The organism is Paraglaciecola marina (genome assembly GCF_004360155.1).
In the GTDB taxonomy this organism is placed as follows: Bacteria; Pseudomonadota; Gammaproteobacteria; order Enterobacterales; family Alteromonadaceae; genus Paraglaciecola; species Paraglaciecola marina.
The window spans coordinates 1-49,678 of the sequence record NZ_ML178728.1; the positions used below are offsets into that span (position 1 = coordinate 1).

Below are 49,678 nucleotides of genomic sequence, written 5' to 3' on the forward strand. Positions count from 1 at the left end.
AAAAACAAACTATCTTAGGCTTTTTCTACAGCCTCAACGCCCCGCACAGGGGCAGACAAATAAGCGTAGCGTTTTGGCTGTCCCAGCGACCATCGGGAGCGATTGCTGCGGCTTGTTATGTGATTTACTCAAAAATGTAATCCTTAATAACAAATACCTTTATATAGCTACATTCTTGAGGATGAACTGGTTGGTAATTCTTACAATACGGCTCTTCGTAACCTATAACACGCTTCGCCCTAGTTAAGTTCATACAAACTTCCATTGCCGGCCCTTTAGCAAAGTATGAAACCCCAGATCCATGTGGCTTTAAGCTGAATACAACACCAAGTTCTCCCCGGCCTAGGGGGCCACAATCGTCGACTTCAATTTCAATATCTTGAGTAAAAGCTTCTGCGCTAAGAAGCATAATAAATGCTGAGAGGAATTTGAGCATATTTCACATAACAATTTATTAGACGACATAATGTCGTTTTTAAACACGACATTATGTCCAATATAATTCAGACCTTATTTTCACTCGGTCTCTACGTTATTCTTTTATAACTGTTTTTTACCTATCAAGCAAAAGCTAAATGGGAAAATGCCCCAAAATGTCCACGATCTGNAAAATTAAATTGCAAGGAAGCCCCATGAACAAATCTCCCTTTCTACAACACATCACTGAAATCATGAATGAAAAACGTTCGGCTTATTGCTGTTCTGACATTAAAGCCGAATATTTTATGGAAAGGGATTTGTCTGGAGCAAGAGACCTTTTCGTCTCTTTTGGGTCTTTTCCAAAAGGGACTGGTAAAGCAGGGACGCTTTATCAAAATCCGCATGCGACCGCCAAGGATGGCGGAAGGTAGGGTAACGCAGGGAGCAGTTACCGAGATTGCGGTGAACGAAGTGAATGCTCTGTCGCGAAGCGAATAAAAGTAAGCGCAGCGCATAAGTAAACGAAGTGCATGCCCCATCGCGTAGCGATACCCTGTGTACGGAGTACATGCACCATCGCAACGCGATGCCTTTATATGTAGCGAGGCTATTTTTGCAACGGCATAGCCGTTAAAGATTACTTATTCTTAGACTGTCTTTTGGCCTTAAACCACATCACACCTTTATAAGCCACTAAAGCAAATAAGCTCCAAAAAACAATGTGGTAGGCGATATGAAAAGTATCGTTTAGGGCGTGGTCTTCATGTGCCATCGCACTCGTTGCAAAAAGGCATAGTAAGGTGAATAAATATTTCATAATTGGTTCCTATAAAGTGTTAATTCTGTATATGGGTATATTGACATATATTGGGTTGCTGGGCATAGCCTGTTTAAGCTTAGCCTTCACTCTCAATTTGTAGCATGCCTTCTTTTTCAATAAATTGAATGATCTCGTCTAAGCCTTGCTTGGTTTTCATATTACTAAAAACAAAAGGGCGGTCGCCACGCATTTTTTTGGCGTCTCTGTCCATGACTTCTAATGATGCGCCCACTAGCTCTGCTACGTCTATTTTATTGATTATTAGTAAGTCAGACTTGGTGATACCTGGGCCACCTTTACGAGGGATTTTATCCCCCGCAGATACGTCTATCACGTATAAGGTTAGGTCAGAAAGTTCTGGGCTAAAGGTGGCACTTAGATTGTCGCCGCCGCTCTCTACTAAAACAAAGTCTAAGTCTGGGTGACGTTCTTGTAAGTCGTCTATAGCAGCTAAATTCATTGATGCGTCTTCGCGGATGGCTGTATGGGGGCAACCGCCTGTTTCTACCCCTAAAATACGGTCTGCGGCTAGGGCATCGTTGCGAGTTAAAAATTCGGCATCTTCACGGGTATAGATATCGTTTGTCACTACGGCCATGTCGTATTTATCACGTAGTTCAAGGCATAGCATACGGAGTAATGCTGTTTTACCTGAGCCAACTGGGCCGCCAACGCCAATGCGTAAAACTTGTTTATTTTTTTTCATAGTTCACTTCTTTTCTATTTATCTTATTGGTCTGCTCGTTTTATTAAGAACGAAACAAACGTGTGTATTGGGTTTCGTGCCAAGCACTGGCCATAGCTAATCTGGGTAAGCTTGCGCCTATATCTTGGTCATCAAGTTGGTTAGCCTGCTCTATTGCTTGCTCTACTTGTTCGGTTATTGCAAATAATAGGTTTTGAGCTTGAGTTTGCCCAAGGGGCACAAGCTTAGTGGCTGCAGCAACTTGGTTATCTATATACGCCCAGCAAAAGCCACTTTGTGCCGACCTCATATCAAGGCCAAATAAATAAGCCCCTAAGGCAAAGGCACTCACAAAGCTAATCTCTTTTTGAGTAATTAAATCTATGTAGGGCGAGGTGTCTATGGTCTGTAAATCTTTTAACAGGCGCATTAAGGCTTTGCCCATGGCGACATCGGCCAATAGCAGCTCGTTACTTTCGCGGCAAGCTAACAAATGTTGGTCCCAGCCCATAAATGCCTGTAAATCATGGTCGTCTAAGCTTTTGTATAAGCGGTTTAACAAAACCAAATCAGTATTGGCTATAGACTGAGCTAAATTAAAGCTCACCCAGTCTTTAGTTGCTTCTGCTGTTGTTACCCACCCCATTTCTACTGCGTATTCTAACCCTTGAGAAAACGAAAACCCGCCTACAGGTAGGTTAGCGCTGCACAATTGCAACAAGCGATTAAGTTGCAAAGGGTTTTGATTTTGCGATTTCATGGCTGTGGCTTTAATCATGAGAATGGTCGTGGGAGTGACCATGCCCGTGAGAATGACCATGGGCGCTTTTCCCATAGGCGCCATTCTCTGGCTCAAATATGGCTGGGGTTTTGTCTATGGTAAGGCCATAATTTTCGGCTAGTTCTTCTAGCACGTAATCGGGCTTAAAGCGCACCCACTTTTCACCTATCTGCAACGAAGTATGGCGGTTACCTAAGTGATAACATACGCGGCTAAAGCTCATCCAGTCACTGGCAATGGCGGTTGATACCTCTTCTTCTTGGCCTTTTACTTCTATTAATTGCCCGCATTCGGTTTTTACCACTTCACCTATCAGCAAAGGGTGGCCGCGCTCCATGAATATTCCCAAAGCTTGACCTTTGTCTGTGGTGGTTTTGATACGCGCCTTTTTGCGGGTGTCTTGATCCAAGGTAATAGAATCATCTATCGGGTCATGGGTGTGCGAAAGGCGCTCAAATGCTTGTAACATGTTTTAGTTAATTCCTAGTATTTCTAATCTGTTTCTTATCTTTAAAAAAACAAAATCTAATGTGCCGCACAATTAAAACAGTGTGTATCGCTGTGCTAACGGTAATTCGGTGGCAGGTTCACAGGTAAGTAGCTCACCATTGGCCCGCACTTCATAGGTTTGTGCATCTACTTCGATTTTTGGCTGCCAGTTATTGTGGATCATGTCGTCTTTACCCACATTACGGGTGTTTTTACATTCTCCGACTAAACGGGTCATACCTATTTTGTCTGGCACGCCCAGCTCGATAGACGCTTTAGACATAAAGGTCATTGAGGTTTTAGCTGAGGCCGAACCATAGGAGCCAAACATAGGGCGGTAATAAACAGGCTGCGGTGTTGGGATAGATGCATTGGCGTCGCCCATAGGCGCTGCAGCAATAAATCCGCCTTTGATGATCATCGCAGGTTTAATACCAAAAAATGCAGGTTTCCATAACACTAGGTCCGCTAGTTTACCCACTTCAACCGAACCTACTTCGTGGCTAATACCGTGACTAATGGCGGGGTTGATGGTGTATTTAGCAATGTAACGCTTAATTCTAAAGTTGTCGTTGCGCTCGGTGTCTGGTGCAAGTGGCCCCCGCTGTTGCTTCATTTTATGGGCGGTTTGCCAAGTACGAGTAATCATTTCGCCCACACGGCCCATGGCTTGTGAGTCTGAGGCAATCATACTAATCGCCCCTAAGTCATGCATGATGTCTTCGGCGGCAATACTTTCTTTACGAATACGAGAGTCAGCAAAGGCGATGTCTTCAGGGATAGACGGGTCCAAGTGATGGCACACCATCAACATGTCTAAATGCTCGTCTATGGTGTTAATCGTATAAGGGCGTGTCGGGTTAGTTGATGATGGCAATACATTGGCCTCACCACAGGCACGTATAATATCTGGCGAGTGACCGCCACCTGCGCCTTCTGTGTGATAAGTGTGAATAGTGCGGCCTTTAAAGGCGCCTATTGTATCTTCAACAAAGCCAGACTCGTTTAGGGTGTCGGTATGAATCGCTATTTGTACATCATATCGCTCGGCTACCGACAGGCAGTTATCTATGGCAGCTGGTGTAGTACCCCAGTCTTCGTGGAGTTTTAAGCCGCACACACCGGCTTCAATTTGCTCTTCTATTGCAAGTGGCAAACTGGCGTTACCTTTACCTAAAAAGCCAAAATTCATGGGGAAATCGTTAGTGGCCTGCAGCATTTTGTGGATATTCCACGGCCCCGGTGTACAGGTTGTGGCGTTAGTACCAGTTGCTGGCCCCGTGCCGCCACCTATCATGGTAGTTACTCCCGACATTAGCGCTTCGTCTATTTGCTGGGGGCAAATAAAGTGAATGTGCGCGTCTATTCCACCAGCCGTAAGAATTTGCCCTTCACCGGCTATGACTTCGGTACCTGGGCCTACTTCAATATCAATGCCATCTTGAATGTCTGGGTTACCGGCTTTACCAATTTGCGCAATGCGGCCATCTTTTATGCCTATGTCGGCTTTGACTATGCCCCAGTGGTCTAAAATTAAAGCATTGGTGATCACCACATCTGGGGTATCGTGGCATGACGCCTGACTTTGCCCCATGCCGTCACGAATAACTTTACCGCCACCAAATTTGACCTCTTCACCGTATACTGTGGCGTCTTCTTCTACTTCAAGCCATAGGTCTGTGTCTGCTAAACGTACTCGGTCACCTACTGTGGGGCCAAACATATGAGCGTAAGCGTGTTTATCAATACTGGCCATAATTATAATTCTCCTTGGACTAAGGCTCTAAACCCATAAACCCGGCGTTTACCTGCAAAAGGTACAAGTGTCACTTCGCGCTCCTGGCCTGGCTCAAAACGTACTGCTGTGCCCGAGGTTATATCTAAGCGATAACCTTTGCACTTTTCGCGGTCAAAGGTAAGGGCAGCATTGGTTTCATAAAAGTGATAGTGAGAGCCTACTTGAATGGGGCGGTCGCCAGAGTTGGCTACGGTCACGGTAATTTGCTCGCGGCCAACATTTAGTAAACGCTCGCCTGCATCGGTTTTAATTTCGCCTGGGATCATCTTAGTGGCCTCTGTTAAACAATAGGGTTATGTACTGTGACTAACTTAGTACCATCGGGGAAAGTAGCTTCAACTTGCACTTCTGCTAGCATCTCAGGAATGCCTTGCATGACTTGGTCGCGGGTTAACAAAGTGCGGCCATAGTCCATCATTTCGGCTACGGTTTTGCCGTCTCGCGCCCCTTCCATAATTTCCATAGAAATATACGCCATGGCTTCAGGGTAATTAAGCTTAACACCGCGCTTTAGGCGACGCTCCGCCAGTAAAGCCGCGGTAAACAATAGTAGTTTGTCTTTTTCTCTTGGTAATAAATCCATGGTGATCTCTACAGTTATGACTTGGAGGCAATAAAAACTTACCTTTTATGTAAACCAAATTCTAGGCTGAATAGCTTGTTTTTCGATATAAATGGGCCGAATAAGTGCCCACAGTTCAATAAATAAATCTTTGCATTGGTGAGCTTGTTGTCCCAGATAACGTATCACCAATAATTGGCGAATATCGGTAATACTAATCAGTGCGCTGGCATTGTGGGTGTCTACTAAGTCTCTTAGCTGCCCAATTAACTCAGTGCGCTTAGCGTGAGGGACTTGCTCATCACTGGCATAGGCTAAAAATGTACCAAATACCGTATTGTTAGCTAAGCCTGCATCATGTTGCTGTATCTTACTACTGGGTTCTATTTTCACTCTGTCGTGGTACAGCAAAGTATCATCACAATACAAGGTGTTTAACTGGGTAAAGCTGCCACCTGTAAAGGCTTCTGACGAGCTAGGCAAACCTAAGCAGGTCATGTCCCAGCCACAGTACATACTATTTTTTTGCAGTTTGACTTCAACGTTATTAATGCCATCAGCTTGGTTATAAACAATGGTTTCTAGGGGGAAATGCTCGCATTTAGCCCTATCGCCAAGGGTAATGTTAGTCACTTGAGTCTGCTTAGGATCACCAATTGATAAATCAGTACGAGCTCTGTAAAAACGATTAGCCCCAGGGGTGGTAACAAGCCCGTGGGCTTGGTCTTGTACATCTATCCCAACTGTTAATTTATCACCGGACACAATACCTGCAGGAGGATGCAGCAAATACAAATGGGCACAGTCTCTGCCTTCTGGATAAAACGCCTTTTGGATAGTTAAGGGGCCAGAGCGCTTGGTTCGTGTCAATTGAGTCCCATGACTGGAATACCCCAATTGCAGATCCAAGCTTGCTAACCATTGATTTTTCATACCGGCTAATGGAGCTGCGGTCATGGTTTACCTAATTACGAACCTATTGATAATGCATCTTATACTAAAGGGATTTTATTAAACTGCCAAATATTTACTGACCAGTTGGTCAGTTAAGTCTGCCATTGGGCCAGATGAAATCACTTGGCCTTTTTCCATCAGCACAAATTCTTCGCCCACCGCCCGTGCAAAAGGCAACTTTTGTTCAACCAAAATAATGGTCATTCCTTGCTCTTTGTTTAGTTTTAATAATACGTCACGAATTAACTGCACTATGTTGGGCTGAATACCTTCATTGGGTTCATCTAAAATCAGTACCTCAGGGTTTAATACTAAGGCTCGGCCAATAGCTAGTTGCTGCTGTTGACCGCCAGATAAATCACCACCTCGCCTGTGCAGCATTTCTTTTAATACCGGAAACAATTCAAAAATATGCTCGGGAATCGTTTTGCTGGTTTGACGTTTGCAGTTGAGGCTAACGGTTAGGTTTTCTGCAACGGTTAACTGGGGAAATATATGCCTACCTTGAGGCACATAGCCTATGCCAATTTCAGGGCGAAGCTCCACAGAGCTTTTACTAATGTCTTGGCTGCCATAGCTCAGTTTGCCAGAGCTTATGGGCAAAAGCCCCAATATGGTTTTAAGTAAAGTCGTTTTACCTACACCATTGCGGCCCATAATACAGGTGCGTGAGCCGGGTTTGATGGCTAGGTCTAAGTCCCACAAAATTTGGGTGCCGCCGTATTTTTGGTTCACTGACTCTAAGGTGATCATTAGCCTTGCTCCTCACCAAGATAAACCTTAATAACATCTGGGTTAGATTGAATTTCAGACATTGTTCCCTCTGCTAGTACGGTACCTTGGTGTAATACCGAGACTTTTCTGGCTATAGAGCGCACAAAAGCCATATCGTGCTCAACCACTATTACCGAGTGCTTACCAGCTAACGAAGTGAGTAATTCTGCAGTGCGCTCGGTTTCTTGACCTGTCATACCTGCTACAGGCTCATCTACTAGTAATACTCTTGGCTCTGCCGCTAATAACATACCGATTTCTAACCACTGCTTTTGACCGTGAGACAATCTACCCGCTGGGTAATGACACTCGGCAACTAAGCCTATGGTATGCAGTATCTCTGCAATTCGGTCTTTTTGTTCACCGCTTAGCTTATGAAATAGTGCAGTCCAAATACCTTTGTCGCCTTTAAGGCTTAATTCGATGTTTTCAAATACGGTTAATTCTTCAAACACAGTGGGCTTTTGAAACTTACGGCCAATACCGGCTCTGGCAATCTCTGACTCGTCTAGTTGTAATAGGTCAACTTGCTGTCCAAAGCTCACCTTACCTGAATCTGGGCGTGTTTTGCCGGTGATCACATCCATCAATGTGGTTTTACCTGCGCCATTGGCGCCAATAAGGCAGCGCAACTCACCATCATTTATATATAAATTCAGGTTGTTTAGGGCTTTAAAACCATCAAAGCTTAGGTTGACATCTTCAACATACAAGATCACCCCGTGGCGCGTATCAGGTACGATATTTTCACTTGCTGTAAGTGGCGTACCGGCTTTATCTGTATTCATAGCTTTGCTCCTTTCTGCTGAGTATCAGGAGCATCTTTTTTTGTAATCAGTCTTTGCTTTATAGTGGGTAATAAACCCGCAATTCCTTTAGGTAAAAGTAAGGTAACCAAAACAAATAGGCCACCTAGGGCGAACAGCCATGCCTCTGGCATAATGGCGGTAAATCGGGTCTTTGCATAACTTACCAATACTGCGCCAATAATAGCCCCATATAGTGAATTTCGGCCCCCTACCGCTACCCAAATCACCATTTCGATGGAGTTTAGAGGTGAAAACTCTCCCGGGTTTATAATGCCAACTTGGGGTACGTATAAAGCGCCAGCTAATCCAGCTAACATGGCAGACACCACAAATATCCAGACCTTGTAGTGCTCGGGTTTGTAACCAACAAAACGTACGCGACTCTCTGCATCTCGTATGGCGGTAACCACTCGGCCCATTTTTGAATTTACAATGAAATGACAGATTCCATAAGCTATGGCCAGCGCAATGGCAGTAGCGATAAACAAACTTAACTTGGTGCTAGGGGATTGTAATGAAAACCCAAAGATTTCCTTAAAGTCCGTTAACCCATTATTGCCACCAAAGCCCATTTCGTTGCGGAAAAACGCCAACATTAAGGCGTAAGTCATGGCTTGGGTCATGATAGATAAATACACCCCACTAACGCGTGAGCGAAATGCCAAGCTGCCAAATATGAAAGCCAATAACCCGGGCCCTAAAAACACCATGCAGACCATCCACAATACGCTATCTGAACCCGCCCAAAACCAAGGCAGCTCAGTCCAATTCAAAAACACCATAAAATCCGGTAAGTCTGGATTGCCGTATACGCCACGGTCACCAATTTGGCGCATTAGGTACATGCCCATGGCATAGCCACCTAAAGTAAAAAATGCGCCGTGTCCTAAGCTTAAAATACCGCAGTAACCCCACACTAAGTCAACGGCTAGAGCTAATAGGGCGTAGCATAAATATTTACCTAACAAGCTTACCGTATAGTCACTCACATGAAGTGCAGAACCTTCAGGGAAGAGCAAGTTACCTAAGGTCACTAACACTGTGGTTATGAGCAATATACCTATGGTTAGGTGCAGTGGGTTCTTGCTACTAAACAAGGAATTAGTTTTATTTGATTCTGATACCTGAGTCGTCATTAGTCTGCCGCCCGCCCTTTCTGTGGAAATAGTCCTTTGGGTCTTTTTTGAATAAACAACACTAAGCCAACTAAAACAATAATATTAGCGAGCACTGAACCGGTTACAGGCTCTAAAAACTTATTAGTTAGCCCAAGTGACATGGCCGCTACGAGTGTGCCCCATAAGTTGCCTACCCCGCCAAATACCACCACTAGGAACGAATCAATAATATATGCCTGACCAAGATTAGGCCCAACGTTAGTAAGCTGACTGAGCACCACACCAGCGATGCCCGCAATACCAGAGCCAAGACCAAAGGTTATGGCGTCTACCCAGTCACTTTTAATACTCAATGCCCGTGCCATATCTCGGTTTTGTGATACGGCTCTTACGTGTAATCCCAAAGATGACTTTTTCAAAATAAGTAGCAGTGAAACAAACACCATAATCGAGAACAAAATTATGTATAAGCGGTTAAAGGTGAGTGAGAATATGGGGTTAATTTGCCATGAGCCACTCATCCACTCTGGGCTAATCACTTGGCGATTTAAAGGTGAAAACACAGTGCGTACTAATTGCTGTAAAATCAAACTGATGCCAAAGGTAGCAAGCAGGGTTTCCAGTGGCCTACCTTTTAGAAAACGTATCACGCCACGCTCTATTAAAATTCCCACTAAACCAGAAACCAAAAAGGCTGCGGGTACCGCAATCAACAATGAATATTCAATAATGGATGGAAACGCTATTTGAATTACATAAGTAGTGTAAGCACCCAGCATGATCATTTCGCCGTGGGCCATGTTAATTACCCCCATGACACCAAAGGTAATGGCCAGCCCAATTGCTGCCAGCAATAACACTGAACCAAGACTCAAACCAAAAAATATATTTTCAATAAAGCCATAAAAACTAGCTTGGCTTTCTATGCTATCTAGGGTTTGCTGCAAGGCTAATTTTAATGATGCTTGCTGTTCTGTTAAATCACCTTCTTGTAGGTTACTTAGTAGGTTGACTATAGTATTTTTAACTGCTGGTTGCAGTGAGCCACTCAAAGTATTCAGGGCTGTTATTTGCTCTGATATTTCACCATCTCTGAGTTGCTGCAACGCCATAGTCGCTTGCATAAGCTCTTGCACTTCTTGGTCAGGCTCTTTGTCTATTAATTCACTTATGGTGGCAGTAGAGGCTTTGGTGGGGGAGTCTAGTAACTGTTTAACCGCTTGCAGTCTTACCTCTTTATCGTCATCTGTTAGGTCTATTTTAGCAATCAAACTACGTAAGCTGCTGCGTAATCTATTATTGGTTTTTACTTTAGATATTTTAGATTTTTTTACGACAGATACAGGCTCAGTCGTTAAAGCATCCGTTAATTGGTATTGCCTGTTTTCAGCTTTCACAGCCTGTACTAACTGCTTGTTAGCCTTGATGTAGTAAAGCTCACCATCCAACATTAATTGTAATATGTGACGGGTTTTCACATCTTTTACTTGGGCTATTTTTTCGATAAGTGGACCCATAGCCCGTAATTTAGTGCTAGGTAACTGCTCTAAAAGGGGGGTAAGAGCCGTGCTTGAACTGCTATCTGTTTGCAAAGCATGACCTTGACTAGATAGGATCAACAAAAATAATAATGAAAATATTCTGCCCATGATTTTTCCTTTCCCCAAATAAAAATGTCCAGCTCAAACTAAGAAGTTACAAGAGCTGAACGACCAGGGACTTTGAGTTAATGCAGCACACGGCACAGTAATAGTCTTTATAAAACGTAATGGGCCACTTAACATAAACAAAAGTGGGAGGTGCAAGTTAAAGGGCCTTACTTTGGCGCACAAATACCCTCCCAATAACGATACTAATTTAGAAGTTTTGACCTGAACATTTAGCGGTTTTCACGTCAAAGTTGCCGCAGTTTACTGGCGCTGTCCAATCAGAAATTAGGTTTTTAGAACTAGGTAGGTAATCAGACCAAGCATCACCAATTACAGTGTCTGGCGTTTCCCACACCACTTCAAATTGACCGTCTTCTTGAATCTCTCCAATCAATACAGGTTTAGACAAGTGGTGGTTTGCATTCATCACAGCCGTACCGCCTGTTAAATTAGGCACAGCAACGCCTATCATGGCTTGTTCAACTTCATCAACGTCAGTGGTGCCTACTTTTTCAACCGCTTTAGCCCACATTTGGAAACCAATATAGGTGGCTTCCATTGGGTCGTTAGTCACGCGATCTTCGTCACCAATGTATTCTTGCCAGCTTTCGATGAACTCGTCGTTTTCGTCAGACTCAACACTTTGAAAGTAATTCCAAGCGGCTAAGTGACCAACGAGAGGGGTGGTATCGAAACCAGATAATTCTTCTTCACCTACAGAGAAAGCAACAACTGGAATATCTTCAGCCGAGATACCTTGGTTTCCCAATTCTTTATAAAAAGGAATATTTGCATCACCGTTGATCGTTGATACCACAGCTGTTTTTTTACCAGCTGAGCCAAACTTTTTAATATCAGACACTATACCTTGCCAATCAGAGTGACCAAATGGCGTGTAATTAATCATTATGTCTTCTTTTTTAACGCCTTTAGCTAATAGGTAAGCTTCTAGAATTTTATTTGTGGTCCGCGGATAAACATAATCTGTGCCTGCCAACACCCAGCGCGTAGCACCAATATCATTCATTAAGTAATCAACTGCAGGTATAGCTTGCTGGTTTGGCGCAGCGCCTGTGTAAAATACATTTTTAGACGATTCTTCACCTTCGTATTGAACGGGGTAAAACATTAAGCCGTTCAACTCCTCAAGCACAGGTAAAGCGGATTTACGTGACACTGATGTCCAGCATCCAAAAATAACGTCAACCTTGTCTTTAGCCAATAACTCTCGGGTTTTTTCAGCAAACAAAGGCCAGTTAGAAGCTGGGTCAACCACTACAGGTTCAAGCTTTTTGCCCAGTAAGCCGCCTTTTTTGTTTTGCTCGGCAATCATCATCAACACTGTATCTTTTAAGGTGGTTTCACTGATGGCCATAGTGCCAGATAATGAATGTAAAACGCCTACCTTGATGGTGTCTTCTTCACCTTGGGCGACGCCATAAAACAATGAGCTTAAAATGATACTGCTTGTGGTAATAAACTTTCTTAATTTCATATGAATTCCTTACAGGAAGGTAGCGTAGAGTCTACGGAAATGGATTAGTGCTTAGCTGATGGTAGGATTATCACGTTATAAAAGTCTAAAAGACATGAGTTAAATTACGTAGGTGTGTATCGCCTTATCCCCATAGCTATACATTGTTGTAAATTTTAAACTGCAATAATGGGTGTGGTGTTTCATATTTATCCCGTTTAAGGTGGAGTTACCTATTAGTAAAGTTAAACAACAAATGACCCAATCGCCGCAACAGTTAAGTAATGCTCGTACGAGCAGGCGCATCTATACAAAATTAGTTGCCAACGAAATGATTGAGGACTTTGCTTTACGATACACATCCAGGCGCGCTAGAAAATGGTCTTACTCTAGGCTTGCGGTGACAGCACTAGGAATTGTTTCTTTTATGGTATTAGAAGCCATAGGCGGGGCTATTACTCTTAACTATGGATTTACCAATGCTGCGTGGGCAATTCTTGCCCTTGTTATTGTGGTGTTTATCAGTGGATTACCCATAAGTTATTATGCTGCTCGGTACGGAGTTGATGCCGACCTATTAAGTCGAGGGGCGGGCTTTGGATATTTAGGCTCTACTATCACCTCATTAATTTATGCTTCTTTTACCTTTATCTTTTTTGCGTTAGAAGCAGCCATTATGGCTATGGCCTTACTGTTGTGGTTAGATATTCCCTTGTCATTCGGTTATGCCGTTAGTGCGTTAGTTGTTATTCCTCTGGCCTCCCATGGCATTACCAATATCAGTCGTTTTCAAGTGTGGTCACAATTTATTTGGATAGTACTGCAGCTTATCCCCTTACTGTATGTTTTTAATCACCCTGAAAGTAATTTTAAAGAGTGGATCACTTTTGCGGGTGATGCTGCTGAAAATGGAGGAGAGTTTAATATTCTGCTGTTTGGAGCGGCTTCAGCAGTCTTGTTGTCGCTGGTGGCACAGATAGGTGAACAGGTTGATTTTTTGCGCTTTTTGCCCTCGACTGCAGACGGTGCAAAACCTGTAAAGTGGTGGACTGCCGTTGTTTTTGCTGGTCCTGGCTGGGTGATTTTTGGTGCCGCTAAATTGTTTCTAGGCTCGTTTTTAGCTTATTTTGCATTGCAACAAGGAGTTGACAGAAGCTTAGCGAATGACCCGGCCCATATGTATCAAATCGCTTTTGGTTATATTTTTAGTAATGAGACTTTAAGTATTGCGGTGGCTGCAGTTTTTGTGATTTTGTCCCAATTAAAAATTAATGTAGCGAATGCCTACGCAGGTTCTTTAGCTTGGTCTAATTTTTTTAGTCGCTTGACCCATCATCACCCTGGGCGCGTGGTGTGGATGGTGTTTAATATCCTGATTGCTCTACTGCTTATGGAGTTGGGGGTATATCAAACTATTGAAAGCATGTTGCAAATATACTCTGTGTTGGTGCTTGCTTGGTTGAGCTCAGTTGCCGCAGATTTGATAATTAACAAACCATTAGGCTTAAGTCCGCCCCATATAGAGTTTAGGCGCTCGAAACTCTATGATATTAACCCTGTTGGCATACTTTCAATGGTAATTGCTTCTGTAGCTGGCTTTTGTGCCCACGGCGGAATGTTTGGCGAACTTGCACAAGCCTTGGGATCATATTTGGCCTTTGTTATCCCTTTTATAACGGTACCTATCATAGGTTTTATTACCAAAGGTAAATATTATTTAGTTGCAGACACAGATGAAATTGTTATCAATGAAATGTCAGCTGAACAAACCTGTTTTAGCTGTGAAAACGAATTTGATTCCGAAGATATGGCTTTTTGCCCTGCTTATGGCCGGCCCATTTGTTCACTGTGTTGTTCTCTAGATGTTAGATGTGGTGATAAATGCCGTGAGAAAGGCACCTTTTCGGCTCAGGTTAGGTCCGTTTGTCGTAATTTTTTCAGTGAAAAAACCACCCAGTTATTGTCAAACTCAGTAGCTCAGTGGGCGTTTTTAACCTTGTTGTTGAGTAGTGTTATTGCTGCTGTACTGTTTTTAATTTACAAACAAATGCCATTAGACAGCGCTGAATTAGATGCTATTTTCACTTCATTATTAATGAAAATATTCTTTTTTATTTTAATTATTGTGGGGGTCATTAGTTGGTTATTTACTTTAGCTCGTACTAGCACTCGCTCGGCTCTTAAAGAATTGAGAGAGCAAACCTCAGCTCTTGCAGTTGAAGTGACCGCCCACGAAAAAACCAGTAAAGCGTATCAACTTGCCATAGAAACCGCCGAGTCTTCTAGCCAAGCAAAAAGCCGATATTTAGCAGGCTTAAGCCATGAATTACGGACTCCTCTAAATGTACTTTTGGGGTATGCCCAGTTGCTCTCAAAAGATAACACCTTGAGCCCAGATACCAGTTTGGCAATCAAAACTATGAAGCGAAATGGCGAGCATTTAGGAGATTTAATTGAAGGGGTATTAGAGGTCTCTAAAATTGAAGCAGGTAGACTCTATGTACATCGAGATGAAGTGCAGCTTCGCCCGTTACTCGAACAATTAGTCAATATGTTTAAACTGCAAGCAGTATCCAAAGGATTAGAGTTTCAATCTGACTTTCCGGCATATGTACCAGATTATGTGATTGTGGATAAGCAAAGGTTGCGACAAGTGCTTATTAATCTGATTTCTAATGCCATTAAGTTTACGCAACAAGGCAGTATTCAATTAGGTATGCGCTATAAAAATGAAGTGGGCTATTTTACCATCACTGACACTGGTCCGGGTATTTCAGAACAAGATCAAGAACAAATATTTAAACCCTTTGAACGAGTATCTGCGGTTGAAAGCACCACATCAGGAACTGGACTTGGATTAACAATTTCAAGAGGGTTAACAGAGTTAATGGGAGGAGATATTTCAGTTTCCAGTGAATTGGGTAAAGGTAGCTGTTTTAAACTTAGCTTGTTTTTACCGAAAATTTCCCATGTAACCAAAGAGAGCATTTCAGAAAAGTCTATTAAAGAATTTCAAGGCCCTCAAAAAACCATACTAGTGGTAGATGATGAAGTGGGGCAACGAGATCTTGTACGAGATATTATGACCCCTGTTGGCTTTAAAGTGATGAGCGCTGACTCTGCGTTTAGTGCTATGGCGGTTTTGCATCACCATAACATTGATCTGATCTTGTTAGATTTGAAGATGCCTGATGTGAATGGCTGGCAAGCAGCGAAACAGATGAGAGACGCTAATTTTAAGCAGCCCATCATTATTGTTTCTGCCAATGTAAGAGACTTAGAGGTCTCCAATACTGCTATGGGTCAACACAATGACTATTTAGTGAAGCCATTTGTTATTAATGCTCTTTTAGACAAGGTGGGGCATTGGTTAAAGTTAACTTGGGTATATGACGAAGATGAGCTAAATCCAGATGTTCACGTAGAGAACTCTGATAAATTACTAACAGGTAAAAATCAATATAATGCCTTGAAAGTCATGGCTGAAATTGGCTATTTGTCGGGCTTTACTAGTAAGTTAAATAAAATCAATCAAGAATATACCTTTCCTGATGGTGTTTACCCATTGCTTAGAGACTATGCGCAACAGTGCCAATTCCAACAGATTATTCATAAGTTGGAAACACTAAGCGAGCTGTCCGAAATTGAAACCGACTAAACGTTCAACTGCCCAGAATGCACCTAAAGTTCCCACTAAGTAAAGTGAAGCTGTGCGTACTATCTGACTAAAATTAAAGGTTGTAAACTGTTTAGCTAATACTAACAGCACCGCAATAAATATCACTTGGCCGACTTCAACACCTAGATTGAAAAACAACAAGGCTAATCCAGCTTGGTTTGCTGGCATACCTAATTCAGATAAGGCGCTAGCAAAGCCGAGCCCATGAATTAGCCCAAATAAAGTGACGATTAAAATAGAGCTAGTACCTAGTCTAGTATTAGTTTGTGAAGAGCGTACTAAGGCCTCTTTAGCCATTAACATAATTGAAAATGCAATGAGTACCTCAACAGGAGCAATGGGCACAGAGAGCAGTTGATAGTGTGCTAAAGCTAAGGTGATTGAGTGGCCTATGGTAAAGGTCGTAATTAGGCTAAATAGACGTGGGCCAGTAGCCAATAAACATAAGCACAATACAAAGGCCAAGTGATCCCAGCCAAACCAAATATGTAGCATGCCTTGCCATAAATAGCGCTGAACTGTTTGTAGTCTGGTTAAGGGGGCTTGCTCTTTATTTGATAGGGGGATCACCACTGTATTAAGGCTTCGTTTAAGTGTGATGGGCTCATTACTTGCCGTAAGACTTGAATAAAGTTTAGCGCCATCTATATACCAAGGGGTCACAATTTCAGCATCCGCACTTAGCCCACTAGCGCAGACAAATTGGTAACTTAGTTGAGATTTGTATGCTAAGGATTGGCGCTTAAATTGTTCTAGTTCACAGCCATAAGGCAGGATAATCTCGGTACTGCTGACCACTTCTGAAGGTAATTGGGCAATAAAGGTGTATTGATTATCCTCTCCATGCTCCTCTTGAGTAATGCGAAAATCTGCACTATTAAATACGTCTGCTTTGGCGATACCTATTTGTAAACAAAGCAATAAACTAATGAAGCCTAGCTGCTGCAGTAACCGTGATTTTGGCTTAATTAACATGGCGGATGATCTTATATTTGTCGTCTAAATTTTTAATAAAATCTTCCACAGATGTCTCTAGAATATCCACTGTATAGTCGTTTCTAACTTGCATTTGAGCTTGTTCATAGGTGAGAGGCATAGATGGACGGCTTGCTGTGACTTTTACAAAATGCCAACCAAATAATGATTGCTCAGGCCCATACCACTCATCGGTAGCAGCAGATTCTAAGGTTTCTAAAAAAGACTGTCCGAACATGCCTCTTATCATGCTAATTCCGTAGTTAGGGAGGGTTCTGCCCCGCCAAAACTCATCGCCTGTCACAGTCTCACCGGCACTTAACTTATCTAATATGTCTGCTTCAGGTTGTTGTTCAAAAAACACATGCTGAAAGCTTAAAGACGGCTCAATAACATAACGTTTAATATGCTTTAGGTAATATGGAACTAAATCTTTTTCACTTGGTTCTGACAATTCGCCAGTGGCTTGTAAGCGCATTTCTTCTACCAAGGTTTCTCGTATCTCTGAGTTAGATAGGTGCAGTCCAGCTGCTAGGGCTTCTCGAAATAACACTTCTTCTTGAATATAAGTTTTTTCTATCTTGGCAATATCTTCAGGAGTAGCAGCTCTGCCTGTTAGTAATTCTAGTTGTTTAACAAATAAAGTTCTGTTGTTTTCGCTGAGTTCTATGGGAACTTCAGAGGCTTGCTGTAAATAGCTATAGAGTGAAAACACTATCACTCCAAATATTACGAATAATACTAAGGGGTCTTGATACAGCTTTTTTAACATGAACAACTCAACTTCTTTTAACAATACTTTTTAAGGTGATTAACTAAAATGAACAGCCCCAACATTACTTTTGGGGTTTTGCGTGGTCAAGGTTCACTTGTTCTCGTAATCCTTCTTTTCTGCCTTTTATACCCGCCTCAGGTTGCATATGTTCAGTTGTTAGTTCTGACAAATAATCACCTTCAGTAATACCCTCATGGCGCATGGCAACTCCGGTTAAGCAAGCATGCATAATGAAGTTGGCATTTAAAGCAGAGCGATAGGTAGGGTCAAGTAAAGGGTCAAGTTCGACAATTTCAAATCCTACCATTTCATTTTCGCTACATAATGCCCGAACGATAGGAATGGCCTCGCGCATTGTTAGCCCGCCCGGCACTGGTGTGCCTGTTCCGGGTACAAATGCAGGGTCTAAAACGTCAACATCAAAAGAAATAAACAGCTTTTTACCACCTTCTCGAGCCTCAGCTAAAGCGGTTTCCATTACTGATTCCCAGCCTTTTTTCTCAACTTCCGCCATAGTGTGATATCGCATACCATTGTTACGCATCCACTCAAAACCTTCAGGGCCGGGCCATGATCCACGTAAACCTACTTGAATGAAGTTTTCAGGGTTAACATGACCTTCTTTTACCGCGCGATATACTGGCTGTCCGTGGGTAATCCAATGGGGGCGGTTTTTACCCGCGTCATAGTGTGAGTCAAAGTGAACCACACCAAAACTTCCTTTGCCGTGCACATCTGCTAAACCAGCTATATCAGGGTATTCTAAACTATGGTCGCCACCTACAATAAAGGGAATAGCCCCTGTTTCAGCTATTTCTTTAACACGTTCACGAACATGGTGAACCGAGATCTCAGTGCTCATGTTATCTATGGCGATATCGCCATAATCGACAATGCTCAATATATCACTTGGGTTGATCATAGTATTCATATCAACGCCTCCCATGTAATAACCTGTCCGCATGGCTTGAGGCCCAAACTTTTGCCCTCGATAGTAGGAACCCATATCAAGTGGTGCGCCCACTATGGCCACATCAACCTTACCTGCAATTAAGTCTTCTGGATAAATTGCTACTGGCGCGCCAGCAAAAGTATTGATACCTGTGCCAAAATTATTCATATAACGACTTAGGTGAATTGGCCCTGGCTCTCGTTTGGGGTTTAAGCTTTGTGGTCTTTCTACCTTCCATGAATTAAATAGCGGAGATTCAGTATTTAGTGGAATCGTCGCCATATCGGTTTCTGGGTTGAATTTGCTGGCCTCTGCAACTTCAATCATGCCATCAAGGTAGGCTTCAATTTCTGATGGGGTTTTATCTTCCATTGCTGAATAAAATCGCTCCATTGTACCCAACAACATAGTGGGTAAGGGAGACTTAAGAATTTCGAGTTTCTCTTCTGGAATACTTTTAACTTTGTTCTTAAATGAAGCTGGAAACTCTAATTCTTTCTCATCTTCGGCTGCATTGACTGCGAAAAATGAAAGCGTCAGGAGTACAAGAGCTATAAATCTATTAATACTGGACATGGTAGATATCTTCAGTTGTTTTTAAAGGGCAAAAAGCGGGGAACACCCGCTTCTTTTTATGAAGATTGAGTATAGATTAAATACTACATTTCAAAGGTGTATTTAAACTTCACACCAACCGTACGAGGTGTATTCACATAATGCCCATAACCTCTGGTTAGATCATATCGGTTTTGGTTGATTTCTTGACCAAGGCCAATTTGACTTAAATCACCCCGAACAGACGTAAATGCGTACTTATCAAACAAGTTGTTGACGTAGAAGGTTACTGACCAGTCATCATCAGACAATTTAGCCGATATATTACTAAGGGCATATCCTGGTATTACCTCACCATCGTCTTTTAGGCCAACTTTCGAGTAAACATCACTTTGTGCGGTTAGACCATAGGTTAAATCAAGCGCCTTGCCCATTAGCTCTCCGTTGTATACTAGGCCAAATGCGAATGAGCTTTCTGGCGAACCAGGTAGACGGTCACCGTCAGAGCCGTCATACCAGTATTGAACGTCTTCATCAAACACACCAAATAAGAAAGGTGCATCAGCAGTTAATTCAGCCTTTGCATAAGAGTAGGTCGCATAGGCAGACAAGCTATCACTAAAGGTAGCTCTACTTGATAGTTCAAAACCTTTAGCATTTGCACCTTTAGCATTGGCTGTGTAGCCCACTGAACCGTTAATGGTAGCGCCGTTTACTTGAGCGTCGTTCCAATCTACGTTAAACAACGCCGCATTCAGGTAAAACTTATTCTTAAACCACGCAGTTTTAATACCAAGTTCATAGTTAACTGTGGTATCTGCTGAGTACAGTTGTTCATTAGGCAAAGCACAGATGATTTGAGTGTCAATTTCGTCGATATTGTCAGGGCAGGCTGCAACATCGTTAGCGCCACCAATTCTGAAGCCCTCACTAACTGTAAAGTAACCTAGCACATCGTCTGTGAACTGATAGCTAGTATTAAACTTGAATAAGTTACCATCATCTTCTGCATAAACAGACTCAAAGTCAAATTCAAGAGAGTCCGGATCACGGCCAAGAAAAGTTGTATAAAACAGGGGCAAATCTACAGCTGAAGCAGCTGAGACTTCGTACCAATATTGCCTTAAGCCTAGGGTAACGTTCCATTTATCAGAAATTTCGTAGCTTACTTCACCAAAAATGGCTTTTTCAATAGTCTCACTATTACTTTGTGAATAATACTCAATAGAATCGGGTCGTAAGAAACCACCCACCCCCCAAACTTCTATTGCAAACTCATCAAATCCTGGTGCATATTCTATGCTGTAACCGTCGGTTTCGTCTTTGTTGTAATAGCCACCCAGTATCCAACTAAAAGGGCCTTCATTGGTAGATACTAAGCGTATTTCTTGCGTAAACGTATCTCTATTAAACGCATCTTCTGTGTATGCGGCAAAAGATGGAAATTCTTCATATCCATAGCTTAAGCGGATTAATAAGTCTGTTTGGTCACGATTACCTATCGTTTCGGTACCTGTGATGCCAGTAGCAGATACCAACTCAGCAAAGCCAAGGTCAGCCTTTACTTCTAAACTTAATAAGTCGTTTGTACGCTCAAAAGGTTCTAAGTAACGATACGCAGATTCATATTTTCCAACCTGTCCGTTCAGCTCACTTTCAGATGATAGAGAGTTGTACTGAGAAATTGAACGACCTTCTAGTTCTGTATTTTGGTAGAAGTAAGTCAGTGTACTCTCAAGCCACTCGGTTGGCTTCCAAGTTAGAGCTGCTCTTGTAGTTAGGGCTTTTTCACCATTGGCATCTGCAACCGAATAAAGGTTTGCTGCCACATCATCTGGATCATCCCAATCTGGGTCGGGCAAAGAAACGCCAGGTTCTTGTACTAAGTAGTTATAATCAATAAACCCAGGGTCATTTAAGTAGTTAAGTGACATACGAAAGCCAAGTTCGTCAGTGATAAGGGGGACATTAACAATGAAACCACCCTCTGTCCCCATGCTGTCGCTTTCTGCGGTTTGAGAGAAATCACCAAATATCTCTAAAGTTGTCATATCTAACTCAACAGCATTTGGAATATAACGTATTGCTCCCCCTAAAGTACCTGCGCCATATAATGTTCCTTGTGGGCCTATGAGTACTTCGACTCGGTCCATATCAATCAAACGCATGTTCACGAGAAGTGGAATCTCTCCAACATAAGTTGCTACTGTACCGCCATTTGAACCAGGGCCAGAGGAGTTAGTATTTAATCCCCTTACGATGATAGGTGCATTGGAACGACCACCTTGGTCTGTAATGGTTAATCCTGGTGTCCACTTGGCAATATCTTCAAGCTCACTAATGTCTTGTTGCTCTATTAAATCTGGAGATATAGCCGAGATATTGATTGGAACATCTTGTACTGTTCCGGCACGACGGGTGGCCGTGACTTGTATGGTTTCTATTGCTTGGTCAGCATCTGTTGTTGCTTCCTGTGCTAGAACGTTCTGACTCGTTAACATTCCTGAGATGGGCAAAAAAGCAAGACTAATTGCCATAGCGAGTTTGCTAGGTTTGATTTTACCATTTATGTTCATGTGTGAGTCTCTTTTAGTGCTGTTGAGTTAGTTATGTGGCGGTGCAGAAAAGTACATCGTAATCAAAGGCTAGAAACGTCGAGAATGTGTACTACTATTTTTAGTTTGTTTTTTCTACAGCTTCATTATGTCGTTGGGGGAACAACTTGAGTAGTCGCATTATTACCTTAGCGTCTACGTCATTTGACGTAGAGTAGATTATTAACCAAAAATGGCCTCAATATCAGTGGTATAGGCTTGATATCGCTTCCAATTACCTATGGACTTTTGATTGATGGGCTGACGAACTTGCATTTTACTAGCAGTAGAAACCGGGGCTGTGTTGCTCTCTATCTGCAGGCATTGGGTTTGCCAATCTAGTCCACAAAAATTAATGAGCTCTGGCACGTATTGTTGAGGATTTTTGGTCAATCGTTCATATTCCAGCAGCTTAGTACCTTGGGGGTCGAATTCACTCCATGTTTGTATCCATTTTTCAAATTGCTGATAGAACCAAGCGCAATCTTCTAAACTTTGAGTGTAGTTATAATGGGGATTGTTGATAGAAAATAGCTGCCTAAAGTTACCTACACAGGTGTCTAAAGGGTTTCTGAGTAAACAGATAATTTTAGCTTTAGGAAATGCTTGGCGAATAAAAGGTAGATAGAAAAAATTGAAGGGCAGTTTATCCACAAATTTTCCCCGATTGTTGCCAATGTGGGCTGTTCGGGCTAAGTACGCTTTTGCTACTTTGGTAAAGCCCACTTTAGAACTATCTTGATATAAATTGTGGTTGAGAACTGAGTTCCCTGTGGATTGGCTGGCGTGTTTTAATAATAAACTGAAGTCTTCTAACTCGCCCCCTGATGTAACTTGGCTGTGACTTGAAAGGATCCGCTCTACTAATGTTGTGCCAGAGCGTGGCATACCCACCACAAATATGGGACGTTGGCTGTTAGACCCTGTGTTTCGATTAGATTGTTTGTTGAGGTTTTCAATACTTTTGTACAGCCCGTCAAACAGGCGTTGGTCATCTTGCCTGTTGTAAGGTAATTGCTTAGCCTTCTGTGATTTAGCTTTTAGTAAGGTCTCAAACGCTAAACCGTAGTTTTTTTGTTTTTCGTATTCCTTTGCCAATGCATGGCTCAAATGCAGTGTCACATCGATAGGAGCATTTGGGGTGCCTTCAAGCATTTTCGTAAGCTGCACTATGTGGGTATCTATGGCTTTATCTTGAGTTAAATCAGCTAATGCGAAGTGTGCTTGATGGTAATCAGGCTTTAATTTCAAAGCTTTGTTTAACGCTGTTTGTGCGGCTTGATGTTGACCACAAAACTTAGCGGAGACTGCAAAGTTATAGAGTATTTCTGGCGTGGGTTTTAAGGCAATGGCCTTTTCAAAGCACTGTAAGGCGGTTTCATGTTGTTCAACTCTACTTAGGATAACCCCTAAGGTATCTAACTCATAAAAAGAGTTAAGCTTTTTAATTTCAATGGTATTGGCGATGGAAATCACCCCATCCGAAATGCCTAATAACGAATAGGTTTTGGCTAACTCGATGCGGTATTTAGTGGTGTCACTAATCTTTATAGCCCGCTTTAACAGCTCACCTGCTTTACCGTATTGATGTATCTGAATATTGATTAAGGCCAATAGATGATATGACTGATGAAAGTTAGGGTTGGCTTTAAGAATATCCACACAGGCCAAATGTGCCCCTTGGATATCACCATTATTAAAAGCCGTTATGGCTTTTTGGTAAATATCCATGTGTGTTTTTTGTGTTTGGCCGTTAATCTGCGAAGGGCTAGACATTTAGTTGCTCACGCCTTATTTAATCTCCAGCCAATGTGCGTATGGCAATGCCCGCCGCTGTGGTTCTATTCTCTACGCCCAGCTTCACAAATACTTGTTCTAGGTGTTTGTTTACGGTGCGAGAGCCAATATTCAAAATGACAGCGATTTCTTTGTTGGTTTTTCCATTTGAAAGCCAAAATAAGACTTCGGACTCTCTACTGGTAATATTGAGTTTTGATTTGAGTTTGTCCTCACCTGAGACGGATTCTACAAAGTGGCAGATTCGAAAAGTACAATCACCGCTTTCTTGAATAGTAACTAAGGTTAGCTCACATGCGCCATTTTCATAGCTGAGCTTAAATTGTGAGCCTTCTTCAACCTTGGCATTGCTAATCTCAGTTACAAAGGGGATCAGACAATCGCTAAGCCAGTCATCGGAATGTGGAATATTTGATAGAAAGTCGTGGGTTTGTGGAGTGGCCCATAATAACTCACCAGCTCGACTCACAGAAAACAGCGTTTGCCCAATGCTGTCTAAGGCTTTTTGAGCGCTAGAGGTAATTTGGGCATTACCTATGTGGCGCTTAATTCTAGCTATTAATTCTTCTGGGTTTACGGGTTTGGTGACATAGTCGACCCCGCCGGCATTTAAGCCTTTGAGGATATTGTCTGAATCTTTTAAGCCCGTCATGAAGACTACAGGTATATGATTTAAAGCTCGATTTTGTTTTAGCTTAATACAGGTTTCAAACCCATCCATTTTTGGCATCACGGCATCAAGCAAGATTATGTCTGGCTTGATTTGTTCAGCTATGACAATAGCTTGGCTACCTTCAAGTGCAACCAAGGTGCTGATCCCTTCTTTCTCCAAAATATCGTTAATCAAACTCAACGAATCTGGAGAATCATCTACAACAAGAACGGTATACATATACTCCCAACTTTATTCAACCCAACAAGTATTAGAATAGATTTATTTACTTAATGCCAGTGAATCTAAATGATTCGCTTGGGTTTTCCCAGCTTTACGCATGGCTATACCCGTTAAGCATGCATGCATAATATAGTTGGCATTAAGGGCGGTTTTATAACTTGTATCTAAGTATGGGGCTACATCTAACATTTCGAAACCCACTATTTCTGTTTCGGCACATAGGCGGCGAACCATAGTGCGTGCTTGAATGATAGATAAGCCTCCAGGAATAGGACGTCCGGCGCCTGGCGCAAAGGCTGGATCTAATACACTCATATCGAAGGATATATAGGTTTTATCCAATTTTTTAGCTTGTTTAATGGTGGTTTCTAGGGTGTTAGCCCAGCCGTTTTCTTCAACCTCGGCCATAGTGTGGTAACTCACACCTTGTGCTAACAACCATTCCAATGCCTCTTTGTCTTGAGATGGCCCGCGAAGCCCAACTTGCACTAAATTGCTTCCTTCCAGAATATTATCGCCAAGTAAACGTGAAACACTTTGCTCGTCAGAATAATAATGTTCTAACCCTAGGGTGCCATTGTAATGGGCATCAAGTTGAACCACAGTCACATTGTCGGTGCCATAATTATCGGTTATCGCTGCAACAGTTGGGTACATAATAGAATGGTCGCCACCCACTATAAAGGGTACTGAGCCTGCTTCTATCATGCTGCTAACTTGTTCTCGAATATGTTGCACGCTTAGTTCAAGACTTAGGTAATCAGTGACCACATTGCCATAATCAGCAATATTTAGCGTGAGGCTTGGGTCAACTCCTCCGGCAATGTCATATCCATTAAGGCCGTACATACCTCTTAATACAGTGGGAGCATGCTGTGAATCCCGCCAGCCAGAACCAAGTGCTAAGGGCACGCCGACAAAAGCTACCTCAACTTGGCCTGCTATTAGGTCTTCGGGGCGTATGGCTACTGGGGCATTGGCAAATGTGGGGATACCATCTTGTTCGTGTACATATCGCTGTAAGCTAATAGGCCCAGGGCTGCGTTTATATTTATCTAAGAAAGCAGGGCGTACTATTTTACGTTTGTTGAAGCCACCTGCGCCTGTGTTCAAAGGAATACTTGCAGAGTCAGCAGCATTAGTTAAGGGCTCATCAACCCCGTTAATCAGCGTGCTAGCAGTGCCTTGGCCAGTTTGATACTTAGCGGCATTGAGTACTTCTAACATATCAGACACATATTGCTTGATGCCTTTGGCATCGCGCTGTGCTAATTGTAGCAAGACTTTTTCTTCGGTTAGGTTAAACCATTTTAGCCGACCAGGGTCCCGTAAAAAGGCTAATTCGGCCTCACTTAATAATTGCAACTTTGCACTATCATCAGGGGGTAAGTTTACCGCTGTAGATGCGGTGTCAACAGATTGCGCAGCGCACCCAACTAACAAAAATACGGTTATGGCTACTTTAATGGCTGTTAAAGGTTTATCAGATAGATAGCTTAAATTGCTCATTTCTTATCTCCATAATAATCGTCTTGACCATGGTCTGAAGACAATTCACTAATAAAGCCTTTTTCTTTGATGCCTTTTTTGTGCATAGCTATCCCTGTTAAACATGCAAACATCAAACTATTAGCATTTAAGGCACTAACGTAGGTTGAGTCTAACGCAGGCGCCAGTTCTACAATATCAAAGCCTACTAATTGAGTTTCAGCGCAGAGCCTACGTATTATGGGTATGGCTTCGCGCATGGTTAAACCACCAGAAACCGGCGTACCTGTCCCCGGTTGAAATGCTGGGTCTAACACATCCACATCAAAAGACACATAAAGATAATCTGTTTTTTCGGTGGCTTCTTTTATAACTCGGTTCATTACATCATCCCAACCACGGCGCTCAACCTCAGCCATAGTGTGGTATTTCATACCAATTTCTTTTTCCCATTTGTAATAACTTTTACTGTAATGAGCTCTTAAGCCAACTTGAATAAAGTCTTCAGGTTTTACATGGGCTTCTTTCATTAATCGGTATATGGGTTGTCCGTGACTTAAAAGGTGCACTCGCCCGCGGCCCGTATCTAAATGAGCATCAAAATGTACAACCGACACATTACCTTTACCGTAAACATCGGCGATAGCGGCAACGTTTGGATATTCTAAGGAGTGGTCACCACCAATAATAATAGGTATGGCGCCTGTCTCCGCTATTTCACGAACCATAGAGCGAACTTCTTGGACACTTCGCTCTGTGTTTAACTGGTCTATGGCAACATTTCCATAATCAACAATGTTTAATACCGAAGCTGGGGCAATCATAGTTGAAACATCTGTCCCACCTGTTCCTCTGTGTAACATACGCATGGCTCTTGGGCCATGTATAGCATCTCGCCAGCCTGAACCCATATCCAAAGGCGCACCTAAAATGGCAACATCTACTTCACCTGCTACTAAATCTTCTGGTGTAAGGGCAACTGGCGCATTGGCAAAAGTAGGAATACCCGAACGACCACCTCCGAGATATCGACCTAGGGTAATCGGGCCTGGCTCTCGGTCGGGATTCATTGATTGGGGGCGCTTTAAACGCCAAGTGTTAAAATCAGGTGAACTGGTATCTAGTTCTACCGAGGCCATATCTCGGCCTTCTTTAAATCCAATTTGATCGTATATAGACATAATAGTGTCTATATATTCTTTAGCCGTAGACTCTGATTCGGCGGTGAGTAGGTTAAATAATGCGTCTTTCTTTAATACGTCATTGGTTTTACCACTTAAAATGAATTCTTGTTGTGAAGTTGGCAAAGTGTTGATCACAGCCATTACTTCATCTGGGATATCTTCTAAAGGTTTTAATGGCATTAAACCTGGTGTGGCTGAGTCTATGTTAGAGGGAATCACGCCAGCAATGTTGGGCGTGCTTAGGGCTTTAACTTCAGCTTCATCTTGGTCTTGTGCCAACAATGAAGTTGAATGAATGTATAAGCCAATTGTTAACGTAGCTAACGTGAATTTTGTGAGTTTCATGGAAATATCTTAGCTATCTTCAGGTTGTTCTATTATTGGTAATACGAAAACTTCCTCAATTAGTCATATGACGCAGATCTATAAATTACCCAAATGTAAAGATAGCACCATGTAAGTTATCGATATTTGTCTTGTCGCTTAGGTTAGTTACTTTATACTCGCCAGCAACAATGTGAGGGTTTATGAGCGAAATCAAACAACTTCTGAGCAACAATGAAGCTTGGTCTGAACAAATAAAAAAAGATGACCCAGAGTTTTTCAATAAGCTAGCAAAACAACAAAGTCCTGAATACTTATGGATAGGCTGTTCTGATAGCCGTGTTCCAGCGAATCAAATAGTTGGCCTGTTGCCAGGTGATATTTTTGTACACCGTAATGTGGCAAATTTAGTAGTACACACTGATTTTAATTGTTTGTCTGTACTGCAATATGCGGTGGACGTTTTAAAAGTTAGGCACGTGATTGTATGTGGCCATTACGGTTGTGGTGGGGTTGATGCCGCTTTAGGCAATCAGCAATTTGGATTAATTGACAATTGGTTAGGCCATATTAAAGATCTTGCTTATAAACACCGTGAAGAGCTATCACAGTTAAATTCGCATGATAAATCTGCTCGCATGTGCGAATTGAATGTGATGGAGCAAGCCGATAATGTAAAGCGTAGTAATATTATAAAAGATGCTAGAGCTAGAGGGCAGTTTGTCCAAATTCATAGTTGGATATATAGCTTACGTAATGGCCGAGTGACCGATTTAGATAACTCACCCAAAGGCTTCAAACATGATTAATACTATAAGCTTTTAAACTCACGTCTCGAAGTTTTCTGTTTTGTGTAAGTTAGCTGCAAAATTAGATAAGACACTGCTATAAAGTTTAGGGATAAAGGTAATTAATCTTAACATTACGAAACAATTAGGGTTTAATGGTTAACTGTTTTTTTACATTTGCTGTTGGTGTTAGTATGAATGGAATTCGACTGTTAGTTTGTTATCTTAGTTTTTACTTTTGTGTTACTGATGTTTTTGCTGAGGAGCTAGCTGTTGAAAGTTTCAGTCAGTTACCAAGCCACATGCGGCCTAACCTTTCCCCTAGCGGTAAAAAAATTGCCTATATAAAGAATTATTTATCCCCCGAAGTGACAGTTTTAACGTCGGTAGATTTAGCTACCGGTAAAAAGCAGCTCCTAGTTAAGTCAGATAATGAAAAAATTAAAATAAAATGGTTTACTTGGGCAAATGAAAAAACCCTAATTGTAAGTGTTAAATATACCTCTACGCAGGGTCGTACCGACTATACCGAAACTCGGTTGCTAGCAGTAGATATTGATGGTGAAAAGCCCCTACAAAGACAAATTGCCAAACCTAAAAGAAGTCAAAGAGCTTCGCAATTTCAGGATACTGTGGTGTCATTTTTACCTGACGACCCTGAACATATTTTAGTTGCCTTAGACCTTGATAAAGCAAACTTACCAGGTGTTTATAAAGTTAATATTTATAACGATAAAAAATCCCGAGTTGTTCGTGGAAGAGCGATGATCCGCAACTGGATGGCAGACAGGCAAGGGCAAGTAAGGTTGGGTTCAGCACTAGATTACACTCATGGTGATGCTGGCATCAAAGTTCAGATTGGTGATGATAATACTTGGCATAAGATGTTTGAATACAATGCCTTAAAAGACCCTGCTATTACGCCGCTAGGCTTTGCCAAAGACCCCAATATCTTGTACTACAGTCAGTATAAAGGTGATAAAAAAGCTTTATATAAAATTGATCTTACCAGCAGAGAATCAGAGTTGGTTTTTGAAGACGAAAATTACGACGTGGACGGCTCGCTCATTTATTCCAGAAAAACCAATGATGTGATAGGTGTTTATCACTCTCAGAGTGAAGACGGCCGTGTGTATTGGGATAAATCTAGACATAAGTTTCAAAAGTCTTTGAATCGAGCTTTGCCCGGCAAAGACGTGTATCTTGTTGATTTCAGTCAAGATGAAAGTATCTATTTGCTATATACAGAAAATGACTTTACACCCGGTACTTACTATTTTGGAAACCGTAAAGAAAAGTCTTTAGTACCCGTCTTAGATCAATATCCTGCTCTGCTTCCTGAAGTATTAACCGAACATAAGTTTGTCACCTATACCGCGAGAGACGGCACGGAGCTGGAAGGGTACCTAACATTGCCTTTAGGTGCAGCAGGCCCTGTTGCTACTATCTTACATCCACATGGTGGACCCGGTGCACGAGAATACGATGGTTTTGATTATTGGACTTCGTTTTTTGCAAACCGAGGTTACGCCGTGTTTAGACCTAACTTTAGGGGGTCTACAGGGTATGGATATGAATTTGCACAGTCTCAAATGCAAGGCTGGGGCTTAACTATGCAAGATGACTTAACCGATGCAGCAAATTGGCTGGTGGATCAGAATATCGCCCTTAAAGACAAAATATGTATCGTAGGGGCAAGTTATGGTGGCTATGCTGCTGCTATGGCTGCGGTAAAAACCCCTGACTTATTTGAGTGCGCCATAAGTTTTGCCGGTGTAACCGATTTAAAAAAAATGGTATCAACCAGTCGCCGTTATTTAAATAGTAACTTTGCTAAGAAGCAGTTGGGTGCAGATTCTGAAGATTTGAAGTCTCGTTCACCTGCATACCATGCCGATAAGGTGAAGATACCCATGTTGTTTATTCATGGTGAAGATGATGTTGTGGTAGCGGTTGAACAAAGTGAAGCCATGGTGAGCGCATTACGCAGTTTAGATAAGGAGGTTGAATTTATCGAGCTAGAAAATGGCGATCATAATTTATCTATTCAGCGTAATCGTCATATTACTTTTAAGGCGATGGATACATTTTTGAAAAAGCATTTGAATTAGAGATAGCTAATAGTGCCGATAAAACAGCACTATTAGCTAATGCCAAACAAATAAGTTTTGTGTATAGTTTTGGGTTCCTTGTAGTCTTAGATGTTTGGATTTTTATTTATGAATGGAATCATCCGCTTGTGTTGTTCGGTAGTTGTTTTACTCGCTTCTTTGAGTAGTGTTGCCAAAGAGCTACCCGTTGAGAGTTTTAGTCAATTACCCTCTAATACCCGCCCTAATCTTTCTCCTAACGGCAGTAAAATTGCTTATATAAGTAACTTTTTATCGCCAGAAATTGCAGTGTTAACCACTTTCGATCTCACCACAGGGAAAAAGCAATACGTAGTTCAATCGGATAATGAAGAGATTAAAGTTAACTGGTTTACTTGGGCAAATGAGAAAACTCTTATTGTGAGTTTAAGGTTTGCCAGTAAAAGGGGTAGAACAGATGTCACTGAAACTCGTTTATTGGCAATTGACATAGATGGCGAAAAGCCCGTGCAGCGCCCATTAATTAAGCCTAGAACAGGTATTTATGGAAACCAGCACATCTCTCAGTTCCAAGATGACGTAATATCATTTTTACCCAATGAACCTGACTATATTTTAATTGCTTTAGACTTAGAAGTCGCCAACTTACCTGACGTGTATAAGCTAAATATTAATAACGGCAATAAGTCGCGTATTTCGAGGGGCAAAATGTCTGTTAGAGATTGGATGGCTGATAGGCAAGGTAATTTACGTTTAGGTGAAGCGTTAAACTATAAAACCGGTGAGGCCTCTATTCGAGTGCGGATTGGTGATGATGATACTTGGCATAAAATGTTTGAATACAATGCTTTAGAAGAGTCAGGTATTAACCCTCTTGGTTTTGCTAAAGATCCTAATATTTTGTACTACAGCCAATATAAAGGCGATAAAAAAGCCTTATATAAAATTGATCTTACCAGCAAAGAGTCAGAGTTGGTTTTTGAAGATGAAAATTACGACGTGGACGGTTCGCTCATATATTCGAGGAAAACCAATGATGTGATTGGCATCTATCATTCTCATAATGATGATGGCCGTGTGTATTGGGACGACTCTAGAATTAAATTTCAAAATGCGTTAAATAAAGCTCTACCTGAAAGTGACGTATATTTGGTGGACTTTAGCCGAGATGAAAACATTTATCTTTTATATACAGAGAATGACTTCACTCCAGGAAGATATTTTTTAGGCGATCGCAAGAATTCCTCTTTGACCCCGATTCTGAGTCAGTATCCTAACTTGGTGCCGGAAGTACTAACCGAGCATAAGTTTGTCACCTATACCGCTCGAGATGGTACTGAGCTAGAAGGTTATTTAACCCTACCTCTAGGTGCTGAAGGTCCTGTTGCTACTATTTTACACCCCCATGGTGGCCCCGGGGCTCGTGAATACGATGGCTTTGATTATTGGACTTCGTTTTTTGCAAACCGAGGCTACGCCGTATTTAGACCTAACTTCAGAGGGTCAACGGGTTATGGCTATGAGTTTGCTCAAAGCCAGATGAAAGGGTGGGGCTTAACCATGCAAGATGATTTAACCGACGCAGCTAATTGGCTGGTGGCGCAAAACATCGCCCTTAAAGACAAAATGTGTATCGTTGGAGCGAGCTACGGCGGTTATGCAGCCGCTATGGCTGCGGTAAAAACACCAGACTTATTTAAGTGTGCCATAAGTTTTGCCGGGGTAACCGATTTAAAGAAATTGGTATCAACCAGTCGCCGTTATTTAAATAGTAAATTTGTGAAAAAGCAGATTGGTGATGACTCTGCCGACTTAAAAGCCCGCTCACCGGCTTATCATGCCGATAAAGTTAAAATTCCTATGTTGTTTATCCACGGTGAAGATGATCGAGTAGTGGATATAGTGCAAAGTGAAATTATGGTAGAAGAGCTTGAAGATTTAGACAAAGATGTAGAATTTATCGAGCTAGAAAATGGTGACCACTACTTATCTATTCAACGTAATCGCCACGCTACTTTTAAAGCTATGGATGCTTTTTTGAAAAAGCATTTAAATTAGAGAAAACTTGTAGCCTTGATAAACTTGCATGATTGGCTAATGCAAAGCCAATAAGTTTTGTGTATAGTTTTGGGCTAATTTTAGTTGTAAATATTTGGACCTTTTTATGAATGGAATCATTCGCTTGTGTTGTTTGGTAGTTGTTTTATTTACTTCTTTAAGTAGTGTTGCAGAACAGTTACCCGTTGAGAGCTTTAGTCAACTTCCTAGATATGAAAAACCAGTTTTATCACCAAGTGGGACAAAAATCGCCTACCTAAGAAGCTATAAATCACCAGAAGTAACAGTATTAACATCTGTAGATTTAACCACAGGCAAGAAACTCCACGCTGTTCAGTCGGATAATGAATCTAACAAGACAAACTGGTTTGAATGGGCAAACGATAAAACCTTAGTGGTAAGTGTTAGGTTTGCCTCTTCGATTAATGGTGTAGATGTTATGGAAACTCGTTTACTGGCCATTGATGTTGATGGCGACCAGCCCGTACAAAGGCAGCTGAGTAAGCCGCCTTCAAAACATAAAATTGGCAATGATCATTACTCTCAATTTCAGGATGATGTGATTTCATTTTTACCTAATGATCCTGAAAATATCCTTATCGCTCTCGATCTGGATACGGTTAATTTACCGGGTGTTTATAGGTTGAATATCAATACAGGTAGAAAATCCAGAGTAAGTCGAGGCAAATTAAACATACGAGACTGGATGACTGATAGACAAGGTACTTTGCGTTTAGGTGAAGCTTTAAATTATAAAACAGGCGAGGCATCAATACGGGTTAGAATTGGCGATGATGACACTTGGCATAAACTGTTTGAGTACAACAGCTTTGAAGAGTCTGGAGTAACACCGCTAGGCTTCGCGAAAGACCCTAATATTTTGTATTACACCCAATACAATGGTGATAAAAAAGCATTATTTAAAATTGATTTAGCAACCAGAACGTCAACTTTAGTGTTTGAAGACAAAGACTATGATGTTGATGGGCCATTGATATACTCCCAAAAGACCAATGACGTCATAGGTCTTTACCATAGCAACAGCAATAGTGGTCGAATTTATTGGGATAAGTCGATAGGTAACTTTAATAAGTCTTTAGCAAAAGCATTTAAAGATTACTCTGTATACCTGACAGATTTTAGCGCAGACGAAAATGTGTACTTACTTTACACGGAAAACGATTATACACCCGGAGCTTATTATCTAGGGCATCGTAAACAAAATTCTTTAAAACTAATTTTTGAGCAATACCCTGCACTAGCACCTGATGAGTTGAGTGAGCACAAATTAGTGAGCTATACAGCGCGAGATGGCTCTAAACTAGAAGGGTATTTAACGCTGCCTTTAGGTGCTGAAGGTCCTGTTCCTACCATAATACACCCTCATGGAGGCCCACACGCTAGAAACTATGATGGCTTTGACTATTGGACATCATTTTTTGCAAACCGTGGTTATGCAGTGTTTAGACCTAACTTCAGAGGTTCAACGGGTTATGGATACGAATTTGCTCAAAGCCAAATGAAAGGGTGGGGCTTAACCATGCAAGATGACTTAACCGACGCAGCTAATTGGCTGGTGGAGCAAAACATCGCACTTAAGGACAAAATGTGCATGGTAGGAGCGAGCTACGGAGGCTACGCAGCGGCAATGGCCGCGGTAAAAACCCCTGATTTGTTTAAGTGTGCGATTAGTTTTGCTGGAGTGACTGATCTTAAGAAACGAGTTATCCGCTTTTATGACTACACAGGCAGTCGGCGTGTAAAAGCGCAGTTGGGTGATGATTTTGATGACTTAGAAGCCCGCTCACCAGCTTATCATTCTGGTAAAGTCAAAATTCCTATGTTGTTTATCCACGGTGAAGATGACCGAGTAGTTGACGTAGACCAAAGTCGCGTGATGGTAAAAAGCTTAAAGGCATTAGATAAAGACGTTGATTACCTTGAACTTGAAAATGGTGATCACTACTTATCTATTCAACGTAATCGCCACGCTACTTTTAAAGCTATGGATACCTTCTTGAAACAACACCTAAACTAACGCCTAAATAGCGCTTTTATGTGCTTTTTTATCATGCAGATAAGAGCGTTTTTTTAAATAATTAAAAGTTTAACCACACATTTTCTATGTGGTGGTAGAATCCTCTCTGTTATTTTTCTCTATTTTTACAGGCTATTAAAATGTCCTCACCAGAGCATATTAAACAACCATTAACTAAGCCTGATATAGGTTTAAGTGAGTTTGTAGCGCTAATGGCGGTAATGACCTCATTGGTTGCTTTGAGCATAGACGCAATGCTGCCTGCCTTACATCACATTGGCCAAGACCTACAGATTAATAATGCCCAAGATACACATCTTATTGTGTCTATGTTTTTCATTGGAATGGGTTTTGGCCAGCTTTATTACGGGCCAGTATCAGATGATAAAGGAAGGCGTTATGCCATTTTATCTGGATTAATAATTTTCGCTATTGGTTCGGTCATTTGTATGTTGGCTGAGTCGTTAACCGTTATGTTGGTGGGCCGTGTTATTCAGGCATTTGGAGTGTCAGGCCCTAGGATCGCAGCTTTGGCGGTAATTCGCGACAAGTACGAAGGCGAAGCCATGGCGCGTGTTATGTCTTTTATCATGATGGTGTTTATTTTAGTGCCTATGGTCGCCCCAAGTTTTGGTCAAGCCATTATGTTTTGGGCGTCGTGGCGACATATTTTTTCTTCATTTTTATTAATTGGATTACTAGTAGGCTTGTGGTTTTTCATTCGCCAGCCAGAAACCCTACCAAAAGAAATGCGCCAACCATTTAGTTGGCCACAGCTTTGGCAGTCAAGTAAGTTTATTTTGACCCACAAGTTAGTGATGTTTTACACCCTATCTATGGGGCTATCTTTCGGGGCTTTTTTGGCATACATCAGCGCCTCACAAACAATCTTTCAACATATTTATGATGCAGGTGAGCTGTTCCCTTTGTATTTTGCGTTATTGGCCTTTTCCATCGGTTTTGCCTCTTTTATTAACGGTACATTAGTGATGCGTTTAGGTATGCGAACCTTATGTACTTGGGCAATGATAGGTTGGTTAATATTCTCCTCATTGTTGCTTACTTTATGTTGGTTTTACGCCGGTATTCCACCCATGTGGATGTTTGTGTCTGTGTTGTTTTGTGCTTTTTTCTGTATAGGTATTTTGTTCGGTAATATTAACGCTATGGCCATGCAACCCTTGGGCAGCATGGCTGGTTTGGGCGCTGCTATTATTGGTTCGTTAAGTAGTTTGTTTTCGGTGCCTATCGCAGTATTTATAGGGGGCTTTATTGAGCAGACAGTTACACCTATTGCGGTAGGGTTTTGTGTGTTTGGGTTGATTTCTTTTGTATTTTATTGGAAAGCGGAATAGCCCTTCCTTACTCAAATATTAATGATGTTTACTGGTGGACTGTTCATCTTTGGTTCAGGAATTACTTGTTAGTCTAAGTTTAAGCCTTGTGGCTTCAATTTGAACCTTCACTGTTCAGTTTTAGGCGCTTTGTAACAAGTTGTTCATGTTAAGTGAGTTACTTAGCGCTTTTTTACCTTATTTCTTTCCTCTTAAAACATTCTTTATTCTACCAACCGAAATTGTGGAGCGGTATTTTGAATTATTTCGACCTGCTTAGATGATTTAAGACCATTTTTAATGCGATCGTAGCTAATGTTTTTCATTCCCATAGACTGACAAAACTTATAGATAGTTAGAAAGTCCTCTTTAGTTAAGTCTTCATCATTGATTGATAAGTGCGAGTCAATATACATTTGATCACCATTGGCAGTAAGGTTAGCGATTGCAGAGTAAGGGTCTCCGTGATTTTTTACTTTTAAGGCCCTGACCATTTTGACTTCGAAAATCCAGTCACCTACCTGAGATAGACGCGATATTGGTTGATTCATTTAATGTTCCGATTTACTAGATGAGCGCCTGAATGATTACGCATAAATTTTAATATAAAGCTAAGCTAGAGCAATTGGCGCGCCAAGGTGTTAGCCCTTTAAAAACAAAGAGCTAGTGTTGAGAATAACTATTTTTAGTCTGCTTCTAGTAACAAACAATAAACACTTTATAAATGCTTAAAATTTATGGTTTATTTTTCTTCCCTGTAATTGAGTTGCCAGCGATTTTTTATTGCGTATTGCTGTATCAATATGAATACGATTATTTTATTTTCCCATAAAAAAGCCCAACCATAAGGTTGGGCAACAGGGAAGTGTTAGGCCAAAGGCTTTAACACTTTTACGACAGAAATCGTCAGTGTTAAGTCAGATAAATTCTATGCTGACTCAACAATTGTTTTCATATCAGTCATGTAACCACGTAAGGTTGCGCCTATTGTTTCAACGCCGCTTTCACGGATTTCTTTATTGATATCAACTAATTTTTTGTTGTCTACGCTGTTCGTTGCAGTTGTGTATGCTTTACCGATTAAATCAGTGCCGATATTTGGCATTAGTTTCTCGCGTAAAATTGGCACTGCAGCGTTAGCAAATAAATAGTTACCGTATTCGGCAGTATCAGAGATAACTACATTCATTTCGTACAAACGCTTACGTGCGATTGTGTTAGAAATAAGCGGAGTTTCGTGAAGTGATTCGTAGTATGCGGATTCTGGTAAAATTCCAGCTTCAACCATCACATCAAACGCTAGTTCAACACCGGCTTTGATCATTGCGACTAAGAAAACACCGTGGTCGAAGTATTCTTGTTCATCGATAGTGCCAGCAAACTCAGGTGCATTTTCAAAACCGGTCTCGCCAGTTTCTTCACGCCATTTAAGTAAGTTAGCATCGCCGTTAGCCCAGTCTTCCATCATAGTGCGAGAAAATTCACCGCTTATGATGTCATCTTGGTGCTTACCAAATAAGTCACCTAACAATACTTTTAATTCGTCAGCTAATTCAAACGCTTTGATTTTTGCAGGGTTAGACAAGCGGTCCATCATGTTAGTTACACCACCGATTTTAAGTGCTTCGGTGATAGTTTCTAAACCGTCTTGGATAAGTTTACCTGCGTAGCCAGCGTCGATGCCGTCAGCAATCATTTTTTCGTAGCCTAAGATAGCTGCAACTTGTTGCATACCACATAGAATAGTTTGCTCACCCATTAAGTCAGACTTAACTTCAGCAACAAATGAAGATTCAAGAACACCTGCACGGTCACCACCTGTAGCAGATGCTAATGCTTTAGCGATATCCCAACCTTGGCCTTGAGGGTCGTTTTCTGGATGAACAGCGATAAGAGTTGGTACACCAAATCCACGCTTATATTCTTCACGTACTTCAGTACCTGGACACTTAGGGGCACACATTACAACAGTAATGTCTGAACGAATTTGTTGGCCTTCTTCAACAATATTGAAACCGTGTGAATAACCTAAAGTTGCACCTTGTTGCATTAACGGCATAACCGCTTCAACGACACTTGAGTGCTGCTTATCTGGGGTAAGGTTATAAACGATGTCAGCTGTTGGAATAAGCTCTTGGTAAGTACCAACAGTAAAACCATTGTCGCTAGCACGTTGGAACGAATCACGCTTTTCATCAATTGCAGCTTGGCGTAGTGCATAAGAGATGTTTAAACCAGAGTCACGCATGTTCAAACCTTGGTTTAAACCTTGCGCACCACAGCCTACTATGACGATTTTCTTACCTTTAAGAAAATCACAACCAGTAGAGAATTCTGAACGTTGCATAAAACGACAGCGACCAATTTGGTCTAATTGCTGACGTAGCGATAATGTATTGAAATAATTTGCCATCTAAAAAATCCTAATCTTTTCTGTGTAAATGAGTCTTTTCATTTACGATGGTGAGATAATAGACAATGTTCTTTGTTGTTTAAAATGATATATTTGCAATGTAGTGTTTCATTAAATGCAATATTGTGTGGCTGGGGGAAGTCGATTGGATATACGTAGCTTAGAATTATTTCAGCATCTGGCAACTAGCTTGCATTTTAGTCGTACCGCACAAGCCAAGTTTGTAAGCCCTTCTACCTTAAGCCGTTCTATTCAGCGTTTAGAAGATGAATGCGGTACACCACTATTTGTGAGGGATAATCGCAAGGTAAAACTTACGGCGGCAGGTTCTAGTTTGTTGGGGTTTAGCCAACAAATGTTGAGTGAATGGAAGAAGGTGCAAACCCAATTGCAACAGTCTCATCAACAATTGCAAGGTGAACTTAGTGTGTATTGCTCGGTTACCGCTAGCCAAAGTCATTTACCTAACTTATTGGATCATTTTCGACATAAATATCCACAAATTGAAATCAAGCTCGCCACTGGGGACCCTGCTTTATCTGTTATAAAGGTGATGCAACAAGACGCAGATGCAGCGATTGCGATTCATACTCCAGATTTTCCAAAAGAACTACACTTTTTGCCCTTAGGTGAAGTGCCTTTAGTCTTAATTGCCCCCAAAGACACATTATTAACTCGGCTAGAACAAGTAGATTGGCGAACTCACGCCATGGTGTTGCCAGAATCTGGTCCATCAAAACGAATTGTGCATCACTGGCTAACCGAACAAGGTATTCGCCCCCGTGTATACGCTAAAGTAGCGGGTAATGAAGCAATAGTCAGCATGGTGGCCTTAGGCTGTGGTTTAGCCATTGTGCCGCAAATAGTGTTGGATCACTCTTCAGTTGGCCAAAAGGTAAACCGTATTTCACTCACTAATATTGAACCTTACCAGCTAGGCTTGTGCTGTTTACTAAAGCGCGTGGATGAGCCTGTGATTAAAGCCCTGTTTACCCTATAGTTAATAACTTTTGTTTCGCTATTATGTTTATGAGCCTGCTGGAATTTCGTACACATGCAAAGTACACATTTCATTTTCAATGGGTTTAACCACACATCCACCTTCAGAGGTAAGGTGTTTAATTTACATCTTTTGAGTTTTAAATTACTTAAAGCCTTAGCAAACTAAAACCGAGAGACGGTTTCTACAAAATAAACTTATAGACTAAAGTGCCCATGAGTAAGGTCATGGAAACACTCAAGGTTGTTTTTACAACTTTAGGGCCATGCTTGATGGCTGAGCTACTACCAATATGATTACCTACGAGGTTGGCTATAATTAATGGAATTGCCAACATGTACAGAACTTTTCCGGCTATCATAAAGGCCATTAACGCCCCCACATTGCTAGAGAAATTTAACAGTTTAGAGTTGGCAGAAGCAGTAACTAAATCAAAGCGTAAAATAAGATGCAGTGCTAGGATTAAAAAACTACCTGTACCAGGCCCAAAGAACCCATCATAAAATCCTATAACAAAAACGATAATTGGTACTATTAGGTAAACTTGTAACTTCGTTAAATTTATTAGATGTGCAGCATGATTTTTTTTAGGAAGAAGTGACAGCATGATGCCAAATGGTAATAGTGCAATAATAATTTTTGCTACGACTTCAGGTTCGAACATCAGGATCATTTCTGCCCCAAAATAAGAGCCCAGTAATCCACTAGGTATACCTGTAGCCACCATATTCCAAATGACCTTTTTATTTTTCACAAAGTTGCGGATTGCAGCCAAGGTGCCAAAGGTACTAACTAGTTTGCCTTGACCTAAAGCGACTTGTGGGGGTAAACCTGCCAAGATAAAAGAAGGTAACAAAATAAGCCCTCCCCCCCCAGCAACGCTATCGATAAATCCAGCAACAAAACATGCAAGAATTAGCGCTCCAAGTACCCATAAAGATAGGTCTATATTTAATAACTCCATTAATGCTTGTGCCTATTATTTAATTGTATTTTTGTCGGTTTGAAGTGATTTTACTAAGGCTGAAGTATCTAAGCGCCCCATCCCCTTTTGTTGCAATGCTTGGTATTGATTATCGACTTTAGCGGTAAGTGGCAGAGCTAGTTGGTGTTTGGCTGCTTCTTCTAGGCAAATGCTTAAGTCTTTATGCATCCAATCAATAGCAAAACCGAAGTCGAACTTGTCTTCAGACATGGTTTCAAGCCTGTTTTCCATTTGCCAAGAGCCAGCCGCGCCATGTTTTAAGGTGTCTACTAATTGAGGGATATCAAGGCCCACTTTTTGGGCAAGCAATAGGGCTTCACTTAAACCTGACAAAACACCAGCTATACATATTTGATTGACCATTTTGGTCCTTTGACCTTGGCCTGTTTCTCCCATCAATTGTATTTGTTTGGCAAAGCTTTGTATTATTGGTTTTGCAGTATCAAAGATGGCATTTTTACCTCCACACATAACAGTGAGCTGACCATTTTCCGCACCTGCTTGGCCTCCAGAGACCGGAGCATCAATAAATTCGCATCCAGCATCTTCGCATTTTGCTTTAAGTTCTAACGCAAGCTCTGCTGATGTAGTGGTGTGATCTACTAATATTGCACCTTGCTTCATACCAGCAAGCGCGCCGTTGTCTCCTAAAACCACTTCACGAACATCCTTATCGTTTCCTACGCATATAAAAACAATGTCTTTATTAATGGCTGCTTTTTTGGGTGTAAGTGCGTACTCACCATTGTGTTTGTCTGCCCATTTTTTTGCTTTAGACTCTGAGCGATTAAACACAGTAGTAGGGTAACCAGATGTTTGCAGGTGTCCTGCCATTGGGTAGCCCATTGCGCCTAGCCCGATAAAAGCCGCTGTTAGGTTATTTGTTTTAGGTAAATTATCTTTATGGATCATGATCACGCCTACTTTTGGGTTTATTTACTAATTTAAAAAATAAATGAACTATGTCATTTTTATTATTTTAAAGTTCCATATTATAGTGGTTTTACTATTCTTATCCTGATAACACAGCGCTTTATATAACTATGTCTAAAGTAATACTCAAATTGACATATGTCAATAATGCTTTTTGTATATTACTTGAATATATCAAAATTGAATTTATGCTTTGGTATCGCTACCATAATCTTTTATTTGCAGTATTTGATGCCATGAAGCCCCCAAAATACATAGAAATATCTAACATTATTGAGAAAAGGATTGACCTAGGGCAATACGCTAAAGGGAGTAAACTTCCTACTCATAGAGCGTTGGCTCAAGAGTTAGATACAACAGCGGTCACAGTCTCAAAGGCCTATCAAACTCTAGCTACAGCGGGAAAGATTGAGTCTTTTGTGGGGCGTGGCAGTTTTGTTTATGACGACAAACCACTATCCCAAGTTATTCGCTCTGGTGATGCTGATAACGAGTTTAACCTATCCATATTACAGCCTTGCATGTCGCACAACGTAAAAAGGCTGCACCATGAATTTCAAAATAGTTTTAATCAAGATTTTGATGCAAGGCTTTTCGAGTATGCAGAAGACTCTGGGTTACTAAAACATAGAGATATAGGCAGGCATTGGGCTGTTAAATATGGTTTAGATATGCCAAAAGTTGAGCAACTTCATTTAACTAATGGAGCACAGCATGGTTTATCTACACTCATTCAACTTTATACCCAAGCTGATGATCTTATAGCTGTTGAAGCACAAACCTACCCCGGTATTTTGTCTATAGCCAACTTTTTGGGGAGAAGGGTGGTAGGCATTCAAATGGACGAAAGTGGGATGTGCCCCAATGATTTAGCGCGGCAATTTAAACAGGAGAAACCTGCTCTTGTGATTGTTATTCCGTCACATCAAAATCCTACCGCCATCACTATGCCTACTCTTCGCCGTAAGCAAATTGCAGCGACTGTTTTAAAATACAACGCATGGCTAATCGAAGATGATATTTATGGTTTTTTAAATGAAACCCCGTTACCAGCTATTAGTAATTTTGCTCCAGAGAATACATTTCATATTAGTAGCCTATCGAAGGCAGTAAGCCCAGGGATCCGCTGCGGATTTTTAAACTCACCTCTCTCTGAAGCTAAAAAAATAGCGGCCTTTTTAAGGGCAATGGTTTGGTTACCATCACCACTTTTATTTGAAACAGCCAGCAATTTGATTGAATCAGGGACGGCATTCAAATTAGCAGACCAACAAAAAGCTATTGCGATAAAGCGGCAAAAAATTGCGCAGAAAGTCCTGAATCAGTTTGAGTTGAATGCACAAGTGACTAGTTATCACTTATGGTTGACCTTACCTGGGCAGTGGAATGCCGACAGCTTTTGTCTTGCTGCTAAAAACCAAGGGTTACTGGTGAGCAGTTCGACTTACTTTTGTGCTGATGGTAAGCCTATTGATAAAGTTCGTTTGTCTGTTATGGCTATAGATTCAGAGCCTAGATTTTCGTTAGCACTTAAGAATTTAGCTCAACTTTTAGATACTTCACCCATGCAACATTCTCAGTTTTAATCTTTATGCAAAACCTTAGCGAGCCAAAAATCAATTATTAGTTAACTGCACTAACATACGATCAAAGGCTCGGTAGTTTAGGGCTTCAGCTAAGTGGGATTTTTCTATTTGCGAGCAGTTCGCTAAGTCAGCAATGGTACGGGCAACTTTTAATACCCTGTGGTAAGTTCGTAACGATAGCCCCAGTTTTTCTACTGCGTTATGCAAGAATGCTTGGTCTGCTTTGCTTAGGGCGCAATGTTTTTCGATTTCTTTACTGCCTAGCTGTGCATTGGGTTTACCCCTTTGGTTTATTTGCAATTGGTGAGCCGTTACCACTCGGTCTCGCACCGTTTGGCTATTCTCTCCTCTCGATTTAACTTGTTCAGAAAAGTCGTTGTTAGGTAACTTGGGTACGTCTACTTGTAAGTCGATACGGTCTAGAAATGGCCCCGAAATACGGTTTAAATAACGTAATACTTGGTCACTACTGCTGCGGCCATCTTGCAAACTTCCGGTTGGACTTGGGTTCATTGCTGCCACCAATTGAAAACGTGCCGGAAACTGCGCCTGCCTAGCCGCCCGTGAAATGCTGACCGAGCCTGACTCTAATGGCTCTCTTAGTACATCTAACACCTTACGGTCGAACTCAGGTAACTCATCTAGAAACAGCACACCATTGTGGGCCAGCGATATTTCACCAGGTCTAGGTACACTCCCTCCGCCGACTAAGGCAACGGCTGAACTAGTGTGGTGTGGATGGCGGTAGTTTCTTTGTTTCCAAGTGGCCGGGTCTACAGGCTTACCTACTATTGAATGAATAGCCGCTGAGGCTAAGGCCTCTTCATCTGACATGGGCGGTAGTATGGTGACTAAACGACTGGCTAACATGGTTTTACCTGTGCCAGGCGGCCCAGTAAATAATAAATTATGGCCCCCTGCTGCGGCTATTTCTAAGGCCCGTTTACCCGCTGCTTGACCGACAACATCTTGAAGGTCGTTTTCGTATTGGGACTCTTTTTGCGTAAACTCAGGCTGATAAAAATTAAGATTTTTTTGCCCAGCTATATGATGAAATACATCTAATAACTGATTAGATGCAAAAATCTTTGCACCATCGATTAAGGATGCCTCTGCTGCATTTTCTGCGGGTAGTACCACGGCTCTATTTGCTTTATGACAAGCATAAGTAAAAGGTAGTGCGCCTTTAATAGAGCGAATTTCACCTGATAATGCTAACTCGCCAGCCAGCTCTATGTTTTGCAATGAGTGTTCGGGTAATTGGCTGCTCGCAGCAATAATGCCAATGGCAATAGCTAAATCGAATCGAGCTCCCTCTTTAGGTAAATCAGCAGGGGCTAAATTCACAGTTATACGTTTAGCTGGGAATTCAAAACCAGAGTTAATAAGCGCACTGCGTACTCTGTCTTTAGCTTCGCGAACCGATGCTTCTGGTAAGCCTACTAAGTTAAAACAGGGCAGCCCATTGGCTAAATGTACCTCTACAGTTACGAGCGGTGCATCAATCCCTACACTGGCACGAGAATAAACGATCGCTAAAGACATAAGGCAGCTCCATTGCTTAGTAAGTTTGTATCTTAAGGCTAGTCTTTAGCTAGAAATTTGCGAGTTAATCGTAATTGCACTTTTAAATCGGGGCGAAAAACTCGAGGAGCTAAGCCCATAATTGAAATGATAGATAACTATTGGTTTTATAAATGGCCTATCTTGAATATATGATCCTCTAAAATGGCATATAGCAATGCTTGATCAGCTTGTTACCTTCGTGATATTTCTATACCCAGTGATGATATAAAAATCTTGTAATCTAATGCCCTATTCTTTTCTGCCCAGTGTAAAAACAAATTACCTGACATTATTGGTGGTGATTATTACATCGCGGGGATAGTGGTTATACCTTTTTAGACTACTAAACCCCTCGCACGAAAGTACGAGGGGTTTTTTGTTAACAAGATAAAGCATCAGTCGTTACCTATAATTCGTTTTAGACAATTAATTAAGAGTGAAATAATGCCAAAATTACGTTCAGCCACCAGTACTCAAGGCCGCAATATGGCGGGTGCCCGCGCACTATGGCGCGCAACAGGGATGAAAGATGGTGATTTTAATAAACCCATTATTGCTGTCTCTAACTCATTTACCCAATTTGTACCGGGGCATGTTCATTTAAAAGATATGGGGCAACTGGTTGCTCGTAGTATAGAAGCAGCAGGTGGTGTTGCAAAAGAATTCAATACTATAGCTGTGGATGACGGTATCGCTATGGGTCACAGTGGTATGCTTTATAGTTTACCTTCACGGGAGATTATCGCCGATTCAGTGGAATACATGGTAAATGCCCATTGTGCCGACGCTATTGTGTGTATCTCAAACTGCGACAAAATCACTCCAGGCATGTTAATGGCTTCAATGCGCCTAAACATACCGGTAATTTTTGTATCTGGTGGGCCAATGGAAGCAGGTAAAACCAAGCTTTCTGACCAACTAATCAAGCTCGATTTAGTCGATGCCATGGTGGCAGGTGTTGACGATAACATAAGTGATGATGACAGTGAGCAGGTTGAGCGCTCTGCTTGCCCAACATGTGGTTCGTGTTCTGGTATGTTTACCGCAAACTCTATGAACTGCTTAACCGAAGCATTAGGTTTGTCTTTGCCGGGTAATGGTTCAATGCTAGCCACACATGCTGACCGTGAAGGTTTATTCAAACAAGCCGGAACGCAAATTGTTGAGCTATGTCGCCGTTATTATGCTGAAGATGACGAATCTGTTTTACCTCGTAATATTGCTAATTTCAAAGCCTTTGAAAATGCTATGTGTTTAGATATTGCTATGGGTGGTTCAACCAACACAATCTTGCATTTATTGGCTGCAGCAGTTGAAGGTGAAATTCCATTTACCCTTGATGATATTGATAGACTATCTCGTAAGGTGCCGCATCTATGTAAGGTAGCGCCGTCTACTCCTAAATATCATATGGAAGATGTACACAGAGCCGGTGGCGTAATTGGCATATTAGCTGAGTTAAATCGTGCTGGTTTATTACATCCTGATTCACCTCATGTATTGGGAACAAGTATAGGTGATGTAATCAGCAAGTGGGATATCGCTAATGGTCAAAATGAACATGCACTAGAGTTCTATAAAGCGGGACCAGCTGGTATTCGTACTACTAAGGCCTTTAGTCAAAGTTGTCGTTGGCCAACCGCCGACACTGACCGCGAAGATGGCTGTATACGTAATATCGACCATGCCTTCAGTCAAGAGGGTGGCCTAGCAGTATTGTTCGGTAATATCGCTGAAAACGGCTGTATTGTAAAAACAGCTGGAGTGGATGAGTCTATCCATAAATTTACAGGCCGTGCCCGTATTTTTGAAAGCCAAGATGAAGCAGTTGAAGCTATTTTGGGTGATAAAATCGTCGCCGGTGACGTCGTTATTATTCGTTATGAGGGCCCTAAAGGTGGCCCGGGTATGCAAGAGATGTTGTACCCAACTACCTACCTAAAAGCCAAAGGCTTGGGTAAGGAATGTGCGTTAATTACCGATGGTCGTTTCTCGGGTGGTACTTCAGGATTATCTATCGGTCACTGTGCACCAGAAGCAGCAAGTGGCGGTGGCATAGGCCTAGTTGAAGAAGGCGACAGCATTAGTATTGATATTCCGGGTCGTAAAATTGGTATCGATATTAGTGACGAAGAAATGCAGGCGCGCCGTGACAAAATGAATGCTAGTCCTAAACCATGGAAGCCAGTGTCTAGAGAAAGAAACGTATCATTAGCGTTAAAAGCTTATGCTTTGTTAGCCACAAGTGCTGACAAAGGTGGTGTTCGCGACGCGTCTAAATTGGAAGAGTAAATGACACGATCTGCCAATGAATACCTGCAAAAAATAATACAAGCGCAGGTGTATGACGTAGCTGTAAAGTCTGATTTGCAAAAGCTAGATAAATTGTCTGAAACCTTAGGCAATGACATTTGGTTAAAGCGTGAAGACCAACAACCGGTGAAGTCTTTTAAACTTCGTGGTGCATATAACAAGCTTAGCGAGCTATCTGCGGAGCAATTATCCAAGGGCGTGGTAGCCTCATCTGCAGGTAATCACGCTCAAGGTGTGGCGTACTCGGCCCGTAAAAAACAAATCAAAGCCACTATTGTTATGCCCGCTACTGCTCCTGATATCAAAGTAGAAGCTGTGCGTAACTTTGGTGGTGAATATGTAGATATAGTGCTGCACGGTAGCAGCTTTGATGAGGCAAAAGCCGAAGCACTTCGTTTGTCAGAAGAGCGTGGCTACACTATGGTTGCGCCTTTCGATGACGAAGATGTCATAGTAGGTCAAGGCACAATTGCTCGAGAATTATTAGAGCAAAAACCGGATCTGGACACTCTCTTTATCGCTGTAGGTGGTGGTGGCTTAATTGCAGGGATTGCTGTATTTATTAAACAGCTTAAGCCAGACGTTAAAATCATCGCCATTGAATCTGATGAGTCTGCTTGCTTGCAAGCTGCCATGGCTGCAGGTAAACCTGTGCCTCTTGATCATGTGGGTATTTTTGCAGACGGTGTGGCCGTTAAAATTATTGGTGATGAACCATTTAGGCTATGCCAGCAGTATGTTGATGAAGTTATTACTGTTAATACAGATGAAATCTGTGCAGCCATTAAAGATATTTTTGATGACACCCGTGTTATTGCTGAGCCTGCAGGGGCCTTATCTATTGCCGGAATGCACAAATATTTAAAAGCTAATCCGCAACAAGGTAAAAAGTTTGCTGGGATTTTATGTGGCGCTAACATCAACTTTCATACCTTGCGTTATGTGTCTGAACGTTGTGAATTAGGCGAGCAAAAAGAAGCAGTAATTGCCGTTAAAATCCCCGAAAAAACGGGTGCATTTAGACATTTTTGTTCTTTACTTGGTGGCCGCGCGATTACAGAGTTCAACTACCGCTACGCCACAGACAAAGAAGCCCATATATTTGTGGGTATTCGTTTACGCGATGGCCAAACAGAACTTAAACAGTTAACTGATTCGCTCACCGTTAGCGGTTATCAAAGCTTTGATTTATCAGCAAACGAAATGGCGAAGTTGCATGTTCGTTACATGGTAGGTGGCAGACCACCAACAGCTATCAACGAAAAGCTATTCTCCTTTGAGTTTCCTGAGCACCCGGGTGCATTAATGAAGTTTTTAGATACCTTAGGCGAACGCTGGGATATCACTTTGTTTCATTACCGTAACCACGGTGCAGCAGAAGGCTTAGTGTTAGCTGGATTTGATATTGCTGATGCAGACAGAGCAAGCTTTGATCAGCATCTAGCAGAGCTTGGTTATGTATATCAAGAGCAAACTCACAACCCTGCTTATCAGTTTTTCTTGTCTGACTTGACGGGTGTTTAAAGCTCTTCACTGACACCATTACTAAGAGTTGAGCATGCAACAGATAGTTGACGATATTGCGGAGCAAATGGCCGCGAAAGCCGATAAAGGCAAAGTGGCCAGCTATATTCCCCAATTAGCTCAGGTTGACCCTGAGCAATTTGCCATTAGCGTGGCCCTGCCAGATGGGGCCATTTATAGCGCAGGCTGTGCTCACACGCTGTTTTCAATACAAAGTATTTCAAAGGTATTTACATTAACCTTAGCTCTGGGCAAGTTAGGCGAACGTCTTTGGAATAGGGTGGGCCGCGAACCCTCAGGAGACCCGTTCAACTCTATTGTGCAGTTAGAGCACGAACACGGAAAACCCCGAAACCCCTTTATAAATGCAGGGGCCATCACAGTAGCTGACATTATTTTGCAAGGTCACCAGCCTAAAGAAACCCTAGCCGAAATTTTGCAATTTATGCGCTTTGTGGCAAATGATGACACTATTAGCATAGATGAAAAAGTCGCCCGTTCTGAACTAGAAACTGGTGACAGAAACGCCTCATTAGCCCACTTTATGGCATCCTTTGGGCACTTCGAAAACCCAGTGGATGCAGTACTAGGGACGTATTTTCACCACTGCTCAATAGCTATGAATACCCAACAACTCGCAACCGCTGGGCTGTTTTTAGCAAATGATGGGGTAAACCCCACTACCGGATACCGTGTGGTCTCTTCTAAGCGTGCCAAACGTATCAATTCTCTAATGCTTATGTGTGGTCATTATGATGGCTCAGGAGAATTCGCCTTTAGAGTAGGCTTGCCAGGTAAAAGTGGTGTAGGTGGAGGGATTATGGCAGTTGCACCAGGCAAGGCGTCGATTGCAGTTTGGTCACCGGGCTTGGATCCAATAGGTAATAGTAAACTTGGTACACAGGCCTTGGAATTACTTGCCAGAAAAACAGGTTGGTCAGTGTTTGGGCAGTAAGCTTGTTAGGAGCATTGGCTTAGCCGACTAAAAGATTAGGTAGTTAAACAGTTAGCTAGTATTGATGTTCACGTAAGTACTAGTACTGCTGATTTATCTAGTAGTGTTTAAAATTCCGCATAACAGCAAGATCTAAGAAAAATTCCGTGTTTAAACACGGAATTTTCCGCATATTAATATTGTTATGTGACTAAATAGTCAGAGAGTTATGGAAAATTCAAAGGACATACAAGAATTGCAAAAGGAGGCTAAAGGTATACTTTGGGCATTTATAATTATCAATGTAATTGCTGTTCTATTTTGGTTAATTGGTAGCCCATTAGATGAAGTGGCATTCATCTTCGTATTTGTTCAAGTATTGTTTCTTATCGTTTGGCTGTTACCATATTTCTTATATCAGATTATTATTCTCAAAAGGGACTTTAAGTATGCTTTATATAAAACTCTCAGCTCTTACAAAGACCTTTGGGAAAATTTCACTTATTAACAAGTCACATAACAAATTGCCTAAGTTCGCCGCAAAAAGCGCGGCTGGGACAAATGC

General features: G+C 41.7%; 38 protein-coding genes. 11 read left to right on the plus strand and 27 right to left on the minus strand.

Annotated features, from left to right (window positions below):
• Window positions 1-124 precede the first annotated feature (124 nt).
• The 14 genes from EOK74_RS05485 to urtA all read right to left on the minus strand — a co-directional run bounded on the left by EOK74_RS05485 (window position 125) and on the right by urtA (window position 12,354).
• Window positions 125-409, minus strand: a complete 285-nt coding sequence (locus EOK74_RS05485; protein WP_133468926.1) for a hypothetical protein — start codon at window positions 407-409, stop codon at window positions 125-127.
• A gap of 648 nt (window positions 410-1,057) precedes the next feature.
• Entirely contained in the window at window positions 1,058-1,237 is a 180-nt protein-coding gene (locus EOK74_RS05495) for a hypothetical protein (RefSeq protein WP_133468928.1), read from the minus strand.
• A 79-nt stretch (window positions 1,238-1,316) separates the two neighbouring features.
• Window positions 1,317-1,946, minus strand: a complete 630-nt coding sequence (gene ureG / locus EOK74_RS05500) for an urease accessory protein UreG (protein ID WP_133468929.1) — start codon at window positions 1,944-1,946, stop codon at window positions 1,317-1,319.
• A 43-nt stretch (window positions 1,947-1,989) separates the two neighbouring features.
• Window positions 1,990-2,745 carry an urease accessory protein UreF gene (locus EOK74_RS05505; protein WP_239024024.1) on the minus strand — a complete coding sequence of 252 codons (756 nt, stop codon included), beginning with the start codon at window positions 2,743-2,745 and terminating at the stop codon, window positions 1,990-1,992.
• Window positions 2,696-3,175: an urease accessory protein UreE gene (ureE, locus tag EOK74_RS05510; RefSeq protein ID WP_133468931.1), complete on the minus strand. Its 480-nt coding sequence runs from the start codon at window positions 3,173-3,175 to the stop codon at window positions 2,696-2,698. The genes EOK74_RS05505 and ureE overlap by 50 nt, the downstream gene beginning before the upstream one ends.
• Before the next feature lie 72 nt (window positions 3,176-3,247).
• Window positions 3,248-4,951, minus strand: a complete 1,704-nt coding sequence (ureC, locus tag EOK74_RS05515; RefSeq protein WP_133468932.1) for an urease subunit alpha — start codon at window positions 4,949-4,951, stop codon at window positions 3,248-3,250.
• Between the two features lie 2 nt (window positions 4,952-4,953).
• Window positions 4,954-5,259, minus strand: coding sequence for an urease subunit beta (locus tag EOK74_RS05520; RefSeq protein WP_133468933.1), 306 nt, complete (start codon window positions 5,257-5,259; stop codon window positions 4,954-4,956).
• Between the two features lie 14 nt (window positions 5,260-5,273).
• Window positions 5,274-5,576 carry an urease subunit gamma gene (gene ureA, locus EOK74_RS05525; protein WP_133468934.1) on the minus strand — a complete coding sequence of 101 codons (303 nt, stop codon included), beginning with the start codon at window positions 5,574-5,576 and terminating at the stop codon, window positions 5,274-5,276.
• A gap of 45 nt (window positions 5,577-5,621) precedes the next feature.
• Entirely contained in the window at window positions 5,622-6,512 is an 891-nt protein-coding gene (locus EOK74_RS05530; protein ID WP_133468935.1) for an urease accessory protein UreD, read from the minus strand.
• Window positions 6,513-6,566: 54 nt separating this feature from the next.
• Window positions 6,567-7,262 (minus strand): urea ABC transporter ATP-binding subunit UrtE, encoded by a 696-nt coding sequence (gene urtE, locus EOK74_RS05535; RefSeq protein ID WP_133468936.1) that lies wholly within the window; start codon window positions 7,260-7,262, stop codon window positions 6,567-6,569.
• On the minus strand, window positions 7,262-8,071 hold the full coding sequence (gene urtD, locus EOK74_RS05540) for an urea ABC transporter ATP-binding protein UrtD (RefSeq protein ID WP_133468937.1): 810 nt from the start codon (window positions 8,069-8,071) through the stop codon (window positions 7,262-7,264). The genes urtE and urtD overlap by 1 nt, the downstream gene beginning before the upstream one ends.
• A complete protein-coding gene (gene urtC, locus EOK74_RS05545; protein WP_133468960.1) occupies window positions 8,068-9,147 on the minus strand; it encodes an urea ABC transporter permease subunit UrtC in 1,080 nt (359 codons plus the stop codon). The genes urtD and urtC overlap by 4 nt, the downstream gene beginning before the upstream one ends.
• 80 nt (window positions 9,148-9,227) lie before the next feature.
• Entirely contained in the window at window positions 9,228-10,859 is a 1,632-nt protein-coding gene (gene urtB, locus EOK74_RS05550; protein ID WP_133468938.1) for an urea ABC transporter permease subunit UrtB, read from the minus strand.
• A 208-nt stretch (window positions 10,860-11,067) separates the two neighbouring features.
• On the minus strand, window positions 11,068-12,354 hold the full coding sequence (gene urtA, locus EOK74_RS05555) for an urea ABC transporter substrate-binding protein (RefSeq protein ID WP_133468939.1): 1,287 nt from the start codon (window positions 12,352-12,354) through the stop codon (window positions 11,068-11,070).
• Between the two features lie 235 nt (window positions 12,355-12,589).
• Between urtA and EOK74_RS05560 the strand changes: the two genes are divergently transcribed.
• Window positions 12,590-15,991, plus strand: coding sequence for an ATP-binding protein (locus EOK74_RS05560; RefSeq protein ID WP_239024026.1), 3,402 nt, complete (start codon window positions 12,590-12,592; stop codon window positions 15,989-15,991).
• Here EOK74_RS05560 and EOK74_RS05565 read toward each other — a convergent pair.
• The 8 genes from EOK74_RS05565 to EOK74_RS05600 form a co-directional block, all read right to left on the minus strand.
• Window positions 15,959-16,987 carry a HupE/UreJ family protein gene (locus tag EOK74_RS05565; RefSeq protein ID WP_133468940.1) on the minus strand — a complete coding sequence of 343 codons (1,029 nt, stop codon included), beginning with the start codon at window positions 16,985-16,987 and terminating at the stop codon, window positions 15,959-15,961. The genes EOK74_RS05560 and EOK74_RS05565 overlap by 33 nt on opposite strands.
• The gene (locus tag EOK74_RS05570; protein WP_133468941.1) at window positions 16,977-17,759 is read right to left on the minus strand and encodes a peptidyl-prolyl cis-trans isomerase; all 783 of its coding nucleotides are present in this window, start codon (window positions 17,757-17,759) and stop codon (window positions 16,977-16,979) included. The genes EOK74_RS05565 and EOK74_RS05570 overlap by 11 nt, the downstream gene beginning before the upstream one ends.
• A gap of 64 nt (window positions 17,760-17,823) precedes the next feature.
• Window positions 17,824-19,290 (minus strand): agmatinase family protein, encoded by a 1,467-nt coding sequence (locus EOK74_RS05575; RefSeq protein ID WP_133468942.1) that lies wholly within the window; start codon window positions 19,288-19,290, stop codon window positions 17,824-17,826.
• 83 nt (window positions 19,291-19,373) lie between these two features.
• Window positions 19,374-21,845 carry a TonB-dependent receptor gene (locus EOK74_RS05580; protein WP_133468943.1) on the minus strand — a complete coding sequence of 824 codons (2,472 nt, stop codon included), beginning with the start codon at window positions 21,843-21,845 and terminating at the stop codon, window positions 19,374-19,376.
• 201 nt (window positions 21,846-22,046) lie between these two features.
• Window positions 22,047-23,639 carry a tetratricopeptide repeat-containing sulfotransferase family protein gene (locus tag EOK74_RS05585; RefSeq protein ID WP_239024027.1) on the minus strand — a complete coding sequence of 531 codons (1,593 nt, stop codon included), beginning with the start codon at window positions 23,637-23,639 and terminating at the stop codon, window positions 22,047-22,049.
• A gap of 19 nt (window positions 23,640-23,658) precedes the next feature.
• Window positions 23,659-24,552 (minus strand): response regulator transcription factor, encoded by an 894-nt coding sequence (locus EOK74_RS05590; RefSeq protein WP_133468944.1) that lies wholly within the window; start codon window positions 24,550-24,552, stop codon window positions 23,659-23,661.
• A gap of 42 nt (window positions 24,553-24,594) precedes the next feature.
• Entirely contained in the window at window positions 24,595-26,064 is a 1,470-nt protein-coding gene (locus EOK74_RS05595) for an agmatinase family protein (protein WP_133468945.1), read from the minus strand.
• The gene (locus EOK74_RS05600) at window positions 26,061-27,572 is read right to left on the minus strand and encodes an agmatinase family protein (RefSeq protein ID WP_239024028.1); all 1,512 of its coding nucleotides are present in this window, start codon (window positions 27,570-27,572) and stop codon (window positions 26,061-26,063) included. Before EOK74_RS05600 ends, EOK74_RS05595 begins: the two co-directional genes overlap by 4 nt.
• Before the next feature lie 182 nt (window positions 27,573-27,754).
• Here EOK74_RS05600 and can point away from each other — a divergent pair, with 182 nt between their 5' ends.
• The 5 genes from can to EOK74_RS05625 all read left to right on the plus strand — a co-directional run bounded on the left by can (window position 27,755) and on the right by EOK74_RS05625 (window position 35,880).
• Window positions 27,755-28,360 (plus strand): carbonate dehydratase, encoded by a 606-nt coding sequence (gene can / locus EOK74_RS05605; RefSeq protein ID WP_133468946.1) that lies wholly within the window; start codon window positions 27,755-27,757, stop codon window positions 28,358-28,360.
• Between the two features lie 173 nt (window positions 28,361-28,533).
• Window positions 28,534-30,450, plus strand: coding sequence for an alpha/beta hydrolase family protein (locus EOK74_RS05610; protein ID WP_205964528.1), 1,917 nt, complete (start codon window positions 28,534-28,536; stop codon window positions 30,448-30,450).
• Window positions 30,451-30,558: 108 nt separating this feature from the next.
• A complete protein-coding gene (locus EOK74_RS05615; protein WP_133468948.1) occupies window positions 30,559-32,487 on the plus strand; it encodes an alpha/beta hydrolase family protein in 1,929 nt (642 codons plus the stop codon).
• A gap of 106 nt (window positions 32,488-32,593) precedes the next feature.
• Complete coding sequence (locus EOK74_RS05620) at window positions 32,594-34,525, plus strand: alpha/beta hydrolase family protein (RefSeq protein WP_133468949.1); 1,932 nt, start codon at window positions 32,594-32,596, stop codon at window positions 34,523-34,525.
• A gap of 140 nt (window positions 34,526-34,665) precedes the next feature.
• Window positions 34,666-35,880, plus strand: coding sequence for a multidrug effflux MFS transporter (locus tag EOK74_RS05625; protein ID WP_133468950.1), 1,215 nt, complete (start codon window positions 34,666-34,668; stop codon window positions 35,878-35,880).
• Window positions 35,881-36,083: 203 nt separating this feature from the next.
• On the opposite strand, the gene EOK74_RS05630 is transcribed toward EOK74_RS05625, so the two are convergent.
• Window positions 36,084-36,410: a hypothetical protein gene (locus EOK74_RS05630; protein WP_133468951.1), complete on the minus strand. Its 327-nt coding sequence runs from the start codon at window positions 36,408-36,410 to the stop codon at window positions 36,084-36,086.
• 377 nt (window positions 36,411-36,787) lie between these two features.
• A complete protein-coding gene (gene ilvC / locus EOK74_RS05635; protein WP_133468952.1) occupies window positions 36,788-38,272 on the minus strand; it encodes a ketol-acid reductoisomerase in 1,485 nt (494 codons plus the stop codon).
• Window positions 38,273-38,417: 145 nt separating this feature from the next.
• Here ilvC and ilvY point away from each other — a divergent pair, with 145 nt between their 5' ends.
• Window positions 38,418-39,272, plus strand: coding sequence for an HTH-type transcriptional activator IlvY (gene ilvY, locus EOK74_RS05640; protein WP_133468953.1), 855 nt, complete (start codon window positions 38,418-38,420; stop codon window positions 39,270-39,272).
• Window positions 39,273-39,456: 184 nt separating this feature from the next.
• Here ilvY and EOK74_RS05645 read toward each other — a convergent pair whose 3' ends face one another.
• Together EOK74_RS05645 and EOK74_RS05650 are read right to left on the minus strand one after the other, a co-directional pair.
• Window positions 39,457-40,236 (minus strand): sulfite exporter TauE/SafE family protein, encoded by a 780-nt coding sequence (locus EOK74_RS05645; RefSeq protein WP_133468954.1) that lies wholly within the window; start codon window positions 40,234-40,236, stop codon window positions 39,457-39,459.
• Between the two features lie 15 nt (window positions 40,237-40,251).
• Window positions 40,252-41,169 (minus strand): NAD(P)-dependent oxidoreductase, encoded by a 918-nt coding sequence (locus EOK74_RS05650; RefSeq protein ID WP_133468955.1) that lies wholly within the window; start codon window positions 41,167-41,169, stop codon window positions 40,252-40,254.
• Between the two features lie 152 nt (window positions 41,170-41,321).
• On the opposite strand from EOK74_RS05650, the gene EOK74_RS05655 reads away from it, so the two are divergent.
• Window positions 41,322-42,776, plus strand: a complete 1,455-nt coding sequence (locus tag EOK74_RS05655) for an aminotransferase-like domain-containing protein (protein ID WP_205964530.1) — start codon at window positions 41,322-41,324, stop codon at window positions 42,774-42,776.
• Window positions 42,777-42,806: 30 nt separating this feature from the next.
• Here EOK74_RS05655 and EOK74_RS05660 read toward each other — a convergent pair whose 3' ends face one another.
• The gene (locus EOK74_RS05660; RefSeq protein WP_133468956.1) at window positions 42,807-44,321 is read right to left on the minus strand and encodes a YifB family Mg chelatase-like AAA ATPase; all 1,515 of its coding nucleotides are present in this window, start codon (window positions 44,319-44,321) and stop codon (window positions 42,807-42,809) included.
• 465 nt (window positions 44,322-44,786) lie between these two features.
• Here EOK74_RS05660 and ilvD point away from each other — a divergent pair, with 465 nt between their 5' ends.
• Genes ilvD through EOK74_RS05675 form a run of 3 tightly spaced genes read left to right on the plus strand, consistent with a single transcriptional unit; the run spans window position 44,787 to window position 49,134 of the window.
• Window positions 44,787-46,634 carry a dihydroxy-acid dehydratase gene (gene ilvD / locus EOK74_RS05665; RefSeq protein WP_133468957.1) on the plus strand — a complete coding sequence of 616 codons (1,848 nt, stop codon included), beginning with the start codon at window positions 44,787-44,789 and terminating at the stop codon, window positions 46,632-46,634.
• Window positions 46,635-48,179: a threonine ammonia-lyase, biosynthetic gene (gene ilvA / locus EOK74_RS05670; RefSeq protein WP_133468958.1), complete on the plus strand. Its 1,545-nt coding sequence runs from the start codon at window positions 46,635-46,637 to the stop codon at window positions 48,177-48,179. It begins immediately after the preceding gene.
• 34 nt (window positions 48,180-48,213) lie between these two features.
• On the plus strand, window positions 48,214-49,134 hold the full coding sequence (locus tag EOK74_RS05675) for a glutaminase (RefSeq protein WP_133468959.1): 921 nt from the start codon (window positions 48,214-48,216) through the stop codon (window positions 49,132-49,134).
• Window positions 49,135-49,678: the final 544 nt, after the last annotated feature.

What these genes read in the sequence shown, in the direction of transcription:
- EOK74_RS05485 (WP_133468926.1), bottom strand. Translation starts at nt 409, where the DNA reads ATGCTTCTTAGCGCAGAAGCTTTTACTCAAGATATTGAAATTGAAGTC.
- EOK74_RS05495 (WP_133468928.1), bottom strand. Translation starts at nt 1,237, where the DNA reads ATGAAATATTTATTCACCTTACTATGCCTTTTTGCAACGAGTGCGATG.
- ureG (WP_133468929.1), bottom strand. Translation starts at nt 1,946, where the DNA reads ATGAAAAAAAATAAACAAGTTTTACGCATTGGCGTTGGCGGCCCAGTT.
- EOK74_RS05505 (WP_239024024.1), bottom strand. Translation starts at nt 2,745, where the DNA reads ATGGTCATTCTCACGGGCATGGTCACTCCCACGACCATTCTCATGATT.
- ureE (WP_133468931.1), bottom strand. Translation starts at nt 3,175, where the DNA reads ATGTTACAAGCATTTGAGCGCCTTTCGCACACCCATGACCCGATAGAT.
- ureC (WP_133468932.1), bottom strand. Translation starts at nt 4,951, where the DNA reads ATGGCCAGTATTGATAAACACGCTTACGCTCATATGTTTGGCCCCACA.
- EOK74_RS05520 (WP_133468933.1), bottom strand. Translation starts at nt 5,259, where the DNA reads ATGATCCCAGGCGAAATTAAAACCGATGCAGGCGAGCGTTTACTAAAT.
- ureA (WP_133468934.1), bottom strand. Translation starts at nt 5,576, where the DNA reads ATGGATTTATTACCAAGAGAAAAAGACAAACTACTATTGTTTACCGCG.
- EOK74_RS05530 (WP_133468935.1), bottom strand. Translation starts at nt 6,512, where the DNA reads ATGACCGCAGCTCCATTAGCCGGTATGAAAAATCAATGGTTAGCAAGC.
- urtE (WP_133468936.1), bottom strand. Translation starts at nt 7,262, where the DNA reads ATGATCACCTTAGAGTCAGTGAACCAAAAATACGGCGGCACCCAAATT.
- urtD (WP_133468937.1), bottom strand. Translation starts at nt 8,071, where the DNA reads ATGAATACAGATAAAGCCGGTACGCCACTTACAGCAAGTGAAAATATC.
- urtB (WP_133468938.1), bottom strand. Translation starts at nt 10,859, where the DNA reads ATGGGCAGAATATTTTCATTATTATTTTTGTTGATCCTATCTAGTCAA.
- urtA (WP_133468939.1), bottom strand. Translation starts at nt 12,354, where the DNA reads ATGAAATTAAGAAAGTTTATTACCACAAGCAGTATCATTTTAAGCTCA.
- EOK74_RS05560 (WP_239024026.1), top strand. Translation starts at nt 12,590, where the DNA reads ATGACCCAATCGCCGCAACAGTTAAGTAATGCTCGTACGAGCAGGCGC.
- EOK74_RS05565 (WP_133468940.1), bottom strand. Translation starts at nt 16,987, where the DNA reads ATGTTAATTAAGCCAAAATCACGGTTACTGCAGCAGCTAGGCTTCATT.
- EOK74_RS05570 (WP_133468941.1), bottom strand. Translation starts at nt 17,759, where the DNA reads ATGTTAAAAAAGCTGTATCAAGACCCCTTAGTATTATTCGTAATATTT.
- EOK74_RS05575 (WP_133468942.1), bottom strand. Translation starts at nt 19,290, where the DNA reads ATGTCCAGTATTAATAGATTTATAGCTCTTGTACTCCTGACGCTTTCA.
- EOK74_RS05580 (WP_133468943.1), bottom strand. Translation starts at nt 21,845, where the DNA reads ATGAACATAAATGGTAAAATCAAACCTAGCAAACTCGCTATGGCAATT.
- EOK74_RS05585 (WP_239024027.1), bottom strand. Translation starts at nt 23,639, where the DNA reads ATGTCTAGCCCTTCGCAGATTAACGGCCAAACACAAAAAACACACATG.
- EOK74_RS05590 (WP_133468944.1), bottom strand. Translation starts at nt 24,552, where the DNA reads ATGTATACCGTTCTTGTTGTAGATGATTCTCCAGATTCGTTGAGTTTG.
- EOK74_RS05595 (WP_133468945.1), bottom strand. Translation starts at nt 26,064, where the DNA reads ATGAGCAATTTAAGCTATCTATCTGATAAACCTTTAACAGCCATTAAA.
- EOK74_RS05600 (WP_239024028.1), bottom strand. Translation starts at nt 27,572, where the DNA reads ATGAAACTCACAAAATTCACGTTAGCTACGTTAACAATTGGCTTATAC.
- can (WP_133468946.1), top strand. Translation starts at nt 27,755, where the DNA reads ATGAGCGAAATCAAACAACTTCTGAGCAACAATGAAGCTTGGTCTGAA.
- EOK74_RS05610 (WP_205964528.1), top strand. Translation starts at nt 28,534, where the DNA reads ATGAATGGAATTCGACTGTTAGTTTGTTATCTTAGTTTTTACTTTTGT.
- EOK74_RS05615 (WP_133468948.1), top strand. Translation starts at nt 30,559, where the DNA reads ATGAATGGAATCATCCGCTTGTGTTGTTCGGTAGTTGTTTTACTCGCT.
- EOK74_RS05620 (WP_133468949.1), top strand. Translation starts at nt 32,594, where the DNA reads ATGAATGGAATCATTCGCTTGTGTTGTTTGGTAGTTGTTTTATTTACT.
- EOK74_RS05625 (WP_133468950.1), top strand. Translation starts at nt 34,666, where the DNA reads ATGTCCTCACCAGAGCATATTAAACAACCATTAACTAAGCCTGATATA.
- EOK74_RS05630 (WP_133468951.1), bottom strand. Translation starts at nt 36,410, where the DNA reads ATGAATCAACCAATATCGCGTCTATCTCAGGTAGGTGACTGGATTTTC.
- ilvC (WP_133468952.1), bottom strand. Translation starts at nt 38,272, where the DNA reads ATGGCAAATTATTTCAATACATTATCGCTACGTCAGCAATTAGACCAA.
- EOK74_RS05645 (WP_133468954.1), bottom strand. Translation starts at nt 40,236, where the DNA reads ATGGAGTTATTAAATATAGACCTATCTTTATGGGTACTTGGAGCGCTA.
- EOK74_RS05650 (WP_133468955.1), bottom strand. Translation starts at nt 41,169, where the DNA reads ATGATCCATAAAGATAATTTACCTAAAACAAATAACCTAACAGCGGCT.
- EOK74_RS05660 (WP_133468956.1), bottom strand. Translation starts at nt 44,321, where the DNA reads ATGTCTTTAGCGATCGTTTATTCTCGTGCCAGTGTAGGGATTGATGCA.
- ilvD (WP_133468957.1), top strand. Translation starts at nt 44,787, where the DNA reads ATGCCAAAATTACGTTCAGCCACCAGTACTCAAGGCCGCAATATGGCG.
- ilvA (WP_133468958.1), top strand. Translation starts at nt 46,635, where the DNA reads ATGACACGATCTGCCAATGAATACCTGCAAAAAATAATACAAGCGCAG.
- EOK74_RS05675 (WP_133468959.1), top strand. Translation starts at nt 48,214, where the DNA reads ATGCAACAGATAGTTGACGATATTGCGGAGCAAATGGCCGCGAAAGCC.